Origin of the sequence: Streptomyces sp. NPDC058000 (assembly GCF_042886435.1) — a bacterium.
Classification (GTDB): Bacteria; Actinomycetota; Actinomycetes; order Streptomycetales; family Streptomycetaceae; genus Streptomyces.
Window position 1 is genome coordinate 1 of the sequence record NZ_JBHVQS010000055.1, and the last position, 57,280, is coordinate 57,280.

Annotated in this window: 46 protein-coding genes (1 of these 46 cut by a window edge); 19 read left to right on the plus strand and 27 right to left on the minus strand. The window is 71.5% G+C overall.

The window, feature by feature from the left end; genetic code table 11:
* Positions 1 to 355: 355 nt before the first annotated feature.
* From ACFVT2_RS34385 to ACFVT2_RS34445, 13 genes are all read right to left on the minus strand, one after another.
* Positions 356 to 1,477 carry a tyrosine-protein phosphatase gene (locus tag ACFVT2_RS34385; RefSeq protein WP_390024427.1) on the minus strand — a complete coding sequence of 374 codons (1,122 nt, stop codon included), beginning with the start codon at positions 1,475 to 1,477 and terminating at the stop codon, positions 356 to 358.
* Between the two features lie 231 nt (positions 1,478 to 1,708).
* The gene (locus ACFVT2_RS34390) at positions 1,709 to 6,919 is read right to left on the minus strand and encodes a beta-ketoacyl synthase N-terminal-like domain-containing protein (RefSeq protein WP_390024429.1); all 5,211 of its coding nucleotides are present in this window, start codon (positions 6,917 to 6,919) and stop codon (positions 1,709 to 1,711) included.
* Between the two features lie 66 nt (positions 6,920 to 6,985).
* Positions 6,986 to 7,177, minus strand: coding sequence for a ferredoxin (locus ACFVT2_RS34395; protein ID WP_016574086.1), 192 nt, complete (start codon positions 7,175 to 7,177; stop codon positions 6,986 to 6,988).
* Between the two features lie 92 nt (positions 7,178 to 7,269).
* Positions 7,270 to 8,445 (minus strand): cytochrome P450, encoded by a 1,176-nt coding sequence (locus tag ACFVT2_RS34400; RefSeq protein ID WP_100602589.1) that lies wholly within the window; start codon positions 8,443 to 8,445, stop codon positions 7,270 to 7,272.
* A gap of 31 nt (positions 8,446 to 8,476) precedes the next feature.
* On the minus strand, positions 8,477 to 9,535 hold the full coding sequence (locus tag ACFVT2_RS34405; protein ID WP_016574084.1) for a DegT/DnrJ/EryC1/StrS aminotransferase family protein: 1,059 nt from the start codon (positions 9,533 to 9,535) through the stop codon (positions 8,477 to 8,479).
* 56 nt (positions 9,536 to 9,591) lie between these two features.
* Positions 9,592 to 10,980 carry a glycosyltransferase gene (locus ACFVT2_RS34410; protein WP_100602588.1) on the minus strand — a complete coding sequence of 463 codons (1,389 nt, stop codon included), beginning with the start codon at positions 10,978 to 10,980 and terminating at the stop codon, positions 9,592 to 9,594.
* Between the two features lie 216 nt (positions 10,981 to 11,196).
* Positions 11,197 to 12,858, minus strand: coding sequence for a GMC oxidoreductase (locus ACFVT2_RS34415; protein ID WP_390024433.1), 1,662 nt, complete (start codon positions 12,856 to 12,858; stop codon positions 11,197 to 11,199).
* A gap of 249 nt (positions 12,859 to 13,107) precedes the next feature.
* On the minus strand, positions 13,108 to 14,760 hold the full coding sequence (locus ACFVT2_RS34420; protein ID WP_390024435.1) for a hypothetical protein: 1,653 nt from the start codon (positions 14,758 to 14,760) through the stop codon (positions 13,108 to 13,110).
* Between the two features lie 25 nt (positions 14,761 to 14,785).
* The gene (locus tag ACFVT2_RS34425; RefSeq protein ID WP_390024437.1) at positions 14,786 to 16,723 is read right to left on the minus strand and encodes an ABC transporter ATP-binding protein; all 1,938 of its coding nucleotides are present in this window, start codon (positions 16,721 to 16,723) and stop codon (positions 14,786 to 14,788) included.
* 274 nt (positions 16,724 to 16,997) lie between these two features.
* Positions 16,998 to 17,618 carry a 2OG-Fe(II) oxygenase gene (locus ACFVT2_RS34430; RefSeq protein WP_390024439.1) on the minus strand — a complete coding sequence of 207 codons (621 nt, stop codon included), beginning with the start codon at positions 17,616 to 17,618 and terminating at the stop codon, positions 16,998 to 17,000.
* A gap of 13 nt (positions 17,619 to 17,631) precedes the next feature.
* Complete coding sequence (locus ACFVT2_RS34435; protein ID WP_390024441.1) at positions 17,632 to 18,417, minus strand: SDR family NAD(P)-dependent oxidoreductase; 786 nt, start codon at positions 18,415 to 18,417, stop codon at positions 17,632 to 17,634.
* 85 nt (positions 18,418 to 18,502) lie between these two features.
* Positions 18,503 to 19,240 carry a class I SAM-dependent methyltransferase gene (locus ACFVT2_RS34440; RefSeq protein WP_390024443.1) on the minus strand — a complete coding sequence of 246 codons (738 nt, stop codon included), beginning with the start codon at positions 19,238 to 19,240 and terminating at the stop codon, positions 18,503 to 18,505.
* 19 nt (positions 19,241 to 19,259) lie between these two features.
* Entirely contained in the window at positions 19,260 to 20,036 is a 777-nt protein-coding gene (locus ACFVT2_RS34445; RefSeq protein ID WP_390024445.1) for a DUF6071 family protein, read from the minus strand.
* A gap of 675 nt (positions 20,037 to 20,711) precedes the next feature.
* Between ACFVT2_RS34445 and ACFVT2_RS34450 the strand changes: the two genes are divergently transcribed.
* The 13 genes from ACFVT2_RS34450 to ACFVT2_RS34510 all read left to right on the plus strand — a co-directional run bounded on the left by ACFVT2_RS34450 (position 20,712) and on the right by ACFVT2_RS34510 (position 33,925).
* The gene (locus ACFVT2_RS34450) at positions 20,712 to 22,184 is read left to right on the plus strand and encodes a carbamoyltransferase (RefSeq protein WP_390024447.1); all 1,473 of its coding nucleotides are present in this window, start codon (positions 20,712 to 20,714) and stop codon (positions 22,182 to 22,184) included.
* Positions 22,185 to 22,239: 55 nt separating this feature from the next.
* On the plus strand, positions 22,240 to 23,091 hold the full coding sequence (locus tag ACFVT2_RS34455; RefSeq protein WP_390024449.1) for a glycosyltransferase family 2 protein: 852 nt from the start codon (positions 22,240 to 22,242) through the stop codon (positions 23,089 to 23,091).
* Positions 23,092 to 23,100: 9 nt separating this feature from the next.
* A complete protein-coding gene (locus tag ACFVT2_RS34460) occupies positions 23,101 to 24,705 on the plus strand; it encodes a hypothetical protein (protein ID WP_390024450.1) in 1,605 nt (534 codons plus the stop codon).
* Between the two features lie 18 nt (positions 24,706 to 24,723).
* On the plus strand, positions 24,724 to 26,001 hold the full coding sequence (locus ACFVT2_RS34465; RefSeq protein ID WP_390024451.1) for a sulfotransferase: 1,278 nt from the start codon (positions 24,724 to 24,726) through the stop codon (positions 25,999 to 26,001).
* Entirely contained in the window at positions 25,998 to 26,861 is an 864-nt protein-coding gene (locus tag ACFVT2_RS34470; RefSeq protein ID WP_390024453.1) for a sulfotransferase family protein, read from the plus strand. Before ACFVT2_RS34465 ends, ACFVT2_RS34470 begins: the two co-directional genes overlap by 4 nt.
* Positions 26,858 to 27,817: a UDP-glucuronic acid decarboxylase family protein gene (locus ACFVT2_RS34475; protein WP_390024455.1), complete on the plus strand. Its 960-nt coding sequence runs from the start codon at positions 26,858 to 26,860 to the stop codon at positions 27,815 to 27,817. Before ACFVT2_RS34470 ends, ACFVT2_RS34475 begins: the two co-directional genes overlap by 4 nt.
* Before the next feature lie 22 nt (positions 27,818 to 27,839).
* Complete coding sequence (locus ACFVT2_RS34480; RefSeq protein ID WP_390024457.1) at positions 27,840 to 28,814, plus strand: NAD-dependent epimerase/dehydratase family protein; 975 nt, start codon at positions 27,840 to 27,842, stop codon at positions 28,812 to 28,814.
* Positions 28,811 to 29,401, plus strand: a complete 591-nt coding sequence (locus ACFVT2_RS34485; protein ID WP_390024459.1) for a sulfotransferase family protein — start codon at positions 28,811 to 28,813, stop codon at positions 29,399 to 29,401. Before ACFVT2_RS34480 ends, ACFVT2_RS34485 begins: the two co-directional genes overlap by 4 nt.
* Entirely contained in the window at positions 29,398 to 30,321 is a 924-nt protein-coding gene (gene cysD / locus ACFVT2_RS34490) for a sulfate adenylyltransferase subunit CysD (protein ID WP_390024461.1), read from the plus strand. The genes ACFVT2_RS34485 and cysD overlap by 4 nt, the downstream gene beginning before the upstream one ends.
* Before the next feature lie 61 nt (positions 30,322 to 30,382).
* The gene (locus ACFVT2_RS34495; RefSeq protein ID WP_390024463.1) at positions 30,383 to 30,760 is read left to right on the plus strand and encodes a hypothetical protein; all 378 of its coding nucleotides are present in this window, start codon (positions 30,383 to 30,385) and stop codon (positions 30,758 to 30,760) included.
* Positions 30,761 to 30,932: 172 nt separating this feature from the next.
* Positions 30,933 to 31,595: a DUF4232 domain-containing protein gene (locus tag ACFVT2_RS34500; protein WP_390024465.1), complete on the plus strand. Its 663-nt coding sequence runs from the start codon at positions 30,933 to 30,935 to the stop codon at positions 31,593 to 31,595.
* 207 nt (positions 31,596 to 31,802) lie between these two features.
* Positions 31,803 to 33,008 carry an NAD(P)/FAD-dependent oxidoreductase gene (locus ACFVT2_RS34505; RefSeq protein ID WP_390024467.1) on the plus strand — a complete coding sequence of 402 codons (1,206 nt, stop codon included), beginning with the start codon at positions 31,803 to 31,805 and terminating at the stop codon, positions 33,006 to 33,008.
* Positions 33,005 to 33,925 (plus strand): RNA polymerase sigma-70 factor, encoded by a 921-nt coding sequence (locus ACFVT2_RS34510; RefSeq protein ID WP_390024469.1) that lies wholly within the window; start codon positions 33,005 to 33,007, stop codon positions 33,923 to 33,925. Before ACFVT2_RS34505 ends, ACFVT2_RS34510 begins: the two co-directional genes overlap by 4 nt.
* Before the next feature lie 73 nt (positions 33,926 to 33,998).
* On the opposite strand, the gene ACFVT2_RS34515 is transcribed toward ACFVT2_RS34510, so the two are convergent.
* Positions 33,999 to 35,348, minus strand: a complete 1,350-nt coding sequence (locus tag ACFVT2_RS34515) for an alpha/beta hydrolase (protein ID WP_390024471.1) — start codon at positions 35,346 to 35,348, stop codon at positions 33,999 to 34,001.
* 67 nt (positions 35,349 to 35,415) lie between these two features.
* Between ACFVT2_RS34515 and ACFVT2_RS34520 the strand changes: the two genes are divergently transcribed.
* Together ACFVT2_RS34520 and ACFVT2_RS34525 are read left to right on the plus strand one after the other, a co-directional pair.
* Entirely contained in the window at positions 35,416 to 36,033 is a 618-nt protein-coding gene (locus tag ACFVT2_RS34520) for a TetR-like C-terminal domain-containing protein (protein ID WP_390024473.1), read from the plus strand.
* 125 nt (positions 36,034 to 36,158) lie between these two features.
* The gene (locus ACFVT2_RS34525) at positions 36,159 to 36,683 is read left to right on the plus strand and encodes a MepB family protein (protein WP_390024475.1); all 525 of its coding nucleotides are present in this window, start codon (positions 36,159 to 36,161) and stop codon (positions 36,681 to 36,683) included.
* Positions 36,684 to 37,146: 463 nt separating this feature from the next.
* Here ACFVT2_RS34525 and ACFVT2_RS34530 read toward each other — a convergent pair whose 3' ends face one another.
* The 4 genes from ACFVT2_RS34530 to ACFVT2_RS34545 form a co-directional block, all read right to left on the minus strand.
* Positions 37,147 to 37,959, minus strand: a complete 813-nt coding sequence (locus ACFVT2_RS34530; protein ID WP_390024477.1) for a maleylpyruvate isomerase family mycothiol-dependent enzyme — start codon at positions 37,957 to 37,959, stop codon at positions 37,147 to 37,149.
* Positions 37,960 to 38,312: 353 nt separating this feature from the next.
* Positions 38,313 to 39,143: a ZIP family metal transporter gene (locus tag ACFVT2_RS34535; RefSeq protein WP_390024479.1), complete on the minus strand. Its 831-nt coding sequence runs from the start codon at positions 39,141 to 39,143 to the stop codon at positions 38,313 to 38,315.
* A 416-nt stretch (positions 39,144 to 39,559) separates the two neighbouring features.
* Complete coding sequence (locus ACFVT2_RS34540) at positions 39,560 to 39,955, minus strand: CD225/dispanin family protein (protein ID WP_390024480.1); 396 nt, start codon at positions 39,953 to 39,955, stop codon at positions 39,560 to 39,562.
* 21 nt (positions 39,956 to 39,976) lie between these two features.
* A complete protein-coding gene (locus ACFVT2_RS34545) occupies positions 39,977 to 40,894 on the minus strand; it encodes a TIR domain-containing protein (RefSeq protein ID WP_390024482.1) in 918 nt (305 codons plus the stop codon).
* 225 nt (positions 40,895 to 41,119) lie between these two features.
* Here ACFVT2_RS34545 and ACFVT2_RS34550 point away from each other — a divergent pair, with 225 nt between their 5' ends.
* Positions 41,120 to 43,132: a DUF4231 domain-containing protein gene (locus ACFVT2_RS34550; RefSeq protein ID WP_390024484.1), complete on the plus strand. Its 2,013-nt coding sequence runs from the start codon at positions 41,120 to 41,122 to the stop codon at positions 43,130 to 43,132.
* Between the two features lie 110 nt (positions 43,133 to 43,242).
* Complete coding sequence (locus ACFVT2_RS34555; RefSeq protein ID WP_390024486.1) at positions 43,243 to 44,766, plus strand: hypothetical protein; 1,524 nt, start codon at positions 43,243 to 43,245, stop codon at positions 44,764 to 44,766.
* Positions 44,767 to 44,800: 34 nt separating this feature from the next.
* On the opposite strand, the gene ACFVT2_RS34560 is transcribed toward ACFVT2_RS34555, so the two are convergent.
* The 5 genes from ACFVT2_RS34560 to ACFVT2_RS34580 all read right to left on the minus strand — a co-directional run bounded on the left by ACFVT2_RS34560 (position 44,801) and on the right by ACFVT2_RS34580 (position 51,230).
* Entirely contained in the window at positions 44,801 to 46,375 is a 1,575-nt protein-coding gene (locus ACFVT2_RS34560; RefSeq protein WP_390024488.1) for an alpha/beta hydrolase, read from the minus strand.
* A gap of 240 nt (positions 46,376 to 46,615) precedes the next feature.
* The gene (locus tag ACFVT2_RS34565) at positions 46,616 to 47,011 is read right to left on the minus strand and encodes a GNAT family N-acetyltransferase (RefSeq protein WP_390024490.1); all 396 of its coding nucleotides are present in this window, start codon (positions 47,009 to 47,011) and stop codon (positions 46,616 to 46,618) included.
* 126 nt (positions 47,012 to 47,137) lie between these two features.
* A complete protein-coding gene (locus ACFVT2_RS34570; protein WP_390024492.1) occupies positions 47,138 to 48,619 on the minus strand; it encodes an NADH-ubiquinone oxidoreductase-F iron-sulfur binding region domain-containing protein in 1,482 nt (493 codons plus the stop codon).
* Positions 48,616 to 49,482: a hypothetical protein gene (locus ACFVT2_RS34575; RefSeq protein WP_390024494.1), complete on the minus strand. Its 867-nt coding sequence runs from the start codon at positions 49,480 to 49,482 to the stop codon at positions 48,616 to 48,618. The genes ACFVT2_RS34570 and ACFVT2_RS34575 overlap by 4 nt, the downstream gene beginning before the upstream one ends.
* Positions 49,483 to 50,069: 587 nt before the next feature.
* Positions 50,070 to 51,230, minus strand: a complete 1,161-nt coding sequence (locus ACFVT2_RS34580; protein WP_390024496.1) for a ferritin-like protein — start codon at positions 51,228 to 51,230, stop codon at positions 50,070 to 50,072.
* A 328-nt stretch (positions 51,231 to 51,558) separates the two neighbouring features.
* On the opposite strand from ACFVT2_RS34580, the gene ACFVT2_RS34585 reads away from it, so the two are divergent.
* Positions 51,559 to 52,200: a LysE family translocator gene (locus ACFVT2_RS34585; protein WP_390024498.1), complete on the plus strand. Its 642-nt coding sequence runs from the start codon at positions 51,559 to 51,561 to the stop codon at positions 52,198 to 52,200.
* A 59-nt stretch (positions 52,201 to 52,259) separates the two neighbouring features.
* On the opposite strand, the gene ACFVT2_RS34590 is transcribed toward ACFVT2_RS34585, so the two are convergent.
* Entirely contained in the window at positions 52,260 to 53,438 is a 1,179-nt protein-coding gene (locus ACFVT2_RS34590) for an amidohydrolase (RefSeq protein WP_390024500.1), read from the minus strand.
* Positions 53,435 to 54,814: an MFS transporter gene (locus ACFVT2_RS34595; RefSeq protein WP_390024502.1), complete on the minus strand. Its 1,380-nt coding sequence runs from the start codon at positions 54,812 to 54,814 to the stop codon at positions 53,435 to 53,437. Before ACFVT2_RS34595 ends, ACFVT2_RS34590 begins: the two co-directional genes overlap by 4 nt.
* A 184-nt stretch (positions 54,815 to 54,998) precedes the next feature.
* Between ACFVT2_RS34595 and ACFVT2_RS34600 the strand changes: the two genes are divergently transcribed.
* Positions 54,999 to 56,015 (plus strand): Lrp/AsnC family transcriptional regulator, encoded by a 1,017-nt coding sequence (locus ACFVT2_RS34600; protein ID WP_390024504.1) that lies wholly within the window; start codon positions 54,999 to 55,001, stop codon positions 56,013 to 56,015.
* Positions 56,016 to 56,061: 46 nt separating this feature from the next.
* Here the strand turns inward: ACFVT2_RS34600 and ACFVT2_RS34605 are convergent, their stop codons facing one another.
* Both ACFVT2_RS34605 and ACFVT2_RS34610 read right to left on the minus strand, forming a co-directional pair.
* On the minus strand, positions 56,062 to 57,030 hold the full coding sequence (locus tag ACFVT2_RS34605; RefSeq protein WP_390024506.1) for a nitronate monooxygenase: 969 nt from the start codon (positions 57,028 to 57,030) through the stop codon (positions 56,062 to 56,064).
* Between the two features lie 119 nt (positions 57,031 to 57,149).
* Positions 57,150 to 57,280 carry the 3' portion of a hypothetical protein gene (locus ACFVT2_RS34610; RefSeq protein ID WP_390024512.1) on the minus strand. The gene runs 4 nt beyond the window's last position, so 131 of the gene's 135 nt are visible here — the last part of the coding sequence; the start codon falls outside the window, past its right edge — the gene reads right to left on this strand; the stop codon is at positions 57,150 to 57,152.

Sequence of the window (57,280 nt, forward strand, 5' to 3'; positions counted from 1 at the left end):
GCTCCGGTGCGACGCACCGGAGCAACGGACTTTCCGCGCGCTCAGGGCGAGGGAACCCCGCCGGGCGCACCGTGCTCAGCGGTCGAAGCGGGGCGTGATCTCCTTCCAACGCCCGCGAGCGGAGAAAACGCACCGAGGGGCCCGACTTGCCGGGTCGCATCCGCCAGGGGAAACCCCGCGGATGCCGGCCGGGAACCACGGGAACCACGGGAACCGCGGGAACCGCGGTGCCGGCACGTCACGGTCAACGACGACGGCCCTTCCGGCAGCGCGCCGGAAGGGCCGTTTCTCCGTACGTTCCCACTGCCGTCCCTCAGCAGTCTGTCTGCGGCCCGTCCGCGGGCCGGGCGGCCGGTCAGGCGACGAGCAGCGTCTCGCGCAGCCGCTCCAGGTCCTGCTGGCTCAGGCCCAGCCCCTGCCGAAGATAGGTGTCGAAGGTGCCGAACTCCGCCTTGACCTCGTCGAAGGCCGTGTTGAGGTACCGGATCCTGGCGTCCAGGATCGGCTTGAGACGGGCGGCCGTGGCAGGCGTCTCCTTGGCGAGGGACTCGGCGTTGTGCGCCGCCATGTAGTCGTTGGTGGCCAGGTAGTCCCGCATGACCGTGTCGCGGTCCACCCCCAGGGCCGTGAGGAGGGCGGCGCTGCCCCAGCCGGTGCGGTCCTTGCCGCCCGTGCAGTGAAAGGCCATCGGGACGGCCTCGGGGGTGTCGGCGAGCCGGAACAGCGTGCGGTAGGCGTCGAGCGCGGAGCCCTTGGAGACGTACGTCCGGTAGGTGCCGGCCATCATCCGCGCGGACGCCGCGGCCGTGGCGGGCAGTACAGGATCGACGTCCCCGCCCATGACGTCGGCGGTGACGTAGCGCGCGCCCGCCGGCACCCGGTCCGGGGCCTCGGCGCGCTCGGCGGGCATGCGCAGGTCCAGATCCGTACGGATGCCCAGTCGCTGGAGCACGGCCAGGTCGGCGTTGGAGAGCCCGTGCAGGCCATTGGTGCGGTACAGCACGCCCATCTTGACCCACCGGCCGTCGGTGGTGCGGTAGCCGCCCACGTCGCGGAAGTTGGGCGCGCTCGGCAGGTGCAGCGAGCGGTCGGCGAGGGTGAGCGCGTCACCCTGGTCGGGGACCAGGCGGAACCACTGGCGGTCGACGGCGGGCAGCCCGCGCACGGTGACGCGGGCCTCGGAACCGCCGCGCGCCACGGCCCGGCCGTCGGCGTACACGGTCACCGAGGCGACGCCAGGCGCCCTCCAGGCCACGAGGAACGAGCCGTCCTCCTGCTGGGTCACCGTGGCGTCGGTGAACGGTATTCCGTGTGCGGTGAGCGGCGTCCGCGGGGCGTGCTGGCTGGTTTCGGGGGGTGGCCCGAGGGGGTCGGCTGCGGCGAGCGGCGTGGCGCCCCCCACCGCCGATACGGCGGCCACGAACGAGATGGCGATGCGGCGGGCGGACAACACCGCCGCTGTGGAAGGAGAATTCATGACGAGACCATACGGTCCGAAATAGACAGGAATTAGCTAGTTTTGTGCAGCGGTCGGGCCACTCCGGGGCACCGCGTCCGGCGGGCCGACGCGCAGGCGCTGCCGGCGCTCCCCATGGGCAACGGGCCGTGCGGGGCCCGGTCGACCTAAGGACGACCGGACCCCGCGCCGGAACCCCGGCCTTGGTCGACGGTGGTGGGCGCCCCGGAAGGCGCCTGCCCCACCTGCCCGTCAGCTCTCCGCGTCCATCAGACGGAACAGGTCCTCGTCACTGGCCGACGCCAGGTCCAGCGCCGCACCGGAGCCGGGGTCGGCACCACCGTCCGCCCCCCGCGCCCCGGCCGTCACCGCCTTCAGCCGCGCCATCGCCTCCGCCGGCACCTCCGCGCCGGCGGCGAGCAGGGCGTCCAACTCGGCGACGAGCGAGGCCACATCGCGACCGGGAGCGACCTCCGGCGCGAGCCGGTCGCGCACGAGGCGGACCACGGCGTTCGGCTTGGGGTAGTCGTAGACGAGCGTGGCGGGCAGGCGCAGTTCCGCGGCCGCGATCAGGCGGTTGCGCAGTTCGACGGCGTTCACCGAGTTGACGCCCAACTCCTTGAACGTGCGGTGGCCGTCGTCGGCGGACAGCTCCTGGCCGCCGAGCACGGCCGAGGTCTCGGCGAGGACCAAGGCCAGCACGAGTGCGTCCTGCTCGGCGTTGTCGAGACCGGACAGGCGGGACGCCAGGCCCGACGGCTCCGGGTCGGCCGCCGCCGCGTCGCCGGCCGACCCGGCGCCCGCCCCCTCGGCAACGCGGTCCGCCGGGCCCACGGGCACCGGCGCCAGCCAGAACCGCCGCCGCTGGAACGCGTACGTGGGCAGCGGCACACCCCGCACTCCGGGCAGCACCGCGTCCCAGTCGACCGGCACGCCGTGGAGGTGCAGCCGGGCGACCGCGGTGAGCAGGGCCTGCCGCTCCGACGCCCCGCCGCGCAGGCTCGGCAGCACGGCCGCCCCCGGCTGCGCGGCATCCGACTCCAGGCACTCGTCGATCATCGGTGTGAGCGCCGGCTCGGCGCCCAACTCCAGGAACCCGGTGACGCGCGCCTCCCGGAGGCGGTCGATCGCGTCCCGGAACCGCACGGACCGCCGCACGTGCCGCACCCAGTGCTCCGGATCCCGCGCCTCCGCCTCGGTCAACGGCCGGCCGGTGACGGTGGAGACGAGCGGAACGGCGGGCGCGGAGAACGACAGCGCCCCGACGACCTCGCGGAACGCGGCCAGCATGGGTTCCATCAGTGGCGAGTGGGGCGCGGTGCTCACCGTGAGCCGACGGGTCTTGTGGCCGGCGGCCGCCAGCCGGTCGGTGAGGGCGACGAGCGGTTCCTCGGCGCCCGAAAGCACGAGGGAGTGCGGCCCGTTGACGGCCGCGACCGCCACCGAGTCCGCCACCTCCGCGAGCCACGGCAGCACCTCGTCCTCCGTGATGCGCACCGCCACCATCGCACCCCCGGGCGGCAGGGCGCCCATCAGCCGACTCCGGGCCGCCACCAGGGTGCACGCGTCCCGCAGTCCGAGCACGCCCGCCACGTGCGCGGCGGAGATCTCGCCGACCGAGTGCCCCACCAGGTGGTCGGGGGCCACGCCCCACGACTCGAACAGCCGGTACAGGGCGACCTGGACGGCGAACAGCGCCGGCTGGGTGTAGGTCGTGTCGTCGAGGAGGGCCGCCTCATCGGAGTCGGGGGCCGCCCACATCACCGATGTCAGCGGCCGTTCCAGCAGCGGGTCCAGCGCGGCACAGACCTCGCGCAGGGCCCGCCCGAAGACGGGGAACGCCTCGGCGGCCGCGCGCCCCATGCCGTTGCGCTGGCTGCCCTGCCCGGAGAACACGAAGGCCAGGTCGCCCGGCGCGGCGTCGTGCGGAGTGACTCCGGAGGAGCCCTCGCCCCGCCCGAACCGGAGTGCCGCGGCGAGCAGTTGGTCCCGGTCGGCGCCGCTGACGACGGCCCGGTGCCGGTGCACGGCACGGGTGGTGGCCAGGGCGTGGGCGACGTCCTGGGCGCGCAGCGCCGGGTCGGCGGCCACGTGTTCGGCCAGCCGCCGTGCCTGCGCGCGCAGCGCCGCCGGACTGCGGGCGGACACCACCCACGGCACGGCCGGCTCACCGGTCGGCTCCGGGGCCCCGGCCGGCGCGCCAGCCGGCACCTCACCGGTCGGCTCCTGCGCCGCGGCGGCCGGCGGTTCCTCGACGATCACATGCGCGTTGGTGCCGGTGAGCCCGAACGAGGACACGCCCGCCCGCCGCGTCGTTCCGTCCTCGCGCAGCCAGGGCCGGGCCTCCGTCAGCAGCCGTACCGCACCGGCGGACCAGTCGACCTTGGTCGAGGGCACGTCCACGTGCAGGGTCCTGGGCAGCACGCCGTGGTGCAGCGCGAGCACGGTCTTGATGACGCCGACGATGCCGGCGGCGGCCTGCGTGTGACCGACGTTCGACTTCACCGACCCCAGCCACAGCGGCCGCTCCGCCGGCCGCTCCCGGCCGTAGGTGGCGAGCAGGGCCTGGGCCTCGATGGGGTCGCCCAGCGGTGTGCCGGTGCCGTGCCCCTCCACGGCGTCCACGTCCTGCGGCAGCAGTCCGGCGTCGGCCAGCGCCTCGCGGATGACGCGCTGTTGCGCGGGGCCGCTCGGCGCGGTCAGCCCGTTGGAGGCACCGTCCTGGTTCACGGCGGATCCCCGCACCAGGGCCAGGACCCGGTGGCCGTTGCGCCGGGCGTCGCTCAGCCGCTCCAGCAGGAGCAGCCCCGCGCCCTCCGACCACGCGGAACCGTTCGCGGCGTCCGCGTACGCCTTGGCGCGGGAGTCGGGGGACAGCGCCCGCAGCCGCGAGAAGTGCGCGAAGGGCGTCGGGGTCGCCATGACGGTGACGCCGCCGGCCAGCGCCAGGTCGCTCTCGCCCGACCGAAGGGACCGGCAGGCCAGGTGCAGGGCGACGAGGGACGACGAGGAGGCGGTGTCGACCGTCAGCGCGGGGCCTTCGAGCCCGTAGGTGTAGGCGATGCGCCCCGAGATCGCACTGGCGGAAGCGCCGGTGATCAGCATGCTCTCCCACGCGCGGGGCACGGCGGACGCCTGCGCGCCGTAGCCGCGGTCCATCGCGCCGGTGAACACACCGGTGCGGCTGCCCTTCAGGGACCCCGGTTCGATGCCGGCCCGCTCGAACGTCTCCCAGGCCGCCTCCAGCAGCAGCCGCTGCTGCGGGTCGGTCGCCGTCGCCTCCTGGTCGGACAGACCGAAGAAGCCCGCGTCGAAGTCGCCCGCGTCGTGCAGGAACCCGCCTTCGCGGGCGTACGAGGTCCCGGGGCGGTCCGGGTCCTCGTCGAACAGCCGCTGCAGGTCCCAGCCCCGGTCGTCCGGGAACGGGGACATCGCATCGGTACCGCCGGCCAACAGGTCCCACAGCGCCTCGGGGGAGTCCGCCCGGCCGGGCAGCCGACAGGCCATGCCGACGATCGCCACCGGGTCGGCACCGTCGGCCGGCACGCCCCACGCGGCTGCGCGGGGCGGGTCTTCCTGCTGGACCAGTGCGCGGGCGACGGAGAGCGGATCGGGACGGTCGAAGGCCAGCGTGGCCGGCAACGGCAACCCGGTCTCCTCGCACAGCAGGCTCCGCAGCCGTACCGAGCGGAGCGAGTCGAGGCCGAGCCGACGGAAGTCCGCGTCGGGGGCGAACGGAACCGCGGCGCCCCCCTCCCCGAGCACCCGGCCGACGCAGTCCCGCACGAGGTCCAGCGCCTCCTCGACGGTGGCCGGGGGGACGGCGCCGGGCCGGGCCGACACCGCTGGCGCCGCACCACCGGCGAGCAGCTCCGTGAGCCGCCGCCGGTCGAGCTTGCCGGCGGAGGAGCGGGGGAGCGTGCGCACCGCGACCAGTTCGACGGGGATCTTGTGCTCGGCCACCCCCAACCCCCGCAGGAACGCCGTCACCTCGCCCAGCCCGAGGGCGGGGTCCGCCTCCTCGGTCACGACCAGGCAGGGATACTGCCCCAGCCGGTCGTCCGGCGCTGCGACCACGGCCGCCGGCCCCAGGCCGGCGAGGCCCGCGAGCAGCCCCTCGACCTCCGGGGCGGCGAACTTCCGGCCCGCCGTATTGATCAACTCGGCGGTCCGGCCGTGCAGCACCACCACCCCGTCCGCGTCGACGGCAGCGAGGTCGCCGGTCCGCAGCCACCCGTCGTCGGTGAGGGCCGCACGCGTCAGCTCCGGATCGCGGAAGTAGCCGCGGAACAGCCCGGGCCCCCGGTACTGGAGTTCACCGATCGCGCCCGCCGCGCACACCGCGCCGTCCGCGTCGACGCTCCGCAGTTCCACGCCGTCGACCGGGCCGCCGACACTGCCGTCGGGGTCCTGCGCCCGGGTGCGGGTGCCGGTGCCGATCTCGGACATCCCCCACACCACGACCAGTTCGCAGGCGAGCGCCGCCCGCACCCGCACGGCGAGCGCGGGCGCGACCGCGGCGCCCGCCGTCCGCACCTGGTGGGGGGCGAACCCCGCCGGCCCCTCCGACGACTCCAACCGGCCGACGACGTCCCACAGTTGCGTGGGGACGGCGAAGACGACGCGCGGGTCGTGCTCCCGGGCCAGGGCCAGGAAACGGTCCGCGTCCCAGTCGGTGAGCACGACCTGGCGGCAGGCGGTGGACAGCGCCGCGTGCACGGCCTGGAGGCCGAACAGATGGGTCATCGGGCAGGCCGTGAGGACCGTGCCTGCGAAGGCGTCGGCGGCCTCGGCGGTCACGGCCGCGGTGTTCGACAGCAGGCCGTCGTGGCTGTGCAGACACAGCTTGGGTCGCGGCGAGGCCGTCCCGGACGACGGGACCAGGACGAACGGAAGGTCGGGGGTGACCTCCACCGGCCGGGGCCCGCTGCCCGCCCAGGCCGCCAGCAGCCCGTCCAACGAACCGACCCCCGGCTCCGCACGGCCGGTCGCCGGCCCGCCGGCCAGCAACACCCCGCGCAGCGACGGCACGCCGTCCAACAGCGCACGGGCCGTCGCCGGACCCTCGCCCTCGGCGCCCGACAGGACGAGGAGGACGGGCTCCGCGCGGTCCAGCAGCGCGCGGACCTCACCCACCGCGGTGCCCTGGTGCAGGGGCAGCAGCACCGCCCCGACGGCCGCGACCGCCAGGTGCAGGGTCTGCAACTCCCAGCTGTTCGGCAGCCGCACCGCCACCACGTCGCCGGGCGCGACGTGCGACTCCTGGAGGCCGCGGGCCAGCGCGTCGACGTCCGCCCGCCACTCGGCCCACGTCCACGAGCGGTCCCCGTCGACGAGGGCCACCGCATCGGGCGCGGACGCCACGGCGGACGCGAACACCTCGGGGAGCGTGCGGCCCCCCGGCGTGCCAGTGCCGTCGGACGGCGGGTCGATCACATAGTCATCGGTGTGGACGGGCACCATCACTCCCGGATGTCGAGCGCTTGCGTCGGTTGGGGGATCCGGCAGGTGGATCGCCCGGTGCGGGCGTCAGCCCTCGTGTGCGGTGATCGCCCCGGAGGGGCACAGCGCCGTCGCGATGCGGACCTTGGCCGCCTCGTCGGGGCCGGGCGCGGCGAGCAGGGTGACGATCCCGTCCTCGTCCTGGTCGAAGACCTGTGGCGCGGACAGCACGCACTGGCCCGCGCCCACGCAGCGCTCCGAATCGATGGTGATACGCATGCCGATGTCTCTCCTGCAAGGGGATTGGGGTCCACCGGCGGCCACTGGCGCACCGCGCGGACGGGACTGGCCTTCCGTTGGCGGGACGGTGCCTACCAGCGGACGGGAAGCTGCTCCAGGCCGTAGAGCACGCCGTCGTACTTGATGCTCAAACCCTCATCGGGAACGGCGAGTTGGATGTCGGGAATGCGCTCGAAGAGCTTGCGGTAGGCGATCTCCATCTCGACCCGCACCAGGTTCTGGCCCAGGCACTGGTGGATCCCGTAGCCGAACGCCACGTGATGACGGGCGCTCCGGGAGGGGTCGAACATGTGCGGGCACTCGAAGGCGCTCGTGTCGTGGTTGGCCGCGGCGATCAACGGCACGATGCCGTCGCCCGCCTTGATGAGCTGCCCGCCGATCTCGACGTCCTCGACGGCCACCCGCAGGGACACGATGTCGGCGACCGAGTGGAAGCGCAGGGTCTCCTCCACCGCCCGGTCGTCACCGATCCACTGGGGGTTCCGCAGCAGTGTGACGACGCCCAGCGCGATGTTGTTGGCAGTGGTCTCGTGGCCGGCGATGAGCAGCAGCATCAGCACGCCCGACAGCTCGTGCGGTGCGATCGAACCGGCTGCCAGCAGCCGGCTGATGAGGTCGTCGCCGGGCCACTTCGCCTTGATGCCCACCAGCCGCTTGATGTAGCGCAGCAGCTCCTTGACGGCGGTCTCGCGCTGCGCGTCGGTCGAGGCGCGGAGCGAGACCAGGGTGCGGGTCCGGGACTCGAAGAAGTCGCGGTCGGAGGGCGGCACGCCGAGCAGTGTCGAGATCACCAGGGACGGCACGGGCAGTGCGTAGTCCGCGACGAGGTCGGCGGAGTTGCCCGCGGCCAGCATCGCGTCGAGGCGCTCCTCCACCGTGCGCTCGATCGCCGGGCGCAACCCCCGGATGCGCCGCACGGTGAATTCGGGGATGAGGGCCTTGCGGAACCGGTCGTGTTCGGGGGAGTCCAACCCCACGAACCAGCCGGGGATCTGCTCCTGCGTGGGCACGCCCACCGTCCCGACGTTGGGGAAGCCCTTGTGCGAGGGGTTGGAGCTGATCCTTGAGTCGGTCAGCACGGTGCGCACGTCCTCGTGCCGGGTGACCAGCCACGCCCGGGCGCCGTTGGGCAGGCGCGAGAGGACCAGCCCCTCGTGGTCGCGGTACCCGTCGTAGTCGGGCGGCGGGAAGGGCACGCCGGGTTTGCGGGTGGGGAAGTCCACCACCACCGGGTCCGAGTGCGTCATGAACGGAATTTCCTCTCTCCGACGGGGTCGATCAACGGACGCCGTAGAAGGCCCGGATCTTGCTGACGATGAAGTCCTGGTCGGCGGGGGACAGGTCGGTGTGCGTGGGCAGGTAGAGCCCGTCCTCGGCGAACTCGCTGGCCTTGAGCGACGGCCAGTCGGGGTCGAAGTACATGGGCTGCCGGCTCATCGGCTTGAAGAAGAGCCGGGTCTCGATGGAGTGGTCGGCCAGGAACGCCTGGAGCTCCGCCCGGCGTTCCGCCCGGAGGTCGTACATCCACAGCACGTCCCGCGGGGGCATCAGCGTGATGCCGGGGACGTCGGCCAGCCCCTCGTCGTAGTGCTTCTCGATCCTGCGGCGCACTTCGAGGATCTCGTCGAGGCGTTCGGTCTGCGCCAGGGCCACGGCGGCCTGCATGGCCGTGATGCGGTAGTTGTACGCCAACTTCTTGTGCAGGAAGCTGTGGTCCTTGGTGAAGGCCATCGCCCGCAGGTGCGCGATCTGGTCCGCGAGCTTGGGGTCGTCGGTGAGGCAGATGCCGCCCTCGCCGGCCGTGATGATCTTGTTGGCGAACAGCGAGTAACAGGCGATGTCCCCGGTCGGCCGGACGCCGTGCGCCTCGGCGCTGTCCTCCACGACCTTCAGGTTGTACTGGAACGCGATGTCCATGATCGCGTCCATGTCGCAGCGCCGCCCGTAGACGTGGACCGGCATGAGGACCTTCGTCCGCGACGTGATCTTCTCTTCGATGCGCGAGACGTCGATGTTGAGGTCGTCTCCGCAGTCGACGAACACTGGAGTGGCACCCGTGTACGTCACCGCCCACGCGGAGGCCACCATCGTGAACTCGGGGACGATCACCTCGTCGCCGGGACCGACTCCCAGGGCGCGGAGCGCCAAGGTCAGTGCGGTCGTGCCGGACGAACAGGCCACGCCGTGCGCGGTCCCGTTGTAGTCGGCGAAGGCCTGCTCGAAACGCCGGACCATCGGCCCCTGCGACGATATCCACCCGTCCTCGACCGTCGCGGTCAGGTACTCCAGCTCGCGTCCGTTCAAAGCGGGCCGGGAAACGGGATATGTGAACGACATCCGCTACCTCATCCTCTTCGTATTTCCACACGCCCGACGCGCGCGCACGGGCTTCTTCACTGGTGGGCCCCGGCGAGAACCGGCAGCCCGAGGATCAGGTCGGCGGCTGCCGCCCGACCGCCCGCCGCCCGCTGCAGAGCACCGAGTCGCTCCGCATTCCTGCGGAAGGAGGGGGTTTCCAGCACGCGGGTCAACTTGTCGACCACGTCATTGACGTCCATGTCCCGAGGCTGGTCGAGGGTCAGGCTGATGCCGAAGTCCCGGCCCCGCACCGCCTGGTCGTAGCAGTCCACCCACAACGGCCGGACCACCAGGGGCTTTCCGAAATACATGCCCTCGTTGTAACCATTGCCGCCGGCGTGCGTGAAGAACACCTTCACGTTCGGATGCGCCAGCACGTCCAGTTGGGAGGGCACCCAACTCTCGATGCGCAGGTTGCCCGGCAGCGTCTCCTTCGGCGGCAACAGGTGCTGCTGCTCCGACGGCAGCTTCCACAGCACCTGATGCCGTCCTTCGAGGCGCCGGGCCACCTCCACCATGGAACTCACCTGATCCCGGGTCAGCCGGGTGATCGTCCCGAACCCCGCGTAGACCACCGAGGTCTGCGCGTCCAACCAGGTCGACAGCTCCTCGTCGTCTGGAGCCTCCGGCAGGGGCGGCACCATCGTCCCGACCAACCGCATCTGCGACGGAATGCGCACCGGATAATCCAGCTCGGCAATCGAATTGCACAGCACCAGCTCGGCGCTTTCGATCCGCTCCATCGGGCTCATCGACGACAGCCCGTGTTCCTTCCGCCGCCGGGTGTCCTGCGCCACCACCTTGCTCATCCGCGGCGCCAGGAACAGTGCCAGCGTCCGCCACTTGAACAACTGGTTGCTGATCTGCTGCGCCAACGTCATGCGATACGGCAGTCCGGTGTGCGGGACGGGAAAGCCCCACGGCGTGTACCCCTTCCCGAACGGCGTGAAAGCCGTCAGCACGTTGCTCGGTGCGAACGGCACGCTCAACACGAAGGGAATTCCCCGCGAGATGGCCAGCTCGATGCCGAACCCGCTGATGCAGTCGATGACCATCAAAGCCGGCTGGACCTCGTCGACGATGGCCGCCAGTTTCCGGAACTTCGCATCCTGCGCCGCCGGCACGAACGAGTGCCTGATGACCGCGCGATGCGCCTTGAACCGCGACGACTGGGTGATCTCCCGGTAGATCTCGTCGCTCCACGTCACCGCGGACAGCTCGCTGACGACCTCCCCCAGCGAGCCGAATTCCACCGGGGAGCCCACCGAAATCCGCTTCACGTCCGCACGCCGCGGCTCATCGGTGGCGAACCAGAGGTCCGGCACGTTCCGCCGGGAGAGTTCCTCGGCGAGGACGAGCAGCGGGTTGGCCAGCCCACTTTCCGGAAGACTGACGAAAAGGATCGGCCGTCGGGCGGAGTCCATGGATTCCCTTTCAGCGAGGACGGACGGGGTTCGGCGAGCACGCCCCTGCGCGGATCGACTGGCCGCACCTCTCTTTGATCTCACGCCGGCCACCGGAAAATCCGTAGACCCGGGTTTGGGCCTCGGCGCAGGCCCGGACGCCACGACGCCCCTGGTCGACAGGGGCGTCGTCGGGCGCGCCCTGGGGCGCGCCCGATGGGTCAGCGGTCAGAACACCTAGGCAGCGGTGCGCACGTCCTCCGCGATGACCCGTTCGATGTTCCGCTCGGCCAGCGCCGTGATGGTCACGAAGGGATTGACCCCGATGGAGCCCGGGATGAGCGCGCCGTCGGTGACGTAAAGGTTGTGGTAGCCCGCGACCCGGCCGTAGTCGTCGGTGGCCTTGCCCAGGACGCAGCCGCCGAGCGGGTGGTAGCAGAAGTCGTCGGCGAAGTTCTTCAGTTGCGGCCCGAACAGGTCGTAGCGGTACATCGTCGTGTTGGCCTTGTTGATCCGGTCGAACAGTGACTTCGCGGCCGCGACCGCGGGCGCGTTCTGCTCGCGGGTCCAGCGCAGCATCGCCCGGTCGGTGGCCTTGTCGTAGACGAAGGAGCCGCGCTGGGGGTTCTTGGTGATCGCCAGGTAGAGGCTCACCCAGGTCTCCAGACCGGCCGGCATCGGCGCGATCTCCGCGAAGACCGGGGCGTCGGGGTTGTCCCAGTCGTCGATCCCCAGGGCGGGGATCGACGACTGGTGGGCACCTGTGGGATTCCACACGTGGTTGGCCCGCCCGGTCATGATGTTGCCGTTGGGACCCCAACCCTCCCCGACCTCGGAGTTGAGGCGGGGCAGCGCGCCGGTGTCCCGGGCCCGCACCAGCAGCTCGGTGGAGCCGAGGCTGCCGGCACCGAGGAACAGGTGGCCGCAGGAGATCTCCTTCTGGGCGAGGACCTTGCCGTCGGCGTCGATCTGCTCCACGGACAGCACGTAGTTGCCGTCCGCCTGCTGGCGGATCGCCTTGACCCGGTGCAGGGTCTCGATGGTGACCTTGCCGGTGCCCAGCGCGGCGGCCAGGTACGTCTTGTCCAGGCTCTGCTTGCCGCCGTTGTTGCCGTAGATGACCTCGCCCGCCAGCGCGGACTTGGGGACCTCTCCGGCCGCCTCGCGCCGCATGTGGTCGAAGTCGTAGACGTTGGGGACGAAGGTGGTGCTCAGGCCCGCCTTGCTCGCCTGCTCGCGCGAGACCCGCGCGAACTGGTACCACTCCGTCTCCTCGAACCAGCTCTTGTCGATGTGGTTCACCTTGAGCATGGAGTTGGCGCGCGGGAAGTACTGCTCGTACATCTTGGCGGCGTCCACCTGGGGCAGCACCTCCTCGAAGTACGTGCGCTTCGGGACCACGGCCATGCCGCCGTTGACCAGCGAGCCGCCGCCGACACCCCGACCCACGTACACCGACATCTGGTCGAAGTGCACCTTGTCGAGCACGCCCGCGTACGGGGTGATGTCGCGGTTGATCACGTCCAGCCACAGGAACGAGCCCAGCGGCGCCTCGGTGCGTGACTTGAACCAGCTGGAGCGGCGGTCGGGCTTGAGCATTCCGCAGAAGATGTTGCCGTCGTCCGCGGGCTGGTTCCACAGCTGGCCCATTTCGAGCATGAGCGTCGGAACACCGGCCTCGCCGAGCCGCAGCGCGGATACCGCGGCGCCGTACCCCGTGCCGATGACCACGGCCGGTACGAACGTGCCGCTGCCGGCCTGCGGACTCTGTCGTTCGCCGGCCGTGGCACGCGGGGCGGCGGTGATCGTGGTCATTCCGGCGGCGGCGGCGCCACCGAGGGCCGCCAGCCCGAGCAGACGTCGCCGTGACAGATGCTGGTTCTGCTGGTTCTCGAACACGTTGAGGGTACCTGGCCTTCGCCGACAGGACTTTTCCCCGCAGGGCTGATCCGCGGGGCCGTCCCGGTGGGAATCGCGGGCCGTCCATCAGCCCGAGCCGCCGCGCGCCCCCATCCTGATCACGAAAGACTGCGGGAAATGCCAGAAGTATGACGGCCCTTTACCGGCTACAATGCGCCGCCCCTCCACATCGTGCCGGCTCCTCCAGCGGGCGGTCAGCGGGAAATCGTGCCGCGACCGGGCGCGGGCTCAACGTGGTTCGACCTCGCCGTCCAGGCCGGCGGGTGGTCCGCCGTCGGTCGGCGGGACGGCGATGTCGAAGAGCACCTTGTCGCGCAGGCGGACGAAGGTACGGGACTCCGCGTGGAAGTAGACCTCCCGATAGCGCACCTGGACGCCGGTGATGGGGCCGTGGTGCGGTCGGTAGCCGGGCAGGTCGCCCCAGTAGTAGTAGTGGCTGCCCGGCGCCCTGAGCCAGCGCAGGGCCCGCGGCAACGGGTTCTTGGCGACGCCGGCGTTGATCCGCGCGACGAGACACGCGAGGTACCGGACGTGCCGCTCCCGGTACGAGCCGTCCCAACGGCAGGTCCCGTAGCGGGACTTGAGGTGCGGCAGCGCTTCGCCGTCGGGGCCCAGGGCGAGCAGTCGATCGCGCAATGCGGGGTCCCATACGCCTCCCATGGCGAAGGTGAGGACGGGCTCGGTCGCCAACGGGTTGCCGACGGACCGTCCGTACTCCCGGTCGAAGGGGCGCATGAAGTCGTTGTAGAGGCCGACGGTGTGGCCGGGTCGGGTCCGGGCGCACCAGTACACGCGGGCCGTGAACGGCGTGTCCCACCAACCCAGTTCGGTCGGACGCCAGGCCACTCCGCAGAGCACCAGGGCCAGTACGGCGATGCTCAGGAGCCACGGTCCCCACCCGTACATCTCGGCCTGCACCGGCGCCGGAGCCCGGAGCAGCAGCACGGCCAGTACCGCGCCGAGGGCGATGTGCTCCCAGAACAGCAGCCCCGAGGCCACCGCGACGGCCAGGTTGAACAGCACGGCGCCGACGACGGCCGCCAGGAGCAGCCAGCGGTTCGCGTAGGCCACCAGGCCCATGCCCTCGACGGCGAGGGTGGCCGCATTGAGCCCGACGGTGAAGGGCGCCAGCGCTCCGATGATGCGGGCTGCGGCCGGTTCGGACAGGCAACGGGCCCAGCCACGGGCGTAGGCCGCGGCGATGAGCAGCTCGGTCCGGTTGTCGGTGATCCAGGACCACGGCCTCGGGCCCAGTCTCACCTTGCTCCGCGCGGGCACCACGTAGTGCGACAGGTGGACCAGGCCGAGCAGCATCAGCAACCCGGCCGTACTGTCCGTCGGTTGCGGGCCGGCCAGCGCGTCGTACCCGGCGCCGACCAGGGACCAGCCGAACGACACCTTGACGACGCGTACGCACGCCTTGGAGTGGTGCGTCCAGCCGCCCAGCCGGCCGCAGACCGCGATCGCGGCCGGGTACGACAGGGCCGGCCAGACGAGCGCCGCGACGCCGAGCAGGGCACCGGCGACCCGGTCCGCTCGCTGCCAACCCAGCTCGCGGGCCGCGTCGTAGTCGGCCGAGAGGTGCTTCCAGAGCAGGATCGCCAGGGCGGTCGGGGACAGCAGCGCGACGCCCCCGGCAGGGATGCGGCCGCACGCGAACGCGAGAGCGGTGAGCGGGGCGAGGAGCAGGGCGACCAGGACGACGTCCGCGCGGCGCGCCGACCGTTCGGGGTGGGTGCCGTTCAGCGCCCCGCCCGGGAAGACGCCCGCGCCCAGGCGCCCGGCGCACCAGCGGGCCGTGGGCGCGAGCACGCATCGGTAGAGCGCGATGGTGGCCGCGCACTCGACGGCGATGCGGGGGAGGCCGTGCGCTGGAATCATCGCTTCTCCGTGGGTCGGAGCGGTGTCAGCTGTGCGCGGCGCGCTGCAACGCGTAGGCGCCCGCGTAGTCCTGGTCGGCGGTCAGGAGCTCGTCATGGGTGCCCTGCTCGACCAGGCGGCCGCGCCGGAGCACCAGGATGCGGTCGCAGTGGCGGGCGTTGGCGAGCCGGTGGGTGATGATCAGGACGGTCCGGTCGCCCGCGAGTCCACGGATCTGGTCGATCACCCGGGCCTCGGCGCGGGCGTCCATCGCCGAGGTGGGCTCGTCGAAGAAGAGCAGCGGCGCGTCCCGGAAGTACCCCCGGGCGACCGCGATCCGCTGCCACTCACCGCCGGACAGCTCACAGCCCTGGGCGAACTTCTTCGACAGCAGGGTCCGGTAGCCGTTCGACAGGGAGGCGATGGCCCGGTCCGCCCCCGCCGTGACCGCGGCCTGCGTCGAGAGCTCGTGGGTCGGGTCGGTGCGGTCGTGCCGGCCGATGGTGATGTTGTCCCGGGCGGTGCTCGGCCAGCGGGCGGGGCTCTGCATGACGAAGGCGACGCGTTCGTGCAGGGACTGCGGGGTGAATCCGGCGATGTCCTGGCCGTCCCAGCAGATCGTGCCGTGTGTGGGCCGGTACAACCCGGCGAGCAACTTCGCCAGTGTGCTCTTGCCGGACCCGTTCTCCCCGACCAGGGCGACGACCTCGCCACGCCCGATGGTGAAGGACACGTCCCGCAGGGCCGGAGCGTTCTCCCCGGCGTAGGCGAAGGTCAGGTTGCGGACCTGGATCTCGGAGAACGCGGGGGGACAGGGCAGTCCGGGGCGGAGGTACGTGCGCCGTTCGGACTGGCGGAGGAACGTGGCGAACTCCTCGACGTGCAGGCCCAGTTTGAACAGTTCGCGGGTGCCGTCGATGACCCCGATCAGCGCGGCCTGGGCGGACTTGGTCGCCAGCACGGCCGCGCCGGCCAGGGAGAGCGGCAGGGCGCTCGTGGCCAGGAGGGCGCCGAGGGCGGTGTAGGAAGCAGCGGTGCCGATGCCGCCGAGGGCGCGGCCGACGGCGGTGCGGTGGGCCTGCGCGACACCCACCCGCGTCTCCTCCTGCTCGACGGTCGCGGCGAGCCGTTGGTACTGGGCCAACAGGGCCTCACGCGCGGTGCAGGCGCGGATCTCGGCGGCGAAGTCCGGGTCGGTGAGCGGCTCGGTGCACATCCGCAGCCGGCGACGCAGGAGCCACACGGCCAGGCCGTTGGCGTACTCCAACCGGGCCGCGCTCAGCATGCCCCATGCCTGGGGCAGCAGCGACATGGTGAGCAGCGGCAGGAGCAACGGATCCAGGTCACCGAGCACGGCCGCCGCGCCGAGGAGCGCCACTGCCGAGCCGACCCACTTGCAGAACTGTTCCGCGGCCGCGGGCACGAAGCGCATACCGCGGTCCTTGACCCGGTTCAACAGATCGTGCCAGTCGGCATCCTCGAAGGCCGCCAACTCGACCTCCACCGCGCTCTGACACAGCCGCTCCTCCAGATAGCGCTGTACGGCGGGGACGAGCACCGCACGGGCATGCTCCGCACCGGACACCAGGACGCCGCGCACCGCGTACCAGAGTGCCACCGCGATGAGGGCGGGCAACGCGCCACGGATGCGGTCCGGGGTGGGGGCCTGGGCGAACAGGTGGGCCAGGATGCCGCGGGTGGCGAGCAGTCCGAGCGCGGTGGCACAGCCGGCGCCCGCCTCGGCCAGTAGCACGCCGGCGGTCGCCGGGCGGTGCGCGGCCCAGGACAGCGCGGCGATCTGCCGCAGCAGCCCGGGCAGTCGGCGCAGCAGCTGCCAGGTACGCAGGTCGGTGGCCTCGGTGGCGACGTTCGATGCGAACGTCGCCGTCAGATCGGCGTCCAGCACCGTCGACAGCGCCCGGGGAGCGCCGTCCTGAACTTCGGCGCGCGGTGGTGTGCGCGGGGAGCGTGGCTTCTTGATCATGGTTCCTCCGCCCCGATCAACCACCGGGGCGGAGAAACGACACGACGCCGGGAGAGCGCCCCACCTTCGAGCTAACGGAGTGTGCGCAGTGGCGTATCGGCGGGGCGAGCACGTCGGCGGGGTGGTGAGCGCTACCGGCGACACGGGCAGGGGAGTTGCGTCACGGGGTGGGGCGGGGCGGGGGTGACCTCGACGGCGGCCTGGGAACAGCTCCGCCCGCGCGGGATGCGCAGGGTGCCGTGCCGGTCGAGGCTCCTCGTCGGAGCGCATGTCGTTACCGCCACATCTCCACCTGGAAGGTCAGCCGGAACTCGTGCGCATCCTCGGCAACCGGGGCGACGGAGTGCCAGGAGCGGTGGGAGCGGACGAACAGCACCGAACGGCCGTTGCCGGGGGACACGGTGGCGAGCGGGGGCGTCCCGGCGGCGCCGCCGGTGCGCACCTCGAACTGGCCGCCGGACGCGGCGTCCCACCGCTCGTTGAGGTAGAAGACGTGGGTGGCGGACTTCCCCGGCTTGTCGGTGTGCGGGGAGATCCGGTCGCCGGGCCCGAACGCGAACAGCCCGATGTCGAAGGCGCAGTCCCGCACGTCCAGGTCCAGCAGCGACCGCACCCACGTGCGGTAGCCGCCATCGTCGAGGGCGTCGACGAGTCGGTGCCAGGCCGCGCCGAGGCCGGCCAGGGCGGGAAGCGGCTCGCCGCGTCGGACCAGCGGTACGACGGACATCCGGTAGGTCTTGTCGCCGCCGGAGTCCCGGCAGGAGCGGGGGAGTACGGCGGCGGGCGGGTACTGGGCCCGGATCTGCCGCAGTCCGTCCGGTGTGATCAGGCCCTGGACCTCGGCCCAGCGGTAGGGCTCGTCGTGCACCCGTGCCGGGGCGCGCAGGTTCAGCATGAGGTGGCCCTCCTCACGGCAGTCGGGCGATCGGCTCGGCCTGCGGCGGCTGGGGGACACGCGCGCCGAAGGACACCTCGGGCACGCCCTCCCGGCCCGGTACCCCACTGCGCAGGATCTGGACTTCCTGGAAGGGGGCGGTCTGCCGGCGGACCAGGTCCCAGATGATGCCGGCGACCTCGCCGGGGTCCATCATGTGGCCGTAGTCGATCTCCAGCCCGGTGTGGAAGTCGGGCACCGCCAGTCCACCGGGGTTGATCAGTGTGACGCGGGAACCGCCGTGCGCGGCGGTCAGTTCGGGTACCAGGTTGCGGGTCAGGGTGGCCTGCGCCGCCTTCAGGCCGCAGTACAGGGACTCCCGCTCGCGCCGTTTCCAGGACGAGGACGAGGCGATGGTGACCAGGTGCACCGGCCCCTCCTGTGCGGCCAGCAGGCGGCGCAGGAAGAGCACGGGTCCGGTGAACAACAGGTGTGTCAGCCCGGTCAGTTCGGCCTCTTCGGTGTCTGTCAGCGGCTTCTTCAAGAACGCGCCCGCTACCCAGAACACGTAGGCCGGGGTCGGCATGGCGATGTCGGCGGTGCGGACGCTGTCGAGGTCGGTGAGGTCCAGTCTCCTGGTGTCGAAGCCGGTGGCCGTCGGCACGGTGTCCGCCGAGCGGCCGTAGACGACGGTGGTGAGGCCCGCCGCGCGGGCGCGCAGCGCGAGCTGGTGGCCGAGGCCGTGCGTGCCGCCGATCACGGCCGCGGCGCGGTGGGTGTGCGGGGGAGCGGTGTGCGGGTTCTGTTCCGGCTGGGTCACGTGCCCTCCTGGGGAAGCAGATCCGTGGTGCCCAACTCCTCGGCCAGGCACGGCAGTTCGGCAGCGCGGACGCCTCTGCCGAGGGTCACCCGGGGACGTCCTCCCGCCGGCCGAAGGTGAGGAGCAGGTACCACGGCTGGGTGGTCAGCGCGTCGAAGCGCTTGCCGAACGCCGCCCGGTGTTCCTCGTCCGGGCGTGGTTCCAGCAGTCCGCGCAGTACGAGGCCCGCCTGGTGCGCGCTGTCCAGGGCGTCGGAGAGCGGTCGGCGGAACCAGCGGACGGACAGCGGGGCGCCGCCGTCCGTGGCCTCCCATTCCTCGTGCACCTCCTCGATGGCGTAGTAGTCGCCGCTCGGGGACAGCCGCAGCTCCGCCATCGGGTGGCCGGTGGAGACGACCACGATGCCGCCGGGCGCGAGGACGCGCCGTAGTTCGCCCAGCGGTGCCGCCCAGTCGCGCAGGTAGTGCAGCATCAGTGAGGCGACGACCACGTCGAAGGACCGGTCGGCTGCGAAGGCGAGCGGCTCGCGCAGGTCGTGGACGTGGAATTCCGCGCCGGCGACCCGTTCCCGGGCGAGCCCGACGAGCGTCGGGCTGGTGTCGAAGGCGACCACGTGCGCGCCGCGGGTGACCAGCTCCCGGGTGAGCAGACCGCCCGCGCAGCCGGCCTCCAACACCCGGCGGCCGGCCAGGGCGCCGCAGACGGCGAGGACGGCCGGTCGTTCCACCAGCGTGTTGTAGGGGCTGGCGGCGCTGTGCCGGTCGTAGCGTTCGGCGAACGTCTCGTACTGGTTGCCTGGGGCCCCGGCTCGGTCGGACACCATCGGACCTTTCTCTGGGTGGTCAGGGGTAGAGGAAGTCGCGGTTGGCGGGACGGAAGCGGCGCCGGGTGAAGGGCGGCTCCGCGGGGTCGGGTCGGACCGGGGCTTCGGCCGCGGGGCGTTGGATCAGACGGTGCTTCATGATGTGCGACGCCAACTTGTGCGCCCAGACCTCGTGTCCGTCCTCTGCCGGGTGGCGGCCCTTCCAATCGGTGCCGGCCGCCCGTAGCACGTCGGCCATCGCGCCCTCGGGGTCGCCGAACCGGTACCACCGGGTGCGGTCGACGGCGGCCGTGCGGGCGGCGTCGGCCAGGCCCGCGCGACCGAAGGCGTCGTAGGAGCTCTCGATGGCGTCGAAGAAGAGGTACGGGATGCGGTGCAGCCGGAGGAACGCCTGGAGGCTGAGGGCCTGGGTGGCGAGGCGCTCCCCGCTCTCCACGTCGTGGAAGGCCACGTCCCGATAGACGTCGAGCAGTCGGCCCACCTCCGGGTGGGGGTGCGCTTGGTAGGGGATCACCTGGTGGTACGCCCCGTCCACGTAGAACTCGCGGCGTATCGCCCCGGACCAGCCGATGACGACCAGGACGCCGCGGTCGCGGAAGGACGGCTGCCGCTCGGTCAGCCAGCCGATGGTGGTGCGCAGGACCCGGTCGTTGGAGCCGGAGACGACGGCGTCGTTGACGATCTCATCGGCGTCGAGCACCTCCCCGAGCCGCCCCGGCCAGGCATGCGCCCGGCGGTACGCGTGCAGCTCCGGGTCGTCCGAGGTGTCGTCGACGAGCTCCATGCCGTACGTCATCGAGCAACCATTGGCATAAAGAATCAATGATTCGTCCTTCGCCATCGATCCGGCCGTCGTGAAATGCTGCGCAGAACGTGATCCTCGCCCCCAGGGTACGGGTCGCTTCCAGAATGTCCATGGGACACCCTGAAGCCCGCTCGACTGGCCGGAAAGGACCCTCTTCCGACCTTTCCCGGGGATGGTTACGCTGGCTTTCGGCAACTCGGTACCGCTACCGTCTTCCGAGGTGGAAGGTAGGAATGCCATGGCGAGCGTGCGGCTCATCTGGCCTCCATACACGCGTAGTTGCTTTACCTCTGGTCGCCGCGCCCAGCTCTACGGTTCCTTCGGGAACGTGTGCTCAGCCCTGGTGGAGGAGGGCTGAGACGTGTGAGGTCCACGTGGTCAACGTGAACCGGAATGCCATGCGAGATCCTTTTTTATCAAGGTGATTGCGGTGCCATTTGGATACCGCCTGACTTTGTCGCCGTCGATGCTTTTGAGTGATTCGCCGCCCATGTTTTGTCATTTCCCCGGAGGTCGTCTGATCAATTCGTGGGGCTGCCGAGCACCGCGCCGCATTCCGCCCGCCGCCATGGTGACGGGCACCTCGCCGACCCCACCCCACCGCCGCCGCGAGGTGCCGACAGTCGCCACGCCGTACCGCCACGTCCTTGAGGAGCCTGCCCGCCGATGACGAACATCCTTGGCGTGTCCTGCCGTGGGCACGACGCGGCCGTCTCCGTCGTCCGCGACGGTGAGCTGGTGTACGCCTCGCACTGCGAGCGCTACAGCCGGGTGAAGAACGATCCGCAACTGGCCCCGGCGGCGGTGGCCGACGCCCTGAGCCGGGTCGACCGGATCGATGCGGTGGTCCACTACGAGCGCCCCCTGCACACCCGCACGCGCCAACTACGGGCCGGCCAGTTCACCTCCGCCCTCGACCGGCACGGACTGCGCGCCTACCTGCGGTCCGTCCCGGGCCTGCGCGGGGTGCCGGTACACACCGTCGGCCACCACGAATCCCACGCGGCCGGCGGCTACTTCACCTCCGGATTCGACGAGGCCGCCGTGGTCGTCGTCGACGCCATCGGCGAATGGGACACCATCTCGGTGTGGTCGGCCCACGGCACCACCCTGACCAAGGTCGCCGGCGTCCGCTACCCGCACAGCATCGGTCTGCTGTACTCCGCCTTCACCCAGCGCGTGGGCTTCAGGCCCAACGAGGAGGAGTACATCATGATGGGCCTCGCCGCTTACGGCACACCGGACCTCGCGGACCTGATCTGGGACGACTTCGTCCGCTGCGCCGACTGGCCGGACTTCCGGCTGACCCGCTCGGTGCACCGCGGCATCGCGGACTGGCGACCCCACCTCACCGACGCCGCCACCCTCGCCGCCGGCGTCCAGGAGGTCACGGAACGGCTGCTGGACGGGCTGTTCGCCTGGGCGGCCCGTACCGTCGGCTCCCGCAACCTGGTGTACTCCGGCGGGGTCGCGCTCAACTGCGCCTACAACTCCAGACTGGCGAGGTCCGGAGCGTTCGACCGGATCTGGATCATGCCCAGCCCGGGCGACTCCGGGAGCGCGATCGGAGCCGCCCTCGCCCACCTGCGCCGGCACGTCAGCTGGCCTGGCCCCTACCTCGGGCACGCCATCACCGGCGAGCCCGATCTCAACGAGGCGGTCCGCCGCCTGGTGCGCGGGGAGGTGATCGGACTGGCCCACGGCCGGTCCGAGTTCGGACCCCGCGCGCTCGGCAACCGCAGTCTGCTCGCTGACCCCCGCCCAGCGGCCGCCAAACGGAAGGTCAACGCGATCAAACGGCGCGAACAGTTCCGGCCCTTCGCACCCGCCGTACTGGCCCAGCACGCACACGACCTGTTCGACCTTCCGGTGCCGCACAGCCCCTACATGCAGTACGTGGCACCCTGCCGCGACCCCGAACAGCTCCTCTCGGTCTGCCATGTGGACGGCACCAGCCGCGTCCAGACGGTCCGACAGCCGGAGAACCCGGTCTTCCACGAACTGCTCACCCGCTTCCACCACGAGACGGGCTGTCCGGTGCTGCTCAACACCAGCCTCAACATCAAGGGCGAACCCCTGGTCAACACCCGTGCGGACGCCCAACGCTTCCAGGAGCGCCATGGCATCCCGGTCCTGTGAACCGGCCGGCCGACGGCGCGTGAACGCGCCGACGAGAGAGGAGAACGCAGCCTTGGTGAGCGACACCAGCGTGGTCATCCCGGTGTGGGACGCGTACGTGGACTCCCGACTGGACGACGCCATCCGCAGCATCCAGGGCCAGGGCCTGCCCGTCGAGATCATCCTCGTCGACAACGCCTCCACCGTCCCGCTGCCGCGGTACCCCGGCACCCGCCGGATCAGCTCGGCGCACCGGCTCAGCCTCGGCGCCTCGCGCAACCTCGGCCTGGGCTCCGTCACCACTCCCTACGTGGTGTTCTGGGACTCGGACGACACCATGCCGGCCGGTACCCTGCACGACCTCCACCGGGCGATGGCGCAGGCCGACGACGTCGTGGCCGCGGCCACCGCCATGCACCATCCGCTGACGCGGAAGCGCTACCCCTTCCCGCCGCACTGGGCCTACCACCTCGCCCCGCGGAGCCGGCTGTTCGCCCTCTGCAACACGGTCCGCCCGCTCTACCCCGGCCTGGGCAGCGTCCTGATGCGCACGGACGCCGTCCGCGAGGCCGGCGGCTACGACGACGCCAACCACGGGGAGGACTGGGCGCTCACGAGCGCACTGGCCTTCCGCGGGCGGATCGTGCTGACGCACCACCCCGGGCGCAGCTACCTCGCCACTCCCGACTCGCTCAGTTCCCGGCACCGTTCGCTCTTCGCGGTCTGGTCCCGCCGCTGCCGGGTCCGCCGCCGGCTGCGCGCGGATCCCGGTCTGCCGAAGGCAGGGAAGCGCTTGCTGCCGCTGCTCGCCGTCGCCCAGTGGTTCGACGTCGTGATCTTCCGGATCCTGCGTCAGCTGCTCCAGAAGGCGAACGGCACGGTGACCGGACCCATCCTGACCAACAGCAAAGGATCACCGACACCCTAGGGAGTGCTCATGGCGACAACCCCCTTGGTATTCACCTTCGTCTGCCACGCCGGCCCGCTGGAACCGCAGGCGGTCCTGCTGGCCGCCTCGCTCCGCCGGTACGCGCCGGACGTCCCCGCCGTCGTCGCCGTACCACAGCCGGAACGGACCTGGGGCGCACCGGCCGAGCACACCCTCGCCGCGTTCGCACGGTTCGGTATCGAGATAGCCCCGGTGAAGGTGCCCTTCGGCCGGGAACGTCCGCTCACCAACAAGATCGGGGCACTGCGGATCCCGGTATCCGCCGACCACCTCGTGCTGCTGGACAGCGACATCCTGGTGCTCGGACCGCTACTCGACCACCCGCTACTGAGCTCCACCGCCGACGTGGTGGCCAAGCCCGCCGACTTCCAGACCTACACCCGGGATCCGGCGGACTGGGAGCGCACCTACGCCGCCTGCGACGCGCGGGTCCCACCGAACCGGGTCGAGAGCACCGTCTCCGGACACCTGGGCCCACCGTTCTTCAACTCGGGCATGGTGATCACCCGACGTCCGCGGGAACTGGCCGATGTCTGGGAGCGGTGCGCACACGCGCTCGCAGCCACCGCGGGGCTGCCGTTCGCCCCGCACCGGTGGGACGACCAGCCCGCCTTCGCCGTCGCGGTGCACAAGGGCGGCTTCACCGTCGAGCACGCCACCGAGCAGCTCAACTACCCCGCACACGTCCGGGCGTTGCCCGAGGCCGGGCCGCCGCTGCTCTGCCACTACCATCGTCCGCGGGTGATCCGCATCGACCCGGTGCTGCGCGGCGTCGTCGCCGACCACGCCGCACGGTACCCCGAGGTCGCGCGGGTGCTGCGGGCACACTCCGAGTGGGCGCCGTTCGTGACCGGCACGTCCGGCGGACGGCGCGCGCCAGCACCGGACCTGCTGATCTCCGGCATCCCGGACGGTGGCGCGCACACCCTCTGCGACCTGCTCAACCGTTACGACGACGGCGTCGCACTGGTCGATCCGCCCGAGGTCGAGGGCTCCCTGCGGGAACATCAGCAGCCGTGGGGCGTACCGGTGTACCTGCGGGAGACCCGGACAGCCGTCGCCGACGGCCGGACGGAGTTCCGACCCACGTCCCCCGACTTCCTGCTCGCCGTGGCGAACAGCGACGGCGCCCTCCTCGCCCGCGCCGACGCGGTCCGCGCCGCGCTCCCCAGGACCCGGATCGCGCTCTGCGTGCGCGACCCCTATGACACCATCGCCGACTGGAAACGCGCCAACGATCGGCCGACGCCGCCCACCGCCTGGCTACCGGAGGCGGAACAGGCGGCCTGGCACCGTATCGACGCCGGCCCGGACCCGGCCGAACGCCTGGCACTGCGGTGGGCCTGGTGGGCCCGGCAACTGCTCAACCGGCCCGACAACACCGTGCTGGTCACCCACGAGCAGCTACTGAGCGATCCGCGGGCGGCGCTCGCCCCGGTCCTGGAAGGGCTCGACGCCGGGAGCGTCCCCACCGACCTGCCACGGCGCGGACCCGTCCGCGACCGCGGGGCGCTCGATGCCCGGGACCGCAAAGCCATCGCCGATATCTGCGTTCCGCTCGCCCACAAGCTCGGCATCGTCGTGCACCCGTAGCCGTGAGGATCGCGCACCGTGAATCAGGCCGTTCATGAAGAGCAGATCACCGTCCTCCCCGGCAACTGGGCCCCACCCGGCTCCCGCCCCGTGGAGCTGGTCTTCCGAACCGTGGGGGAGCGCACCAGCAACCTCGCACTCGACCTCGCCCTACGACACGTCCAGCCACAGCGCGCCCATGTCATCCGCAACGTCAAGCCCTTCGCCCGCGCCGTCCGCCGGATGCTCGACGAACTGGACCACTCCTGTTCGCACGTGGTCTTCGTGGACGCCGACTGCCTGATCCTCGAAGACCTCCGCCCCTTCCTGGACACCAACGACCTGCCCTGCGTCGACGCCTACGGCCACGACCGGTTCCGCCGGCGCATCCACTGCGGCGCTCGGATCACCCGGATCGACGTGGTCCGGGCCATGGCCGCCCGACCAGCGCCGTCCGACGCCCGGGGGGCGACACTGTGGCCCGAGGGCTACCTGGTCGGCGCGGTCCTGCGCGACCTCGGACTGACCTGGCAGTACAAGGACTTCCACATCCTGCACGACCACTTCCAGCGCTACCGGGACCTGTTCGCGAAGTACGCCCTGTGCCAGCTCCGCAGCCGCGCGGGCATCCGCAGACACCTGCTCGCCGAGTCCATGGCCCGATGGGGTCCCGAGCCCGAGTTCACCGCGGCCCGGCTCGGGGTGCAGCACGCGGCCGCGACGGTCGACGAGGGGGCCGGGGCGGAGGAGATCGCCCGCTACCTCCGCGACCTGCCACTGATCGCCCCGGGCGAGGTGGCGGCGCAAGGGCTGACCGAACTCGACGGCGAGGCCGGCTCCCAGGACGTGACGGCCGCACTGGCCGCCGACCCCGTCGGACTCGCGCCGCCCGCCGCGCCGTTCAAGGTCTTCGGCATCGGCCTTCCCGGCACCGGCACCCAGTCCCTGAACCGAGCCCTGCACGTGCTGGGCTTCAGCGCACTGCACGACGCGCACCCCACCGCCCGGCCCCTTGAGGAATTCCCGGCGCTGCGCCACTACGACGGGATGACCGGCGCGACCGCAGCCGCCCGGGCCGAGGAACTGGACCGGGCATGGCCCGGCAGCAAGTTCGTCCTCACCGTACGGGCGCAGGACCACCCGGACCACGTACGGCGCATCTCGGCGCACTTCGCCGCCCGCCCCGACGACCTGCTGGTGCTGGACCTCGCACACGGCCACGGCTACCCCGAACTCGCCGCGTTCCTCGGCGTACCGACACCCGGCCAGCCCTTCCCGCACCGCCCCGGCCGACCCACCCGGGAGGTCCCGTCATGACAGAGCAACTGGGCGTCCTCGTCATCGGCATGCACCGCAGCGGGACCTCGGCGGTGACCCGCGCGGTGAACCTGCTCGGCGTGCCGACGTGCGTGCCTTCCGACCTGATGCCGGCGCTGCCGAGCAACCAGCGCGGCCACTGGGAGAGCCGCACCCTGGTCGACCTCAACAACACCATCCTGCACGCACTCGGCCGGAGCTCGTGGTGCCCGCCCCCGCTCGACGTCTGGGCCGGCGCCCCACAGCTCCCAGGGCTGCCGCCCGAACACGCCCGCCACCTGCTCGAACGCCTCCACCCCACCCCCCAGTGGGTGTGGAAGGACCCCCGCACCAGCCTCACCCTCCCGTTCTGGTTCACCGCCCTCCACGACGTGCCCGTCGCACTGGTGCTGTGCGTCCGACACCCGCTGGAGGTTGCGGCGTCGATCCGGCGGCGGGACGGCACACCGTGGGAGGTGGCGCTGTGCATGTGGGAGCGGTACCTGCGCCACGTCCTCGCGGCAGCGGTGGGACGCCCCGTCCTGGTGACCCACTACGAGACGTTGCTGGCCGACCCGGTGCGGTGGGCCCGGCACACCGCGACCTTCCTCACCAAGCTCGGCGCCCGGATCGACTGGCGCGCCTCGCTACCAGCGGAACTGGGCGCCTTCGTCGACCCCGGACTGCACCACGAGGCCCCACCGCCCGATGAGGCGCCGCTCTCGCCCGGCCAGCGCGCGGTGTACGAGGCGCTGTGCCACTACGACGGTCCCGTCGATTCCTTCCAGCCCCCGGTCCTGCCGGCCGAGGCGCCGGAGACCGAGCTGACGCTGTGCCGGCACGCGGCACGGCCGCGACGGCACGCAGGAGGACGGCGATGACGCGCAGACGGCGGGCGGTAGTGACCGGCGGCGCGGGATTCCTCGGCTCCCACCTGTGCGAACGCCTGCTGGCGGAAGGCTACGCGGTGGTCTGCCTGGACAACCTGTCGACCGGACAGGAGGACAACGTCTCCCACCTTCCACAGCGCGGCCCCTTCGAGTTCGTGCGGGCCGACGCGACGACGGGCATCCGCATCGCCGGCGCGGTCGACGCGGTGTTGCACTTCGCCTCACCGGCCGCGCCCGCCGACTACGGCCGACTGCCCATCGAGACGCTCAAGGTCGGCTCCATCGGCACGCTGAACGCCCTGGAACTGGCCCGGGAGCACCGGGCGCGGTTCGTGCTCGCCTCCACCTCGGAGGTGTACGGCGATCCGCTGGTCAACCCGCAGCCCGAGAGCTACTGGGGACACGTCAACCAGGTCGGGCCCCGCGGTGTCTACGACGAGGCCAAGCGGTTCGCCGAGGCGCTGACCGTCGCCTACCGGCAACGCCACGGCGTCGACACCGCCGTGCTGCGCCTCTTCAACACCTTCGGGCCCCGAATGCGCCCGGACGACGGCCGCGCTGTCCCCGCCTTCGTCCAACAGGCGCTCCTCGGCGAGCCGCTGACCGTCGCCGGCGACGGCCGGCAGACCCGCTCGATGTGCTACGTCGACGACCTGGTCGAGGGGGTGTTCCGGCTGCTCCGCTCCGACCACCCCGGACCGATGAACCTGGGCAATCCGCACGAGACGCGCATCGTCGACCTGGCCCGACGGATCATCGAGCTGACCGGCTCACGCTCGACGGTCACCCTGGTGCCCCGCCCGGTCGACGATCCCCGGGTCCGCTGCCCTGACATCACGCTCGCCCGCACCGTGCTGCGCTGGGAGCCGACGGTCGAGCTCAGCCAGGGCCTGCACCGCACCATCGCCTGGTTCCGACTGCACCTGAACCGGCGGGCTCCCCGTTGAGCCGGCTAACAGAGGGGTCCCGATGACCGTGTCATTGCCGCGCTCCGCGCTGGTCACCGGCGTGGCGGGTTTCGTCGCCTCCCATCTCGCGGAGGCCCTGCTGGACCACGGCACTCAAGTCACCGGGCTGGACCGGCGGTCCCCCGAGACCGACGCCGTCGCCGCCGCCAACCTGACCGCCTGCCTGGGCCGGCCCGGGTTCACCCTGGCCCGGGCAGACCTCATCGACTGCGAGCTCGCCCCGCTGCTCACCACCGTCGACGTCGTCTTCAACCTGGCGGGCATCCAGGGCGTCCGGGCGTCCTGGGGCGCCCGGTTCCCGGAGTACGTGGCCAGCAACATCGTCGCCACCCGCAGGCTCGCGGCGACCTGCCACCAACTGGGGTTTCCCCGCCTGGTGGTGGCTTCCTCCTCCAGCGTGTACGGATCCGCCGGCGACCGGCCCGTCACCGAGGACGGCCCGACCCGGCCGATGTCCCCGTACGGAGTGACCAAGCTCGCCGGCGAGCAACTGTCCCTCGCCTACGGCTCGTTGCCGCAACCCGCCACCACCGTCGTGGCACTGCGCTACTTCACCGTGTACGGGCCCCGCCAGCGACCGGACATGCTGATCCAGCGCGCGCCACAGGCCGCGTTGGGCGGCGAGGAACTGCTGGTCTACGGGGACGGCACGCAACGCCGTGACTTCACCTTCGTCGGCGACGTCGTGCGGGCCTCCCTGCTGGCAGCGGGAGTTCCCGGCCCTGCCGAAGTCCTGAACGTCGCCGGTGGCAACAGCGTTTCGGTGACCGAGGTGCTCGCCACGATCGCCGAACTGACCGGACGACCGGTGCCCACCAGATCCGCCCCGGACCAGGCCGGAGACATCCCAGGCACCTGGGCCGACACCAGCAGGGCCCGAACACTCCTGCAATGGCAGCCCCGGACGGGGCTCGCCGACGGACTCGCCCAGCAACTCGACTGGCTGCGCTGCCACCAGCCCGGAGGTCACCGATGACGTCCGACGCCGCGGTGCCGAACCCCAAGGTCTTCTGCCTGGGCCTGTCACGGACCGGAACCCGTTCCCTGACCGAGGGCCTCCGGACGCTGGGCTTCGACGTACTGCACTACCCCACCGACCGCGCCGTCCTGGACACGCTGCACCGGGGAGACGCGCGCTTCCCGCACCTGGACCACTGCGCGGGCATCGCCGACATCACCGTGGTCCCCTACTTCCAGCAACTGGACCGCCTGTGGCCCGGCAGCAGGTTCGTCCTCACCCTTCGCGACGAGGAGAGCTGGCTGCGTTCCTGCCGCGAGCACTGGGCGCGGAACCCGGTCGACACCACCCCGACGACGGCGAAGGCCGGTATCAAGCTGGAGGTCAAACGCTTCCTGCGGGCGGCTGTCTACGGCGGGTACGAGTTCCACGAGGACCGCTTCCGGACCGTGTACCGCCGCCATGTGGACCTCGTGTGCCGCCACTTCGACGGCCGCCAGGACGATCTGCTGCTCCTGCGTCCCTGTGCCGGGGAAGGCTACGAACGCCTCGCCCCGTTCCTCGGAGTCCCGACACCCTTGGGGCCCTTCCCCCACGTCAGGTGACCGCAGTGGTGGGCGCCGACCCTTCCTACGCCCTGGCCCACCTGGACCTGCTGGAGTCCGAGGCCGTGCACATCTTCCGCGAGGCGGCCGGCGAGTTCGAACGTCCGGTGCTCCTCTTCTCGGGCGGCAAGGACTCCCTCGTCATGCTGCACCTGGCGCTGAAGGCGTTCACACCAGCGCCGCAACCCTTCCCCCTGCTCCATGTCGACACCGGGCACAACTTCCCGGAGGTCCTGGACCACCGGGACCGCACCGTGGCCCGGCACCGCCTACGGCTGCACATCGTCTCCGTACAGGACTACATCGACCGCGGCGAGCTGCGCGAACGCCCGGACGGCACCCGTAACCCGCTGCAGTCCGTGCCGCTCACGGAGGCGATACGGAACGAGCGGTTCGACGCGGTCTTCGGCGGCGGCCGCCGTGACGAGGAGAAGGCCCGCGCCAAGGAACGGATCTTCTCCCTGCGTGACGAGTTCTCGCAATGGGACCCACGGCACCAACGCCCGGAGCTCTGGCAGCTCTACAACGGCCGACACTCACCCGGTGAACACGTCAGGGTCTTCCCCCTCTCCAACTGGACCGAACTGGACGTGTGGCAGTACATCGCCCGCGAGCGGATCGACCTGCCGGAGATCTATTTCGCGCATCGGCGCGAGCTGTTCCGACGTGGCGGAATGTGGCTGGCGGCAGGCAGTTGGGGCGGGCCCGAGGAGGGCGAGAAGACCGAAAGGCGGAGGGTGCGCTATCGCACTGTCGGCGATATGTCCTGCTCGGGAGCCATCGACTCCGACGCCGCCACGGTGAACGCCGTGATAGCCGAGATCGCCGCATCCAGAATCACCGAACGGGGCGCAACCCGCGCCGACGACAAGCTCTCCGAGGCCGCCATGGAAGACCGGAAGCGCGAAGGCTACTTCTAGCGACGGCCACCGACACCCCCATGACCGTTCAACCACTACCGCCGTTGCGCGGGGCTAGCGGATGACCGCGCGGCCTTCGACACCTGCAATCGGCATCGCGGAGGCGGCCGAGGCGTTGGTCATCGCGGCCGGCAAGAAGCTCATCAAGTTCCTTGAGGATCAGTTGGAGCAGTACATCATCGGCCAGGTCGTCGAGGCGGCCATCAATCCGCTGGTGGAGGTGGTCGGCAAGGCGGTGAGCGGCATGGTCTTCCAGGCCGCCGAGTCCGCGCTCGGCGTCTCCGCCGGTGGCGGTGGCGGGGGTGGCGTGGGGGAGAGCTTCTCCATCCATCCCGAGGAATTGCACAAACGCGCCGAGGTGTTGCGTGGGCATGCGCGGACGGTGGCGTCGCACGCCGCTGACTTCGAATCGAAGGCCGCGGGAGTGAGCTTCGAATGAGCAACCGGATCGTCAAGGCGCTGGAGGACGCTGCCCAGCGGTGCCGGTGTACTGACGCCGGACCCCGACGCCGCCGGTGTCCCTCGGTTCACGGTCCTGTCATAGTTGATCAAGCACATACCGAGGAACCGAAGCCGCAGGGCTTCAACCACTGGATACCAAGGGGTCTTTCATGTCCGGCGCCCGCCGTAAGGCATTTCTCGTCTCCGCAGCCCTCGCCGGCTGCGCCATGCTGATGACGGCGTGCCAGGACACGAACTCGGGCGCCGCGCCGGACTCTTCGTCCGCCACGGGCGGCGATCAGGGCGGCGGGAAGGACTCCGCCGGGAAGGACTCCGCCGGGAAGAGCTCCGGAGGGAAGAGCTCCGGCGGGCAGGGCACGGTCGCCGGGACCGGTTCCAACGAGAACGGCAAGGTTGGCAAGTGCCGCACCGACGAGTTGGAGGTCACGGCGAAGGACAGCACCATCACCGGCGACCCCGATGGCACCGTCGCGGTGCAGCTGAAGAACGGCGGCGGCAGGGACTGCGCGATGTCCGGGTACGCGGGCGTCGACCTGAAGACCAGCGCGGGATCGCTGTCCGCGAAGCGCACTGGCGAGAAGGCCACCCCGATCCTCCTCAAGGACGGGAAATCGGTGTACTTCGGCATCCACTACCCGGTCAACAAGTCGGGCGGCTCCGGCGTCCGCATCACGGGGCTGGTGGTGACCCCGCCGAACGAGACGAAGTCGGTCACCCTCGCCTGGCCGGGCGCCGGCACGCTGCCCGTCACGGAGGGCACCGACTCCCCGGTGAAGGTCGGCCCGCTCGGCAGCGCCGGCCAGGGCGGCTGACCCGCACGCTGCGGCAGACTCCTGCCGAAGACCTCGGTTTCGGGCCCCACCGCATGAGCGGTGGGGCCCGTGCCTGTAGGCCGGTCGACTGCCTTCCGGCGAGCCCCGATTGGGGCTGTGGCGCGCATCACATTCGGCCCGTGTCACGTCCAGGCCGCCTGCTCCCATCTGGTGGGCGTCTGCAAGCGAGCCGAGGAGGACGGAACGATGAGCGCACAGCAGGGGACCGGCACGGCGACCGCGCACCGCGTGGTGATCCTGGGAGCGGGATACGCGGGCATGGGCGCGGCCGTCCAACTCGCGGCCCGGCTGAAGGGGCGCGACGGGGTGCGGGTGACCGTGGTGAACGCGCAGGAGCGGTTCACCGAGCGCATGCGGCTGCACATGACGGCGACCGGGCAGGGGCTCGCCGAGTTCAGCATCCCGGAGCTGCTGGACGGCACGGGCGTGCGGTTCGTGCGCGGCTGGGTCACGGCGGTGGACGCCGACGCCCGCACCGTGCGGATCGACGACGACCGGGTGCTGGCCTACGACACGCTGGTGTACGGGCTGGGCGGGGTCGCCGACACCTCGGCGGTCCCGGGGGTCGAGGACCACGCGTACACCCTGAACGGCGCCCAGGACGCCGAGTTGCTGGCCGACCGGCTGGCACGGCTCGGCGGCGGCACGGTGGTGGTCGCGGGCAGCGGCCTGACCGGCGTCGAGTCGGCCGCGGAGATCGCCGAACGGTACCCGCGGTCGAACGTGGTGCTGCTGGGCCGGCAGGAGCCCGGCGCCGCCATGAACCCGCGGGCGAGAGCGTATCTGCGCGCCGCGCTCGACCGGCTGGGCGTCCGGGTGCGCGCCGGCGTCGAGGTGGTGAAGGTACTGCCCGACGCAGTGGAGCTGGCAGGCGGGGAGAGCGTCGCCGCCGACGCCGTCCTGTGGACGAGCGGCACGAGGGTGGCGCCGCTGGCGGCCGCCGCCGGGCTGGCGGTCGACGAGCACGGACGCATCCGCACCGACGCCGCGCTGCGCTCGGTGTCCCACCCCGCGGTGTACGCGATCGGCGACGCCGCCGCGATCCGCCAGGGCTACGGCGTCATGCACGGCACCTGCCAGGGCGGCATGCCGACCGGGGTGCACGCCGCGCTCTCGATCGACCGGGTGCTGCGGGGCAAGCAGCCCAAGCCGTTCCGCTTCGGCTACTACCACACGCCGGTGAGCCTGGGACGCCGTGACGCCGTGGTGCAGTTCACCCGGCCCGACGACAGCCCGCGCCGGATCTGCCTGACCGGCCGCATGGCCGTCCGGTACAAGGAGACGGTGACCGCCTCACCCTGGCCGACCTACGGCCGTATGAAGAAGATGCCCGCCTCGGGCGCGATCTGGCCCCGCGGCGGCCGCTTCACCCGGAACCAGGAGGCCCAGTGACCATCCCGTCCGCCCACCCCGACCAGCAGGTCTTCCACGAGCACCGGCGGTTGCTGTTCTCGGTCGCCTACCGCCTGCTGGGCACCGCGGCCGACGCCGAGGACGCGGTCCAGGACGCCTGGATCAAATGGTCCGCCGCGGACCGCTCCCAGGTGGCCGACCCCAAGGCGTACCTGACGCGCATCGTCTCGAACCTGGCTCTGGAACGGCTGCGCTCCACCCGGCACAAGCGGGAGACCTATGTGGGGCCGTGGCTTCCGGAGCCCATCCTCACCGGCGGGGATGCCTCCGAGGTCGTCATGGACGCCGAGTCGGTGTCGATGGCCATGCTGGTGGTGCTGGAGACGCTCAGCCCGCTGGAGCGCGCGGTGTTCGTGCTGAAGGAGGTCTTCGACTTCAGCCACGCTGAAATCGGGGAGGCGGTGGAGCGTTCGGAAGTCGCGGTGCGGCAGGCCGCGCACCGTGCTCGCGAGCATGTGCGGGCCCGGCGGCCGCGCTTCGCCGCGGACCGGTCGCGGCAGCGCGAGGCCACCGAGCAGTTCTTCGCCGCCGCGACCGGCGGGGACGTCAACGCCCTGATGGAACTGCTCTCCCCGGACGTCACCCTGTGGACCGACGGCGGCGGCAAGGTCCGCCAGGCCCTGCGTCCGGTCGTGGGTGCGGCCACGGTGGCAGCCTGGTTCGCCGCCATCGGCACCGTCACCTACCAGGGCGTCGAGCCCGCCGACATGAAGGCCGAACTCGTCGAGATCAACGGCGGGCCGGGCATGGTGTTCAGCGCGCCGGGACGCGTGATCGCCACCGTCACCTTCGACTTCGACGCCGACGGCCGTATCACCGCCCTCCACAACGTGGCCAACCCGGACAAACTCCAGGCCGTCGCCGACGGCACCACGTACGACATCGGAACGCACTGAGCCTCATGGTGAAAGAGCGATGCCGACGCCGATACCGATGGCGATTGCGAAGGGCTGCTGGGCTGCCGGGGCTTCACTCGTGGTTGCGGAGGAAGGTGGGGATCTCGTCGCGGGTCGGGTAGTTCGGTACGGGTGCCGGCGCGGCCTGGAGGAACGCGGTGATGACGGCGGCGGCTCGGTCGTTGTTGTCGTCCAGGCCGTTCCACATGTGGTGCCCGACTCCGGGCATGTACTGCGTGCGTTGGATGGCGAGGTCATCGGCCAGGACGGCGGTCGCCCATTGACGGACCTGGGAGGAGCATTCGGCGATCATCAGCATCGCGGGGGTCCGGGAGCGCCTCAGTTGCGGGGCGAGGGAGGGGGCGTCCTGCACCGTCTGCTGGACGTGGAGGCTGGCGGCGGGGCTGAAGGAGAAGTTCTGCGCGGTGTCCTCGGTCGGGATGCGGTGCGCGTCGCGCGCACAGTAGGCGGATGCGGTGTCGCTGCCGAGGTCGGCAGCGGTGAACGCGTTGTCGCCTTCGGCCTGTCCGATCAGCCCGGTGTCGGGGGTGAGCAGCCCGAGTCGCATGAGGCCGAATGCGGTGGCGTACCGGGGGACGCGTGTCGACCGCGGTCCGGGCATGGTCGGCGCGAGTCCGATGGCGGACGGTCGGCCCTTGTGCCCGGTGAGGTGCGCGGTGGGGCCGTCCATCGGACCGGGGTCGGCGATGATCGCCCGGTGCAGGCGTGCGGCGACGTGCGGATCGGCCAGGGCGCGCGTGAGCACGACGCCGCCTGAAGAGAAGCCGAGGATGTCGACCCGGCCCTTGCCCAGGCGGTCGACGAAGGCGCCGAGGTCACGGACCGACCTGGAGATCGTGTACTGGTCCGTGGGAAGCAGGTCGCTTCGTCCGCCGCCTGCCTGCTCGTAGGCGTAGACGTCGTAGCCCTGGCGCGCCAGGAGTTGCAGGAAGCGGTGGTCGACGAGTGAAATGCCGCGCACCGGACCGCCGTTGAGGTACACGAACGGGACGGGATGCCGGGGGCCGGTTTTCGCGGGCGGGTAGTGGTACACCGCGACCCGGCTGCCGGTAGCCAGGCTCCAGTGCTGCGTGGCCACGAAGGGCAGGGTGGACGGTTGCCGCGGGGCCGTGGGCGCGGTGGGGATGCAGACCGACGCCGTCAGCGCTGCCGCGACAACCACCGGCAGGAACGGCACGAACCGCGCCGCCCGGGTGCGACGCCGTCCCCGCCACAGCGCGGCGACCGTCCCGACGCCAAGGGCCGCCAACCAGGCGCCGAACCCCGAGCCCGCCCCGTCGGTGAGGACGATCAGCACGAGGAAGACGACGATCAGCGTCGCGACGGCGGCCAGGGCCAGCAGCGAGCGTCCGGTGAAACGGGCAAGGCGTATGGCGAACTTGGGCACGGCGAACGTGGGCACGGCGAACCTCCGAAGTTTCAGAACGCTGTTTCAAAACGACGTTATCAAAGAAGGTAGGGTTCGTGTCATGGGTAGGCCGCGAACGAACGACGAGACCGTCAAAGAGCGACTGGTGGAGTGCGCGACCGAGATGCTCGCCACCCGTCCGCAGGAGTCGGTCGCGGTCCGCGCCGTGGCCACGGCCGCCGGTGCGTCGACGACCGCGGTGTACTCCCTGTTCGGCGGCAAGGACGGACTGATCGGAGCGGTGCGCGACAGGGCCGTCACCGGCCTGTTCCAGGCACTGTCGGCGGCGCCGACCTCCGAGGACGCCCTCGCCGACCTCCACGCACTGGCCGCCGCGTACCGGCGATGGGGGCGCGAACACAGGCACCTGTACGCGGTGTTGTTCGGTGGAGTGCAATCCTTCAAGCCGTCAGGGGCGGTCGGTACCGGTGACCCCGTCCGGCCGCTCGTCGCGGCGATCGATCGCGCCGTGGCGGAGTCCGTCCTCGACGGTGAAGTGACGTCGATCGCCGTCTCGCTCTGGGTGACCCTGCACGGGCTGGTGACACTCGAACTCGCCGGGGCCCTCGACGCCCCCACGGCCGACGCCGCATTCCGATCGACGATCCAGGCCACGCTGCGTGGCTGGACGGCCCCCACGGTTTTCCGACGCCTTCGGCAGGACGAACCCGCTCCCTGACGGAGACCACAGGCACAGGCGACACCGTGGCACTGCGACACCGCGGTACTTCGGTACTGCGGTGCTGCGGTGCTGCGGTGCTACCCACGGCAGTGCGCACAAGTGTGCGATGGCAAGATGGCGGCATGGTGACGAATCAGCCGTGGACGGGACTGCACGGCGACCTGCTGGCGGCGAAGGCATTGGTGTACGACCCGAGCGGTTTCGCCTGTTCACTGCCGGTGCCCGAACCGGAGAGTGCCGAGTACGCGGCTTGCGCGTTCACGCTCGACGGCCGCTCGGTTCGGTTCCGGGTGGCCAAGACCACGCCGACGAAGGTGGGCCAGTTCGTCACCGTGTGGCAGCGGTCCGAGGAGGGGCCGATCCGGCCCTTCGACGCCGACGACGGGGTGGACCTCTTTGTCATCAGCAGCCGCGACGACGACGGTTTCGGGCAGTTCGTGTTCCCGCGCGAGGTGTTGTGCGAGCGCAACATCGTCTCCCGCAACGGCTCCGGCGGGAAGCGCGGATTCCGTGTCTATCCGCCGTGGGTGACCACGACCAACCGACAGGCCGGCAGCACCCAGGCATGGCAGGTGAACTACTTCTTCCACCTCGGCCAGGACGGGCCCGCCGACCTGACGCGCGCCCACGCCCTCTACCGCCCGTAGGTGCGCGCTGCGCCAGGGCCGGTCCGGCGGGTCAGCGGGTGAGGGGGCCGTCGTCCGGGAGAGTCGGGAGCGTGCGGATCAGGCACGTGAAGTCGCTTACCTGCCCGGCTAGTTGCTCGTGCGCGTAGAGCTCGGCGTTCCGACGGCAATCCCTCGACGACGTCGGGTGCTTGGCGCCGGAGCCGAGCGCGGTTCGCGAGGCCCGCCTCGACCACCTGGCGTTGGAGTCGTTCGATGACGGCGCCGGACAGGCCGGTTCCCCAGTACTCATCGCCCCTGACAACTCCGGACCACGAACTCCGCGGCGGACCCTCTCTATGCGCCGCGACGTTGCTTGACTCCGAGGCAGTGTCGGATGCCCGGACACCGCCCCCGGCGGCAGGGCCTTTGTCCTGCCGCCGTGCGGGACGATCTCCGTTCGGTCCGGAACCAACCGCTCTACCAGCGCTCTTTCCGGCGCGATTCAGAAGGCCGTGTGGGCGAACCAGTGGTCGAGGATCGCTGCCTGCCCCGAGACGACGAAGGCTGTCTCCTGGTACGACCTTCGCCCGTAGAGCAGCAGCAGGAGGTCCGCCGCCGGTCCCCGTACCGTCGCCGTCGCCTCGGACGGCGCGGCGTCGGCTCGGGCCTGCGGTAGCAGGCGGAAACCGTCCGGATCCAGCCGCACCCGCCACTCCTCGTCGGTGCCGCCCGCGGAGTCCGGGCACTGGAAGGCGATGGTCTCACCGTTGCCGTGCAGCTTCGTCACGGCTGGGGCGAAGAGGCCCGCGTAGGGAAGGTTGACGAGGAATTCGTCGACGCCGTCCGCCGCCAGCACGGGATCGACGTCCGACTCCCGGCCGACGGCACGTTCCGCGTCCATCCGGTGCACCAGCGTTTCGAACAGCATCCGGCGGGCCCAGAACCGCGCGTGCTGGTCCTCGCCCCAGGCCCACATCGCCGCTTGGGGATCCGTGGCCCGCAGCACGGCGGCCACTTCGGGTACGCCCGCGACCACCCAGTCCGCGTACTCCTCCGGGCTTTCCGGCAGTCCCAGCTCGACGTCGCGGCTGCGCGGAGGCTCCTGCACCAACCGGGTCAGCAGCGTGCAGAACCAGCGCTGGAGCGCTCCCACATGCTGGGTGAGTTCGGTCAGTGTCCAGTCGGGGCAGGAGGGCACCGCGGTCGCGGGGTCCGCGCCTTTGGCCAGCTCGGCGAAGTGCAGGGTCTCCCGCTCGATCGCCTGTCGGTAGATGTCGTACGGCAGGGGATGCCCCGTCCGACCAGTCGTTTCCATCAGCTGACGCCTTTCTGTCCACTCTGTCCACAGCACCGATCCCAGCCTGGTCAGTGTGGTGGTTGGAGTCCACTCGAAGGCAAATCCGGGTGGGTGCCTGAGTCGGCGGGGTCCAGATGCGACAGCGCGGAGCCAGTCAGGCTGCGGGGCATGGTGTCCCGGGTGCCGACTCCGGTCGACTGCCGGGCGGGTGCGGTAGTGGAGTGGTGGTTCTGGCAGCCGTGGCTGCCGCTGGCCGGGGCCGCCACGGGTGGTGCTGTGCGGTAGCTGCGGCTGGTCGGCCATGCGCGTCGGCCGCCCGGGGATCCTCCTGGCGGGCGGCCGACGGTGGGGGATTTCTCCGCCCAGCAGGTTCAGGCTCCGGCTGCCGTGACCACCGCGTCCGTGGCGAAGCCGAGGAGGAGGCCGACGAAGATGCCCCAGGTGGTGAGCGTCTTCAGGCCGGTCTTGCGGGCGACGGCCAGCAGCTCGATGACCACGTAGAGGATGGAGCCGGCGGCCAGGCCGAGGAAGGCGATGGACAGGGTGTCGTTGACCAGGTGCTGGCCGACGATGGTGCCGAGGAAGGTGGGGCCGCCGCCGATCAGGCCCAGCCAGAGCAGGGTGGTCCAGGTCGGGCGCTCGCCTTCGGCGGCGAGTGGGGCGACGATGCCGAAGCCTTCGGTGGCGTTGTGCAGGCCGAAGCCGATGATCAGCAGCACTGCGAGGGAGAGCTCGCCCTGGGCGGCGGAGTTGCCGATCGCCAACCCTTCGGCGAAGTTGTGCAGTCCGATGCCGGTCGCGATCATCAGGGCCAGCGAGCTCGCCTGGCTTCGGATCTTGGGCGCCGATTCGGTGGTGCTGGCCTCGCCGGACCCGGCGGGGGTGCCGGCGGCTGCCTGGCGCCGACGGGCGATCCAGGCGTCGTAGTGCACGAGCCCCACCAACCCGATCCCCAGCCCGGCGGCCAGGACGAGCCCGCCGGTGGCGACAGGCCCCCAGTGGTGCTTGCTCAACCCCTCGTCGATGGGTTCCCAGGCATGGGTCAGAACGTCCCATACGAGGAAGAGCAGGATGCCGATGGCGACGGCGTTCAGCCCGCCCTTCAGGCGGGGCGTCGGTTTGCGGAGTCGACCGATCGGCAGGCCCAGGTAAATGGTGAATCCGGCGATGGCGCCGAGTAGAGCGATGTGCGCGCTGGACATGGGGACTCCGGTCGGAAGGGGTGGGGACGAGCGCAGACACTAGGCCAGGCAAGCCTTACCTAACAATCCCACCGGTCGGTTTTGGTGGAAGCTTGGTGAAGTCATGACCCCCCGGCAAGCGAGGCGGCCACGCGGCTCCGCGCTATGGCCGCTCATGTGGCCCGCGCTACGGCAGAACTCCTTGAGCCCGCAGAGGAGGACATCGGTCGAGCTGCGCTTCGCCCCGCCCTGGGCCAGGCGCAGTCGGCCGGGAAACCCGTGAGGATCGCGACGGCTCAGTTCAGTTCAGCTCGGCTCAACGCCTGCGCCAGACCATGGATTTGGGGCATATCCGCCCCAACGACCCCCTCCAACCACGACCCCGCTGTACCTACATACGACGCCGCTCCATGGACCCACGACGGCGAACCGAGCACCTAGTGGGGCGAGGAACCGCCGCCCCCGCTGTTGCCGAGGGCGATCAGGGCGATCCAGACTGCCAGACCGATGCCGATCCCGACCAGGTTGACGATGAGGGCGGACTTCGACGCCTGCCGGGCGCGGACCGCGTCTCCGTAACCCCAGCGGGTGGAGACCTGCGCCGAGTAGTACATCCCCACGGCGCCGAAGAGGAGCCAGAAGAACAGGAAAGTGATGATCGACAGCCACCAGTAAGTGGGCGGTTTGGGACCCTGCGTGATCCTTGGTGCTCTCGTGTCGCGAGTGGGAGGCCGATGGTAGACGGGAGGCACGGTGGGGGGCGGGTAGTGCCGGCGGGGAGGAGGGTCGGGGGAGTTGCTGCGGTCGCCGGAGGACGGTCCTGGTGCGCTCATGGTGGTGGTTTCCCCTCGTCTTCAGAAGTTCGGGTCGTCGATGACCTTGCCGTCGTCGGAGGCTTGTCTGGTCCAGCAGCCGTTCCAGAACCACCGCAGTTGATGGCGGCCCGACGGGTCCGGATACCAGCCGGCCGGCGGCGAATCGGATTCCGGGGTCGTCGGCTCCGGCCGGGGACTCGCGGGTGCGGACGGCGTGGCGGGCGCTTCCTGCGGTCCCGGCCCGGGGGAGGGAACTTCCGACGGTTCCCCGCTCACATCCCTGAGCAGTGGGTCCAGGATCTGCCAGGCGGCATGACAGAGATCGGGGCGCCGTTGCAGTTCACGCAGCAGGGTGACGACGGCTTGGCGTTCCCTCTCCAGGTCCAGACGGCGACGCAACTCGGTGATCAGCCAGATCTGTTCGTCCAGCGACTGGGCCGTTGACCGTACGCGGTCTCGGAGATCGCCCAGGTAACTGGAGGGCACATCCGGGCGTTTGGGCATCGGGTCGGGCAGGGGCGGGGCGTAGGGCAGTCCGGTCACGGCGGTCGCGAGCTTGGCTCCGGCCAACGGGTCGGCCTGGGTGAAATCAACGAACTGCCGGCTGCTCAGCTCCCGCGGGAGGATGTCGGGCGTGACGGCTTCGACCATGACGGGCAGCGGCGGCTTGCCGAGTTCGGCTGCGTACTCGCGCTCCCGTTGAGCGGGGAGCGAATCGAAGAGCTGAGGTGAGAGCACGACGACGATGGCGTCGCACCCCTCGATCTCCGCGAGGATCCGGTCCCACCACGGCTTTCCGCCCTCGGACTCCAGCTCGCGATCCACCCAGGGGGCGTGCCGCAGCGCTCTGAGCACTTCCACCAGCCTCAGCACGGCCTCGCTGTCAGGGCGCGCGTACGAGACGAAGAGACGACGCCCTCCCGGAGCTCCTGCTGGCGTTGTCGATGTCATGGGCATCCCCACACGATGTGCGCCCGCGCTCCTGTGGCTCCCGACCCACGCTGCTGTGATTTCAGGTTAGCGCCGCCCCAGCGGACAGGCACGGGAGCGGCGGACAGCGGGCTGGAGCCGCCCGGTCACCGTGGGTACGGCGGAAGTTGCTGATGCGCGAGCCGGGGCGGCCGGAGATCCTGGGAAGGGGGCAGCACGTGTCGGGACCGGCGAGTTCTCCGAGGTGACCCGATGACCTTCGGATCCGGTGACGAGAGGGTTCGGGGACAGTCGGCCGCAACCGCAGAAGGCTGGACACCGACCGCATTTCCTCAGGAGCGGACGGTATTTCGACCGGGGGCCGAGGGCGGACGGGGCGCAGCGGGCCGGGTGGGAGCCCTGGACGCGGCGTTGTCCCGTCTGGGGCTGTTTCCGCCGGCCGAGCGGCGACCGGTGCTCGTGGTCAGCGGCGGAGCCGATGAAACCGGGCCGGGGGATCGACCAGGGCTGCGGAACGGAACAGGTACGAGGGTGCCGAGGCAGGTCGCCGCGGCGCTGGGTGCGGCGGTCGCGACGGCGACGGAGCTGAGTGGTGCGGTCCTGATCGACGACGGGCGCGGGTCGGTGGCCGCTGCCGCGTTGGCTGCCGACGGCGCACGGGGCACCGGCGGTCCACCGACCGTACTCGGTGTGGTCCCCGGGCACCGAGCGGGCGGACGGGGAGCGCTGGGCCACGGCGACCAGGAGCAGGGGCAGGGGCAGGAACAGGGGCCGGTACCGGGGCATACGCAGGTCATCGAGGTCGACGCGGCCGAGGGGGACACAGCTGCCGCCTGGAAACCGGCCGTGGCTGCCGCTCTGGCGGGGGGAGCGCCGGTGGTGACCGTTCTGGCGGGGGGCGGCCCGGCCGCCCGGGCGGAGCTGCTGTCGGCGGTGCACCGCGGCGTCCCGGTCTTCGTCCTGGCGTGGTCCGGCGGGCTGGCCGGGCAACTCGCCGAGCGCGGGCAGCGGTTGCACCGATCGGGCCGGGCCCGGTTGCCACACCGGCCGCATCGGGACGGCTCTCGGTCGCCGGCAGCCGACCACAAGGCGGAAGCGGAGGAGGGGGCAGGGCCAGAGACAGCGGTACAGACGCAGGCACAGGCACAGGCACACAGAGAGGAAGAGGCAGGCAAGGCGGACGAGACGGCCGAGGTGGAGGAGATCGTCCGCCACGGTGACCTACGGATGCTCTCCGAGCGGGACCCCAGTGCACTCGCGTGCCGTCTCGCCTGGGAGTTGCAGGACAAGCCGGTGCTCAAGGCCGCCTGGCAGACGTTCGCCACCTATGACTGGCTCGCCACCCGGCTGCGCCGGGCCTTCCAACGTTTGCAGGCGGTGATCCTCGTGCTCGGGGTCCTCGCCACGCTTCTCGCGCTGATCGACTCCGAGATCGGCGGGAAGAAGCTGCACTGGGTGGTCGTCGCGGTACCGGTCGCGGTCTCGGTCCTCATCGCCTGGGCCAGCCGCCACGCCCGCGGTCCGCGGTGGATCGCACTGCGCGCCGCGGCCGAGGACGTGAAGGCCGAGATCTATCGGCACCGGATCCTTGAGGGCGCCGCCGGTCCCGCAGAGGGCGGCGGGCGGACAGCCGCGGAGCGTCGTCGGCGGACGCTCCAGCGGCTCGGTGACATCGAGGGCCGGCTGGTCAGGACCAACGCCGGCACCGCTCCCCTCACTCCGTACCGCGGGCCGTTGCCGCCTCCGATGGCCGGCAGTGGCTGCGCCGATGACGGGCTGAGCCCGTTGACGGCCGCGCAGTACGTAGGGATGCGAGTGGGGGACCAGATCGCCTACTACCACTCCCGGGTTCGGCATCTGCACCGGGTGCGGACCGTGCTGGAAGCTCTGGCGATCTGTGCGGGAGCGGCGGGCACGCTGTTGGCGGCCGTCCAGGTCGATCCGTGGATCGGGCTGACCACCGGGGTGTCGACCGCTGCGCTGGCCGCCCTCGGCTATGTGCAGGCCGACGCCAACATCATGGCCTACAACCGAGCCGCCGGTGATCTTGAGGTGCTGAGGCAGCGTTGGGAAGCGCGTTCCCCCGAGGAGCAGGGGGCTCGCGCCGTCGTCGTCTTGGTCATGAAGACGGAGGCGGTCCTGAGGGGCGAGCGCGCCAGGTGGGTGCACCAGATGAGCGAGGTCCTCCAGGAACTGAAGGACAGACAGGACTTGGAAGCGCTGAAAAGGCCCGCGCCGCACGACGGTTCGGAAGGCACGCCATGAGCGTGGAGCCGTCGGGTACTGCGTCGCCCCCGGGTGGCGAAGGGCGCCTGCCGTTCACGCTCCGGGTCGGCGTGACCGGGCACCGCACTCTGGAATGTCCGGGCGACCTCGTGCCCGCGATCCAGGAGGCGGTCCGCGGGCTGAGGGCACGGCTGTCCGGCGTAACGGGACCGCTGCCAACGGTGCGCGTCCTCTCGGCGCTGGCGGAAGGTGCCGACCGGCTGGTTGCCACCGAGTTGCTGGAAGGGCCCGGAGCCACCCTGGAAGCGGTGCTGCCCCTGCCGCCCGACGACTACGTCAGCGACTTCGGCAGCGCGGAGTCACGGGCCGCGTTCCGCGCGCTCCTCGCCCGGTCCGCGGCCGTCTGGCAGGCGCCGGCGGCGGCGACGAGGGAGGAGGCGTACGAGCGGGCCGGGTACCACATCGTGGACCGGTGCGACGTGATGGTTGCCCTCTGGGACGGCCGCCCGGCCCGGGGGCGGGGCGGTACCGCGGCCATCGTGGGCTACGCACAGGAGCGCGGCGTGCCCCTGGCGTGGATCCGTACGACGGGTGAGCCGCGGGTGGAATACCGGCTGGAGGAGACCCGCGCCCGTGGAACGCGCGAAGCGGCGTACGAGTTCCGCCAGTACAACGCGGGCAGAGTGCGCGACTTCCGCCGGTTGGTACGCGTCGAGCGGGACCGGCTCAGGCCCGGGGCCGCGGGCCGATCGGCGGCCGTCGAGCAGGCCCACGAGGCCGTCGCCGACTGGATCGTTCCCTACTTCGTCCGGGCGGACGCCCTGGCATCGCGGCTGCACCGCCGTTTCCGCGTGGCGAGCGCGGCGATCTTCCTTATGGCGGCGGCGGCCGTCGTCGCCGTCGCCACCCAAGTCACCTTCCTTCCCCGGCACGACTGGATCACCGCGGTGGAGATCGTGCTGCTCGCTCTGCTGCTGGTGGTCCCGATCGCGACCCACCGGCGTCGGGTGCTCGACCGCTGGATCTCCTACCGGTTCCTGGCCGAACGCCTGCGGTCCGAGTACTTCTTCGCGCTGTGCGGAACGAGGAGCCGGAGGGCGCGCACCGATGGCGGAGGCGAGCTCTTCGACCCGTCCGAAGCATGGGTCAGACGGGCCGTGTTGGAGATCACCGCCCGCCGCCCGCCGGTTCGTCTGACGCCGGCGGACGTCCCCGCACTCAAGGAACACCTCAGCCAGCACTGGATCCGCGCCCAGATCCGCTACCACCAGCAGGCGGCCCGGCGGCACGGTGCCTGGGAGACCAGGCTGTACCTGACGACCAGCGTCATCTTCGGCATCACCCTGATCGCCGCTCTGCTGCACATGCTGGGCGCCGGTCAGGACGCGGACCACGACTCCCCGTGGGGGCTGCTCCTCATCGTGCTGTCGATCGGCATGCCGACCCTCGGCGCCGCCGTGCACGGCATCCGGACGCAGGCCCAGTTCCGGCAGCACAGCCAGCGCTACCTGCGGATGGCCCAGTTGCTGGAGGGCCTCGAAGGGAAGTTGCAGCGAGCCCGCACGCTGGAGCGGATCCGTGAGGTCGCGATCGAGACGGAGCGCGTCATGCGGGAGGAGACCAGTGCCTGGTTCGGCGTCATGCGTTTCCACGACATCGAGCTGATCTCCTGAGGCGCGGGCGCGGGGTCCCGCGCGGGGCGACCGGCTAGTGCGGGTTCGTCCCGGCTGTGCTCGGCACCGGGAGCGGGTTGGCGGTGCAGGTCGTGTCGGTGGGCGGGACCGTTCCGTCGACGAGGTAGCCCTCGACCAGGTTGTCGACGCATGCGTTGTGGTTCTGGAACTGTCCGTGATCGCCGCCGCCGTCGACCGTCACCAGGCGCGAGCCAGGCAGGGCCCGGTGGTCGCGCAGTGCGCCCTCGTAGTAAGTGGCGGGGTCATGTGTGGAGTTCAGCATGAGGATGGGGGGTAGGTCGCGCCCGGTGATGTGGATGTGGGGTGCGGTGGAGCGCGGCCAGGCGGCGCAGACCGCGGAGTAGGCCAGCGAGCGGGCGCCCACCAGCGGGTAGTCGCGTGTGGCGCGGCCGCTCTGCGCGGTCCAGTAGCCGGTGCTGCGGTTCCAGGGAGTGTCGTTGCAGACGACGGAGAAGAAGTCCGCCACGAAACCCGAGTCCATGGGGTGCGCCAGCGCCGTGGCGAGGGCCTGCTTGGCGGCGGGCGGTGCGGTATCGGGGTGTTCCAGGACCGTCAGAGCGGTGGCGAGCTTCTCGAAGCCCGGGTCGGCCTGGTAGATCGCGTTGCTGGTGGCGGCGTCCAACTGGTCGGGGGTGATGGTCGTCCCGTCGAGAACCAGCGGGTGTTCGTGCAGCCTGAGGCGCAGGTGCTCGAAGGTCTCCTTGGCCTCTGCGGCCGTGCGGCCTTGGTGGTACACGCCGTCGTTCTTCGCCAGCCAGGGGAGGAAGTCAGCTTCGAACCGGCGCTGGAAGCTGAACGGTTGGGCCTCCATGAACGACTGCCACGTGCCGGTGAAGTCGACGTTGCTGTCGAGGACCATGCGCGCCACGCGGTGCGGGAACTCGGTCGCGTAGGAGGCACCGAGGACGGTGGCGTAGGACGGACCGTAGTAGGAGAGCGTGTCGGCGCCGAGGAGGGACCGGTAGAGGTCCATGTCGTGCACGGCCTGCTCGGTGGTGATGTAGGGCAGCAGGCCCTTGGAGTGGCGTTGGCAGTCGCGGACGAAGGCGCGTGCCTGGGCGAAGGTCTTTTGGATCGCGTCGGCAGAACGGTCGCGTTTGTCGCCGGAGAAGTAGGCGTCGACGGCTGACTGGTCGGAGCAGGTGACCTTGGTGCTGCTGCCGACGCCACGCTGGTCGAAGCCGACGATGTCGTACGTGGCGGCGAGGCCGGGAGCGTAGGCCGCCAGACCTGCGGGCCGCTTGAGGCCAGAGGCTCCGGGGCCGCCGGCGGCCATCATCAGCACACCGCGTCGCTTGGCGGGATCGGTCGCCCGGTGCCGGGAGACTTCCACGGTCAGGCTGGGGCCCTGGTCGGGATGGTGCCAGTCCCGTGGCACGGTCATGGCCGCGCACTCCAGCCCGCCGGAGGCACAGGGCTGCCAGTCGAGATGCTGGTTCAGATAGCGCGCGGGTGTGCGCGCGGCGCCTGGTCGGGAGGCGTCCGCGGCCGATGCGCTGTCCGCCCGCGCGACCGGAAGGGCCGCTGCCGCGAGGAGTACGGATGCGGCGACGGCCGCCCAGCGCGTGGATTTCCCGGGTACGGGCATGTGTTCCCCCTTGAGGAATGTCGGTTCCCTCGATACTCGGCCGCCCGGACCCGGCGATCAATGAAGCCAACTTCCGTACTCGGGGTGGTGCTAGTACCACATCGGCCAGCCGGCAGGACACGGTCTGACCAGTCGCCGGCGCATTCGTCGGCGTCAGCGCCTGTCAGTCTCTGACCAGGCAGAAAGGAAACAGCTGAGGTTCGGTAGGGAGGCCGCCGCCGGAACGACCCCGGCGCCCGGTCAGAGCGCGATGAGGCCCGCGGTCGTCGGCTTGAAGCCGCAGGCGTCGAGGTAGAACGCCCGCAAGTCGTCCTCGAAGTCGACGTGCAGCCATGCGCACTGTGCCGCCCGGGCGCCTCGGACAGCTGCGTCGACGAGGCCGGCTCCGATCCCGGAGCGGCGAAGTTCCCCCTTGACCACGGTGTCCAGGACGAATGCGTGGGCCCCGCCGTCCCAGGCGACGTTGACGAAGCCGACCAGTTCGCCGTCGAGCCGAGCGCAAACCCAGCCGAGGCTGTGGCGGTGCACCTGCGCCAGCCAGTCGACGTCCAGGATCCGATGGTTGAAGCCCTCCGCGTGCAGCGCGTTGACGGCTGAGTTCTCCAACTCGCCTCGCCACTCGTATGTGATCGCCATGCGGTGAGCGTAGGCGGCCCCGGGCGAGGGCGAGCGCCGTGGCTCTTCCGCCTGGCTCGCCACAGCGCTGGTGCCGGCGCCAGGGCCAGCGTCAGTGCCGGCAGTCGCGCGGGGCCGCCGGAGGATTCACCCGCGGTGCCGGAGACGCAATGCCAGGGCCGGGCACTGGTTGACGGCACGGCGGGCGCCGTGTTCCTGCCAGGGGGAGACCGGGATGGTGGTGGAGGTGGGGTAGCCGTGCGGGCCGAGGCGGATGACGTCGGGGGCCAGTACCGCGCACAGGCCGTGGCCCGTGCAGCGGGACCAGTCCACTTCCAGCCGGGCGCCCTTTGCGCGCGGGAGGGGGAGCACGCCGCGCACGGGACGGCCACAGCCGGGCCCGGAGAGGTGCGCGTCGACGTCCTCGGAGAAGACGTCGAGCGCGGTGAGTACGAAGCGGGCCGTGCCGTCCGGGTGCGAACAGGCGCCACCGGCCTGGGCCGCGCCGAGGACACGGCGGGCGTCCTCCAGCGCCGAGGGCTCGGCGGCACCGGCGGCCAGCACGGCGAGGGCCTCGGCGGCGGCGGGCAGGCCGTGCTTGCACGGTCCGCACTGGCCGGCGGACTCGGCCGCCAGCCAGGCCGCGACCTGGGCGGTCTCGCCGAGCGGGCAGGTGTCGTTGGGGAGCGCGACGACGGCGCCCGCACCGAGGGTTCCGCCGAGGTCGGCGAGTCCGGCGCGGGAGAGCGGCGCGTCGACGGCGTCCGACGGGTGCAGCCAGGCACCGTGGTAGCCGCCCACCAGCACCCCCGCGCCCGGCTGGAGGCCGCAGGCGTCCAGGACCGGGCCCAGCCGGGTGCCGGTCGGAACCTCGACCACCAGCGGACCGGCGCCCGGCCGGTTGACGGTGAGCAGGACCGTGCCGGGTTCGGCGGCGGTGCCGACGGCGGCGTGGGCATCGGGTCCGAGCCGGGCCGCGATGGCGAGTTGGGCCCAGGTCTCGGCGTTGGAGAGGAGCGTCGGACGGCGGCGCACCCCGCCCGCTCCGCCGTCGGCCGCGCGGGCCTTCAGCGGCGGCGGCACCGCCGGCAGACCGTTGACGCCACGGATCAGGGCCCCGGACTCGCCGGAGACGAAGCGTTCGGGCAGGCACACGGTCCGGGCCGGGCAGGGAAGTTCGCGTTCGGCGAGGGCGGCCGGGACCGATATCTCGCCGGGGCTGCCCGCGGCGACACCGATCACGATCTCCTCGGCACCGAACGCGGCCGCGGCCAGGCAGGCGCCGTCCAGCACCAGATGCGGCGCGCGGCCGAGCAGCATCGTGTCCTTGGCGCTGGACGGTTCGCCCTCGGCGCCGTTCACCACGATGACGGGCGGCGCGCCGGTGCGGTCGGCGGTGGCCAGTGTGGCCCGGGCCTTGCGGGCGAACGGGAAACCGGCGCCGCCGCGGCCGGGCAGCTCGACGGCCGCGGCCAGGGCGAGCAGACCGTCCCGGTCCGGTGGGGGGAGTGGCGGGTGGACGCGGGTGTGCGCGGCGAGGTCCAGGCGCTGGTGGCGGTCCAGGCCGGCGGTCAGCCGGGCCGAACCCAGCCAACGCACCTCGGGCAGCTCCAGCGGGGCGGCCTTCACTCGCCGCTCCTCGGTTGGGCCAGCCGGAAGGGCCGGGGCGCTGGCCCTGCGGCGTGCTTGGGCTGCCTGGCCGGGCCGGCACTCTGCGTGGGCCGGGGAGCCGCCGCCGTCGGTGCCGCGGCCCAGGCCATCGGACGGGCGCGGGTGAGGGGCCGGGCGGGCCGCGTGGACAGGGCTGCCAGCGCGGCCGGGCGGGCGGAAGCGGGCCGGTACGCCCTGGCGTCGCGCCGGCGCCGGCGCCGGGTCCGGTGGCGGCCCACGTAGGAAAGCGCGCGGACCAACAGCGCGAGCGCCACCAGGGCCGCGCACAGGCCGTAGCCCCAGAGCACCCACGGGTGTGCCTTGCGCCCCGCCGTCAGCCCGTGCGCCAGCGCGATCGGCCAGCAGGCGTACGCCGTCGAGTGCAGCACCCGCCACAGCCAGGGGCGGCGGCTGCCGGCGAACCGACCGCGGAGCACACCGGTGGCCGCGATCAGGACGAGCAGGTCGGCGGCGACGGTGCCCAGGCTCACCGCGAGGGCGGCGCCACCGGTGAACGGGACCACCGCGGTCTGCGGGGCGGCGTGCCGCTCGGCGATCTTGACCGCGATGTGGGTGGCCAGGAAGCCGAGCGCCGCGACGGCGCTCGCCCGGTGCACCGACTGCACGGCGACCCGGAGCCGGGGGGTGAGCACCAGCCGATCCGTGGCGGCGAGCCCGCACGTCACTACGGCGGTCAGCGAGAGCAGGGTGAAGACACCGGCGAAGTGGTCGAGGAAGGTCATCATCCGGGCGGCTGCTCCGGCCGACGCGGCGCCGACCGAAGGATGGGCGAGCAGGGCGAGGCTGGAGATGGGGCACCTTCTTCCTTGCGCTCGGGTCACACAGCCGAGGCCGTGGCGGGGCCGGATCGGGATCCGGCCCGGATGCCCACGTCGGAGAGGACACCGCCGGGTGTGGCACGGCGGCCCTACACGACAGCGCACATTGTTAGCGCGTACCCCAGCCAGTCACAACGGTCCGTGATACGGCCCACGACCGTAGCGAGCCCAGGCATCCGCGCCGGTTTCCGGAAGGCAGGCGGGGAGTTGGGGTCTACGGTCGCGCGTAGTAGAGGGCGGGAGTGGTGTGAGCAGGCTCACCCGCGCGGGAACCGTGGGCCGCGCCAAGATCCCCACCCAGGCGATCGGCTGGGGCGGGGGCAGGCTGCGGCCGCGGGTGACCGGCAACTGCCCCGGCCGCCGCCCCGCCGCAGGCCGACTGTGCGGCTGTCGGCGAAGGGGGAGGGGGAGGGCACGCCAGCCGTAGCCGTAGCCGCAGCCGCAGCCGCTGGTGTGGGTGTCTGTGGGTGTCTGCGGGTGTCTGTGGGCGGGCCCGAGGACCTGTGTTGGCGACTCCTCGCACGTCAACGGCGCCGCGCAGAAGCCTCCTGTGAGCAGAAGCCTCCCGTGCGGCGCCGTGCCTGCGGATATCAACTCAACCGGTCATGGGCGGGGAACGGGCGGAACTCGGGGCCGTAGGTGCCCGCGGCGTTGGGGATCTCGATCTCCATCAGTTCCACGGCAGGGGTTTCCAGCCCGCGCATGGCGTGGACTGCCGCGTTCAACGCGCGGTGACCGCCGCCGTCCCAGGCCCTGTCGAGGGTTGTGAGCACGTCGTGGTAGTTGGCGTCGAAACGGTCCAGGAGCTGCCGAACGTGATCCGGGGGGTCGGGCCAACCATCAGCCGGTACCCGGGCCATGGGGCGGACGTCCGGGAACGGTACGGGCGCTCCGCTGAACTCCGATTTGCCTCCCACCGTGCGCAGCTGTCGTCCGTGGTAGATCTCACCGAAAGCGTAGTAATGCGCCGGATGGTCGTCCTCGAAGGTGTCGGAAGGGGAGCTGGCGGTGCCCTCGCCCTGCTCCTTGACGATCTCGATGGAGCGCTCGACGTCGTCGAGGTTCTCGACCGGCCTCAGCACGTCCGAGCCGATGTGCTCGGACAGTTGCTCTCGCGTCGAGAGTTCGGGCGCCGTCTTCCGGAACGCCTTCTGTAGATCGCTGTAGAAGAGGCCAATGCTGAGCGAGTTGCCCACGCCCTGGGCGAGCGGGGCTTCGGGAGCCTCGATCGCCATCATCACGTCGTGCACGAGTGACTTGGTGAGCCCTGACAGGTACACGTTGACGTCGGCCCGCACACCGCCGGGCAGGGGGCCTGGGTAGGTGGGCGCCGCATCAATGATGTTCGGACGCCCGCCCACCGCAACAAGCAGGTTGGACACCACGCCCAAGTGGTACATCTCGTCGCCGACGATGCGGCGGAGCAACCGGGCGGCCTCGCTACCGCGGTCCTTGATGGACCACCAGCCGCACAAGTACACGGGAATGGTGGCGAGTTCGAGCTCCACGGCGGCTTGGAGGGCCGACCTGATCCAGGTCACCCCGCGGTCCTCTTCGGGAACGGCGAGGAGACGCTGCACGGAGCCGTGGTGGGGCGTGGGGGGAGGTCCGTCCGTCGGCAGCTCGGTGGCCTGCGCGGCACTGGCCGCCGACGCCGGTGCGGCGGCCGCAAGAGCAGCCGATGCCAGGAAACTCCGGCGCTTGAACCGGGAGCCTGCCAGCGTGTTCGGAGTTTCTTCCGCGTCAGTCACCGTTGCCTCCGTTCGCAACCATGGCCCCGCCTCGGCTGCAGTTGCCTGGGTTCCTTCGGACAGTTCGCGAAGCTAGCAGCCACCACAATCGTTCCTGGCGGGCACGGCTCCAGGCAGCGCATCCACCACCCTGTCGGTCCAGTCGGCGGCGTGTGGTGGCGCCGGGACGATCCGGCAGTCACCGGGTCGGCGGCCCGGTCGACCAGTCCGCGCAGGCAGGAGCGCTCCCGGCTCTCCGACCCTGACCCGTCGGACAGGTCCTAGAGCGGACGGCCCGCCATCTGTTTGGATGCCCGCTGGACAGCACTCCAGGAGGTGAGGGACTCACATGGCGTCCACGGAGAACATTCTCGCGTTCGCGGCGATGTCGCTACTGGTGATCGTGATTCCGGGGCCGAGCGTGCTGTTTGTGATCGGCAGGGCCCTCGCGCACGGCCGCCGCACGGCGCTCGCGACGGTCCTCGGCAACCTGATCGGCTCCTACGTCCTGGTGCTCACTGTGGCGTGGGGCCTCGGCGCGCTGGTCGAGAACTCGGCCGCGGTGTTCACGGGCGTGAAGCTGGCAGGAGCGGTGTATCTCATCTATCTGGGCGTGCAGGCGTTCCGGCACCGTAAGGAGATGCGCGCGGCCAAGCTGGAGGCTCCGGCGGGTGCGCGTCGCAGCGATCTGCGCACGGTCCTGGACGGGATTTTCGTGGGCGTCACCAACCCGAAGGGACTCGTCTTCTTCGCGGCGGTGCTCCCGCAGTTCGTGGACCACTCGGCTGGTCATGTTCCCCTCCAGATGTCGGAGTTGGGCTTGGTCCCGGTCGCCATCGGCCTGATCACGGACACCCTGTGGGGCCTGTGCGCCTCGGCGGCCCGTTCCTGGTTCGCCCGCTCGGACCGCCGCCTGTCGATGGTCGGCGGGGCGGGTGGCCTGGCGATGATCGGGCTGGGCGTGACGGTGGCGGCGGGCCGCGCCGACTGAGGACTGTGGGGCGGATCCCCCGGCCCCCTGTGCCGCACCGCGCGGGTACGAGCCGCCGGCTAACTCCGTTGCCGCTTCCGCACCCCGTCGAGCAGCCGGCTCCGCTGGGTCGGCGACGTCGCCAGAACGACGGCGGTCAGGGCGAGCGCGGTCGCCCCGTCGAGCACCGCCCGGTCCGCGCCCGCGCTCTTGCCGTACGCGGTGAACTCGGGAGTGTGCTGCTGGGCGCCGCCCGTGTCGTAGCCGATCGTGGGGTGGATCGTGGGAATGAGCTGCGAGACGTTGCCCATGTCCGTCGACGCCATCGACTCGCCGTGCCGCGGGATCGCCGTACGGCCCAGTCCGCCGAGGACTCCGGCGTACACCTCCGTCAGGTCCTGGTCTTGGCGCAGGTCGGCGAAGTCCCTTCCCCACGGCTGTAGTTGGAGTTCGGCTCCGGTGGCCAGGGCCCCGGCCTCGAAGCAGGCGCGCACCCGCTGCCACGCCGTTGCGAGCTGCTCCACGTTCAGCGCCCTGACCTCGCAGCGCGCGCGGGTGCGGGCCGGGATGACGTTCACGGCCTGCCCGCCGTCGGTGACGATCCCGTGCACGACCACACCGGGCGGCAACTGTTGGCGGAGCAGACCTATCGCGGTGTGGGCGACGGTCAGCGCGTCGAGGGCGTTGACGCCTTCCCAGGGGGCGAGCGCGGCATGCGAGGGCCTGCCGAGGTAGGTGACGTCCCAGGCACCGATGGCCAGGGAGGAGGCGCCGACACTGTCCTCCGGGGCGGCGTGCACCATCATCGCGGCGGCCACGTCGTCGAAGACCCCGGCATCGAGGAGGAGCACCTTCCCTCCGATGTCCTCCTCCGCGGGGGTGCCGATCAGCTTGACGGTCAGGCCGAGTTCGTCCGCGGCGGCGGCGAGCGCGAGCGCGGCGCCGACGGCCGCGGCTCCGTTGACGTTGTGCCCGCAGGCGTGACCGATGCCGGGCAGGGCGTCGTACTCGGCACAGAACCCGATGACGAGGTCGCCGGTTCCGCGGGTGGCGACGAGGGAGGTGGGGAGGTCGGCGACGCCCCGGGTGACGGTGAAGCCCCCCGCCTCCAACAGGCCGGCGATCTTCGCCGCCGAGCGGTGCTCCTGGAGAGCGGTCTCGGGTTCGTCATGCAGGCCGTGGCTGAGGGCCACGAGCCGCTCGCTCCAGGAACGCACGGCTTCGGTCACCGTCCCGTGCACGGCCGAAGTGTCCGTCATGCGAGCTCTCCCTTCTGCGCCGGCTGCCGTACGTACGTCGCGTCCGCCGCGTGGGGGCCGCGGTAGCGCAGCGCGAGGGCCGTGCCGACCAGCGCCGCGCACGCGCAGGCGCCCCAGCCCCACAGGTAGCCGGACTCGGCGATGCGCGTGGTGCCGTGCACGACGTGGGCCGCGAAGGACGCGCCGATCACGGCGGCGCCGATGGCCGCGCCGAGGGACAGGGCCAGTTCGTTGAGGCCGACGGCGAGGGCGGTCTCCTGCCGTGCCACGACCTCCGCCGACAAGGTCCGCGTGATCGACTCGAAGAGCCCGGTCGCGAGCCCCACGACGAGGGCGGAGGGCACGTACTGGGCCAGCGTGTGGTGGAAGAGGACCATCCCCACGAATCCCAGCACGACGAGGCCGCTGCCCGAGGCGAGCACGGCGCGGTCGCCGAACCGCCGGGCGAGGCGCGGGGTCAGCGCGGCGCCGGCGAATCCGGCGCTCACCATGGCCAGCGAGAGGGTCGCGATGGCCTGCGGTCCCAGGCCCATGCCGTAGCCGGTCGCGGACCGTGCGGCGCCCAGGAAGAGGGCGTTGGCGCCGAGGAAGCCGATCGTGCCGAAGGCGGCGCAGAAGGTGTAACCGCTGACCAGGGCGAGGCGTGGATTGCCCAGCAACCGCACGCTGACCAGGGGATGCGCGGACCGCCGTTCGACCACCACCCAGGCCGAAAGGGCGACCACGGCCACCACGGCGAGCGCGACCGTGCGCGGTGCGCCCCAGCCCCAGGTACCGCCCTGCGCGAGGACCAGGACGAGCGCCACCAGGCCCGCGGTGAGCAGCGTTGCCGCCCCGTAGTGGAAGCGCCCGCCGTGCGGTGCGTCGCTGTCGGGCAGGACGAGGCCCGCGAGCACGGCGAGGGCGGCGACCGGGACGGCCACCCATAGGCCCGCCTCCGCGTGCCGCTCGCTGAGCGCGCCCGCCACCAGGCCGCCCACACCGATCGCGATGAGCAGGACCCCCACGAGTAGGGAGATCCCGGTGCGATTGCGCTCCGGAGCGCGGGCGCGGAGGATGCCGACGAGGAGCGGGAAGAAGCCGACCAGGGCGCCCTGGAGCACGACGCCGACGGCGAGGGTCACGGCGGAGGGCCGCACGGCGATCAGGAGCGAACCGCCCGCCACCATCGCGAGGGCCACCCGCAGGAGCCTGCGGTGCCCGTACAGGTCGCCGAGCCGGGAGAGCAGCGGCGTCATCACCGCGAAGGCCAGTTGGGACAGCAGGTAGATGTTGTTCTGTCCCACGGTGCCGATGTGGAGGCGCAGGCCGACCTCGGGCAGCAGCGGCGTCAGGTAGCCCTGGACGATGCCGCTGAAGAGGACGACGACGGCCATCGTCGCGAGGAGGCCCGCGCCGGAGCTAAGCGCCCCTGGCCCGCGCCCCGTTCCCCATGTGTGTGTGGACACAGCTTCACCTCTGGATCATCTGGTGGCCGGAACCGAATGTGGTGGCTACTGTGCGGGCCGAGGCGCGAACGACCCCGAATATTCATGGATTCGTACGTACGGAGTGCTTGTGATGCGAGAAACGGTCACCGCCAGCGAACTCGACCTCGCCCTGGTGAACGCCCTCCAGCTGCGGCCCCGGGCCTCGTGGACGGAACTGGCGCCATTGCTCGGCGTGACCGCGGGCACGCTGGCGCGGCGTTGGGAGCGGCTGGCCGGGGCGGGGCTCGCCTGGGTGTACGCGGCTCCCGGGCGGGAGTTCACCCGCAACCGCTGCACGGCCTTCGTCCTGCTGCGCTGCCGCCCCCAGGAGCGGTCCCGACTGTTGACGGATCTGGGCGCGCTCCCGGAAGTCGTGACGATCGAGCTCACCGGGCCGGGCAGCGCCGACCTGCTCCTCGATGTGCTGGCCCCTGACTGGCCCTCGCTCACCCGGTTTCTGCACGAGAAGCTCGACCGGCTGCCCGGCATCGTCTCGGTGAGCGCTCTGTTCGCCACCTCGCTGTACGTCGAGGGCAGCCGCTGGCGCCTGCGCTCCCTGGATCCCGCCCAGTTGACGGCGCTCGGCAGTGCGGCGGCGGCCCGGGAGCCGACCCGTACTCTCGCACTCGATCCCGTCGACCGGTGTCTGCTCGACGAGTTGGTCCGCGACGGCCGCCTCGGACTGGCCGAACTCGCCGAGCGCACGGACGCCAGCCCGGCCACCGTCCGCCGCCGCCTGCGCCGCCTCACGGACTCCGCGGTCCTGACCTTCCGCTGCGACGTCGCCTCCGCGCTCGCCGGCCGTCCGGTGCCGGTATCCCTGCTCGGCCAGGTGCCCGCGCGGGACATCGGCACCGTCCACCGCACCCTCGCCGCCCTGCCCGAGTGCCGCCTGGTCGCGGCCGTCACCGGTCCCGCGAACATCTTCGCCACGCTCTGGGTGCACGATCTCGGAGACATCCAGCGGCGCGAGATCGCCCTGTGCGCCCGCCTGCCCACCCTCACGGTGACCGACCGCATCGTCGGCCTGCGCACGGCCAAGCGCATGGGCCATCTCCTCGACGAGGAGGGGCGCCGCATCGGCATTCAGCCGATCTCGCCCTGGTAGCCGAGGCCGCTCGCGGGCCCCTCAGCCGCCTTCGCCGTGAGTGCGTTCAGCGTCTGCCGGCGCGGGCCAGTGCGTCCGCTGCTTGGGCGGCCAGGGTGCCGACCAGATCGGCCGCGGACGGCAGGTCGTTGATGAGGTCGACGGCCTGGCTGGCCCACTGCGGCAGGGTGGGTATCTCGCCTCGGGCCACGGCGTACTGGTACTCCTGCTGGGCGTGGGGGGCGGTTGCGAGTTCGTTCTCCCGGCCCCGCCACGCGTCGAGGAACGGGTGGCCAAGGGTGCGCGCGGTGTACTTCGCCGGCCACTGCGAGCCGCGGGCGATGTCCAGCACCCTGTTGCGCTCGGTGTCCTCCCCGCGTCCCGCCACGATGGCCTTGGCCGTCGCGGGGGCGACCAGGGCCTCGGTCGTCGCTTGGAAGCGGGTGCCGAGCAGTGCTCCGGCAGCCCCCAGCGCCAGGGCGGCCGCCACACCGCGGCCGTCGGCGATCCCGCCGGCCGCCAGCACCGGCACGGGCGCTGCCAGGTCCACCACGAGGGGCACGAACGGCAGCGTGGACCGGCCGTGCCGGGCCCCATGACCGCCCCCTTCGGTGCCCTGCGCCACGATCACATCGGCGCCCAGATCCACCGCCCGCCGGGCCTCCTCCAGGTCGGTGACCTGAAGGATCAGCGCCGTGCCCGCGCTGCGGATGCGCTCCACGAACGGGCTGGGGTCGCCGAAGGACAACATCACCGCCGCCGGGTTGTGCTCCAGTGCCCGGGCGACCGTACCGACGTCGATCGCCCACGTCTGAAAGCCGATTCCCCAGGGTTTCCCGGCGCCCTCGGCGGCCAGGACAGGCAGTTCGCGGGCCAGCCAGTCCTGGTCGCCGTTCCCGCTGCCGAGCAGTCCGAGGCCGCCGCCGCGCGAGACCGCCGCCGTCAGGGCACCACCGGCCGACCCGCCCATAGGGGCCAGGGCGATCGGATGCTCCACGGCGAACAGTTCCGTGAACGCCGTTGACGATTCCCTCATCTCCCTCATCGCACTCCTCACTCACCCGCCATGCCGGGAGCAGCGAACTGCCCGCCGGCGGTCCTCTCACCGGACGCCCTTGCACACCTCACGAGCAGTGTTTCACCCTGCCGTCGCGGTCAGTTGAGGAAGGACTCGATTCCGAAGCGGCCCCACGCCACGAAACCGGCCAGGACGACATAGACCAGGTCCACCATCATGAGCTTGGTCTCATGGCGCCGGATGCGGGTGATCGCCGCACCCACCATGA

Excerpts from the sequence above, each read along its gene's own strand:
- ACFVT2_RS34395 (WP_016574086.1), bottom strand. The coding sequence starts at position 7,177 with ATGCGTATCACCATCGATTCGGAGCGCTGCGTGGGCGCGGGCCAGTGC.
- ACFVT2_RS34585 (WP_390024498.1), top strand. The coding sequence starts at position 51,559 with ATGGCGTCCACGGAGAACATTCTCGCGTTCGCGGCGATGTCGCTACTG.
- ACFVT2_RS34485 (WP_390024459.1), top strand. The coding sequence starts at position 28,811 with ATGACGTCCGACGCCGCGGTGCCGAACCCCAAGGTCTTCTGCCTGGGC.
- ACFVT2_RS34420 (WP_390024435.1), bottom strand. The coding sequence starts at position 14,760 with ATGATTCCAGCGCACGGCCTCCCCCGCATCGCCGTCGAGTGCGCGGCC.
- ACFVT2_RS34460 (WP_390024450.1), top strand. The coding sequence starts at position 23,101 with ATGGCGACAACCCCCTTGGTATTCACCTTCGTCTGCCACGCCGGCCCG.
- ACFVT2_RS34450 (WP_390024447.1), top strand. The coding sequence starts at position 20,712 with ATGACGAACATCCTTGGCGTGTCCTGCCGTGGGCACGACGCGGCCGTC.
- ACFVT2_RS34540 (WP_390024480.1), bottom strand. The coding sequence starts at position 39,955 with ATGAGCGCACCAGGACCGTCCTCCGGCGACCGCAGCAACTCCCCCGAC.
- ACFVT2_RS34440 (WP_390024443.1), bottom strand. The coding sequence starts at position 19,240 with ATGGTGTCCGACCGAGCCGGGGCCCCAGGCAACCAGTACGAGACGTTC.
- ACFVT2_RS34410 (WP_100602588.1), bottom strand. The coding sequence starts at position 10,980 with ATGGACTCCGCCCGACGGCCGATCCTTTTCGTCAGTCTTCCGGAAAGT.
- ACFVT2_RS34545 (WP_390024482.1), bottom strand. The coding sequence starts at position 40,894 with ATGCCCATGACATCGACAACGCCAGCAGGAGCTCCGGGAGGGCGTCGT.
- ACFVT2_RS34400 (WP_100602589.1), bottom strand. The coding sequence starts at position 8,445 with ATGACGCACTCGGACCCGGTGGTGGTGGACTTCCCCACCCGCAAACCC.
- ACFVT2_RS34530 (WP_390024477.1), bottom strand. The coding sequence starts at position 37,959 with ATGGAAACGACTGGTCGGACGGGGCATCCCCTGCCGTACGACATCTAC.
- ACFVT2_RS34600 (WP_390024504.1), top strand. The coding sequence starts at position 54,999 with ATGCGAGAAACGGTCACCGCCAGCGAACTCGACCTCGCCCTGGTGAAC.
- ACFVT2_RS34390 (WP_390024429.1), bottom strand. The coding sequence starts at position 6,919 with ATGGTGCCCGTCCACACCGATGACTATGTGATCGACCCGCCGTCCGAC.
- ACFVT2_RS34385 (WP_390024427.1), bottom strand. The coding sequence starts at position 1,477 with ATGAATTCTCCTTCCACAGCGGCGGTGTTGTCCGCCCGCCGCATCGCC.
- ACFVT2_RS34480 (WP_390024457.1), top strand. The coding sequence starts at position 27,840 with ATGACCGTGTCATTGCCGCGCTCCGCGCTGGTCACCGGCGTGGCGGGT.
- ACFVT2_RS34425 (WP_390024437.1), bottom strand. The coding sequence starts at position 16,723 with ATGATCAAGAAGCCACGCTCCCCGCGCACACCACCGCGCGCCGAAGTT.
- ACFVT2_RS34470 (WP_390024453.1), top strand. The coding sequence starts at position 25,998 with ATGACAGAGCAACTGGGCGTCCTCGTCATCGGCATGCACCGCAGCGGG.
- ACFVT2_RS34595 (WP_390024502.1), bottom strand. The coding sequence starts at position 54,814 with ATGGCCGTCGTCGTCCTCTTCAGCGGCATCGTCCAGGGCTACCTGACG.
- ACFVT2_RS34535 (WP_390024479.1), bottom strand. The coding sequence starts at position 39,143 with ATGTCCAGCGCGCACATCGCTCTACTCGGCGCCATCGCCGGATTCACC.
- ACFVT2_RS34590 (WP_390024500.1), bottom strand. The coding sequence starts at position 53,438 with ATGACGGACACTTCGGCCGTGCACGGGACGGTGACCGAAGCCGTGCGT.
- ACFVT2_RS34445 (WP_390024445.1), bottom strand. The coding sequence starts at position 20,036 with ATGACGTACGGCATGGAGCTCGTCGACGACACCTCGGACGACCCGGAG.
- ACFVT2_RS34505 (WP_390024467.1), top strand. The coding sequence starts at position 31,803 with ATGAGCGCACAGCAGGGGACCGGCACGGCGACCGCGCACCGCGTGGTG.
- ACFVT2_RS34475 (WP_390024455.1), top strand. The coding sequence starts at position 26,858 with ATGACGCGCAGACGGCGGGCGGTAGTGACCGGCGGCGCGGGATTCCTC.
- ACFVT2_RS34430 (WP_390024439.1), bottom strand. The coding sequence starts at position 17,618 with ATGCTGAACCTGCGCGCCCCGGCACGGGTGCACGACGAGCCCTACCGC.
- ACFVT2_RS34500 (WP_390024465.1), top strand. The coding sequence starts at position 30,933 with ATGTCCGGCGCCCGCCGTAAGGCATTTCTCGTCTCCGCAGCCCTCGCC.
- ACFVT2_RS34605 (WP_390024506.1), bottom strand. The coding sequence starts at position 57,030 with ATGAGGGAATCGTCAACGGCGTTCACGGAACTGTTCGCCGTGGAGCAT.
- ACFVT2_RS34560 (WP_390024488.1), bottom strand. The coding sequence starts at position 46,375 with ATGCCCGTACCCGGGAAATCCACGCGCTGGGCGGCCGTCGCCGCATCC.
- ACFVT2_RS34495 (WP_390024463.1), top strand. The coding sequence starts at position 30,383 with ATGACCGCGCGGCCTTCGACACCTGCAATCGGCATCGCGGAGGCGGCC.
- ACFVT2_RS34550 (WP_390024484.1), top strand. The coding sequence starts at position 41,120 with ATGACCTTCGGATCCGGTGACGAGAGGGTTCGGGGACAGTCGGCCGCA.
- ACFVT2_RS34520 (WP_390024473.1), top strand. The coding sequence starts at position 35,416 with ATGGGTAGGCCGCGAACGAACGACGAGACCGTCAAAGAGCGACTGGTG.
- ACFVT2_RS34525 (WP_390024475.1), top strand. The coding sequence starts at position 36,159 with ATGGTGACGAATCAGCCGTGGACGGGACTGCACGGCGACCTGCTGGCG.
- ACFVT2_RS34405 (WP_016574084.1), bottom strand. The coding sequence starts at position 9,535 with ATGTCGTTCACATATCCCGTTTCCCGGCCCGCTTTGAACGGACGCGAG.
- ACFVT2_RS34565 (WP_390024490.1), bottom strand. The coding sequence starts at position 47,011 with ATGGCGATCACATACGAGTGGCGAGGCGAGTTGGAGAACTCAGCCGTC.